Source organism: Ralstonia edaphi (assembly GCF_958350185.1).
GTDB lineage: Bacteria > Pseudomonadota > Gammaproteobacteria > Burkholderiales > Burkholderiaceae > Ralstonia > Ralstonia edaphi.
This window is the reverse complement of the sequence record NZ_CATWHI010000005.1, coordinates 515848-570895: the sequence shown is the minus strand read 5'-3', so window position 1 is coordinate 570895 and position 55048 is coordinate 515848. Positions and strand designations below refer to the sequence as shown.

General features: G+C 63.9%; 57 protein-coding genes. 29 read left to right on the top strand and 28 right to left on the bottom strand.

Going from position 1 to position 55048, the window contains the following annotated elements; genetic code table 11:
• From R2669_RS20220 to R2669_RS20200, 5 genes are all read left to right on the top strand, one after another.
• A partial coding sequence (locus R2669_RS20220) for a hypothetical protein (RefSeq protein WP_345785429.1) occupies window positions 1-335 on the top strand: 335 nt, incomplete at its 5' end.
• A 23-nt stretch (window positions 336-358) separates the two neighbouring features.
• On the top strand, window positions 359-637 hold the full coding sequence (locus R2669_RS20215) for a hypothetical protein (protein ID WP_316901844.1): 279 nt from the start codon (window positions 359-361) through the stop codon (window positions 635-637).
• 36 nt (window positions 638-673) lie between these two features.
• Window positions 674-1132 (top strand): hypothetical protein, encoded by a 459-nt coding sequence (locus tag R2669_RS20210; RefSeq protein ID WP_316901843.1) that lies wholly within the window; start codon window positions 674-676, stop codon window positions 1130-1132.
• Window positions 1133-1296: 164 nt separating this feature from the next.
• On the top strand, window positions 1297-1428 hold the full coding sequence (locus R2669_RS20205; protein WP_316901842.1) for a hypothetical protein: 132 nt from the start codon (window positions 1297-1299) through the stop codon (window positions 1426-1428).
• 147 nt (window positions 1429-1575) lie between these two features.
• A complete protein-coding gene (locus tag R2669_RS20200) occupies window positions 1576-1899 on the top strand; it encodes a hypothetical protein (protein WP_316901841.1) in 324 nt (107 codons plus the stop codon).
• Between the two features lie 352 nt (window positions 1900-2251).
• On the opposite strand, the gene R2669_RS20195 is transcribed toward R2669_RS20200, so the two are convergent.
• Window positions 2252-3448, bottom strand: a complete 1197-nt coding sequence (locus R2669_RS20195; RefSeq protein ID WP_316901840.1) for a tyrosine-type recombinase/integrase — start codon at window positions 3446-3448, stop codon at window positions 2252-2254.
• Window positions 3449-3828: 380 nt separating this feature from the next.
• Window positions 3829-4167, bottom strand: a complete 339-nt coding sequence (locus R2669_RS20190; RefSeq protein WP_316901839.1) for a zinc ribbon domain-containing protein YjdM — start codon at window positions 4165-4167, stop codon at window positions 3829-3831.
• 177 nt (window positions 4168-4344) lie between these two features.
• Between R2669_RS20190 and R2669_RS20185 the strand changes: the two genes are divergently transcribed.
• The 4 genes from R2669_RS20185 (at window position 4345) to R2669_RS20170 (ending at window position 6266) form a co-directional block, all read left to right on the top strand.
• Window positions 4345-4749 (top strand): SRPBCC family protein, encoded by a 405-nt coding sequence (locus R2669_RS20185; protein WP_316901838.1) that lies wholly within the window; start codon window positions 4345-4347, stop codon window positions 4747-4749.
• A 79-nt stretch (window positions 4750-4828) separates the two neighbouring features.
• A complete protein-coding gene (locus tag R2669_RS20180; RefSeq protein ID WP_027681460.1) occupies window positions 4829-5176 on the top strand; it encodes a hypothetical protein in 348 nt (115 codons plus the stop codon).
• Window positions 5177-5183: 7 nt separating this feature from the next.
• Complete coding sequence (locus R2669_RS20175) at window positions 5184-5393, top strand: DUF1653 domain-containing protein (RefSeq protein ID WP_147214459.1); 210 nt, start codon at window positions 5184-5186, stop codon at window positions 5391-5393.
• Window positions 5394-6266 (top strand): DUF817 domain-containing protein, encoded by an 873-nt coding sequence (locus R2669_RS20170; protein ID WP_316901837.1) that lies wholly within the window; start codon window positions 5394-5396, stop codon window positions 6264-6266. It begins immediately after the preceding gene.
• On the opposite strand, the gene R2669_RS20165 is transcribed toward R2669_RS20170, so the two are convergent.
• The 5 genes from R2669_RS20165 to bioA form a co-directional block, all read right to left on the bottom strand.
• Window positions 6235-6759 (bottom strand): hypothetical protein, encoded by a 525-nt coding sequence (locus R2669_RS20165; protein ID WP_147214457.1) that lies wholly within the window; start codon window positions 6757-6759, stop codon window positions 6235-6237. The genes R2669_RS20170 and R2669_RS20165 overlap by 32 nt on opposite strands.
• A 165-nt stretch (window positions 6760-6924) precedes the next feature.
• Window positions 6925-7443 (bottom strand): hypothetical protein, encoded by a 519-nt coding sequence (locus tag R2669_RS20160; RefSeq protein ID WP_147214456.1) that lies wholly within the window; start codon window positions 7441-7443, stop codon window positions 6925-6927.
• Window positions 7444-7480: 37 nt separating this feature from the next.
• The gene (gene bioD / locus R2669_RS20155; RefSeq protein ID WP_316901836.1) at window positions 7481-8188 is read right to left on the bottom strand and encodes a dethiobiotin synthase; all 708 of its coding nucleotides are present in this window, start codon (window positions 8186-8188) and stop codon (window positions 7481-7483) included.
• Between the two features lies 1 nt (window position 8189).
• A complete protein-coding gene (gene bioF, locus R2669_RS20150; protein ID WP_316901835.1) occupies window positions 8190-9437 on the bottom strand; it encodes an 8-amino-7-oxononanoate synthase in 1248 nt (415 codons plus the stop codon).
• Entirely contained in the window at window positions 9424-10830 is a 1407-nt protein-coding gene (bioA, locus tag R2669_RS20145) for an adenosylmethionine--8-amino-7-oxononanoate transaminase (protein ID WP_316901834.1), read from the bottom strand. Before bioA ends, bioF begins: the two co-directional genes overlap by 14 nt.
• A 117-nt stretch (window positions 10831-10947) precedes the next feature.
• Here bioA and R2669_RS20140 point away from each other — a divergent pair, with 117 nt between their 5' ends.
• Together R2669_RS20140 and R2669_RS20135 are read left to right on the top strand one after the other, a co-directional pair.
• Window positions 10948-11121: a hypothetical protein gene (locus R2669_RS20140; protein WP_316901833.1), complete on the top strand. Its 174-nt coding sequence runs from the start codon at window positions 10948-10950 to the stop codon at window positions 11119-11121.
• A 104-nt stretch (window positions 11122-11225) separates the two neighbouring features.
• Window positions 11226-11393, top strand: a complete 168-nt coding sequence (locus R2669_RS20135) for a hypothetical protein (RefSeq protein WP_009238159.1) — start codon at window positions 11226-11228, stop codon at window positions 11391-11393.
• An 88-nt stretch (window positions 11394-11481) separates the two neighbouring features.
• Here R2669_RS20135 and R2669_RS20130 read toward each other — a convergent pair whose 3' ends face one another.
• The 7 genes from R2669_RS20130 to R2669_RS20100 are packed head-to-tail and all read right to left on the bottom strand — an operon-like array spanning window position 11482 to window position 17621.
• Window positions 11482-12264: a 1,6-dihydroxycyclohexa-2,4-diene-1-carboxylate dehydrogenase gene (locus R2669_RS20130; RefSeq protein ID WP_316901832.1), complete on the bottom strand. Its 783-nt coding sequence runs from the start codon at window positions 12262-12264 to the stop codon at window positions 11482-11484.
• Entirely contained in the window at window positions 12261-13289 is a 1029-nt protein-coding gene (gene benC / locus R2669_RS20125) for a benzoate 1,2-dioxygenase electron transfer component BenC (RefSeq protein WP_316901831.1), read from the bottom strand. Before benC ends, R2669_RS20130 begins: the two co-directional genes overlap by 4 nt.
• A 46-nt stretch (window positions 13290-13335) precedes the next feature.
• Window positions 13336-13824, bottom strand: a complete 489-nt coding sequence (gene benB / locus R2669_RS20120) for a benzoate 1,2-dioxygenase small subunit (RefSeq protein WP_316901830.1) — start codon at window positions 13822-13824, stop codon at window positions 13336-13338.
• On the bottom strand, window positions 13821-15179 hold the full coding sequence (locus R2669_RS20115; protein WP_316901829.1) for an SRPBCC family protein: 1359 nt from the start codon (window positions 15177-15179) through the stop codon (window positions 13821-13823). Before R2669_RS20115 ends, benB begins: the two co-directional genes overlap by 4 nt.
• A gap of 28 nt (window positions 15180-15207) precedes the next feature.
• A complete protein-coding gene (catA, locus tag R2669_RS20110) occupies window positions 15208-16143 on the bottom strand; it encodes a catechol 1,2-dioxygenase (RefSeq protein ID WP_316901828.1) in 936 nt (311 codons plus the stop codon).
• 43 nt (window positions 16144-16186) lie between these two features.
• The gene (gene catC / locus R2669_RS20105) at window positions 16187-16477 is read right to left on the bottom strand and encodes a muconolactone Delta-isomerase (RefSeq protein ID WP_102067185.1); all 291 of its coding nucleotides are present in this window, start codon (window positions 16475-16477) and stop codon (window positions 16187-16189) included.
• Window positions 16478-16511: 34 nt separating this feature from the next.
• Window positions 16512-17621, bottom strand: a complete 1110-nt coding sequence (locus R2669_RS20100; RefSeq protein ID WP_316901827.1) for a muconate/chloromuconate family cycloisomerase — start codon at window positions 17619-17621, stop codon at window positions 16512-16514.
• Between the two features lie 111 nt (window positions 17622-17732).
• Between R2669_RS20100 and R2669_RS20095 the strand changes: the two genes are divergently transcribed.
• The gene (locus tag R2669_RS20095) at window positions 17733-18644 is read left to right on the top strand and encodes a LysR family transcriptional regulator (protein ID WP_147214447.1); all 912 of its coding nucleotides are present in this window, start codon (window positions 17733-17735) and stop codon (window positions 18642-18644) included.
• Window positions 18645-18747: 103 nt separating this feature from the next.
• Entirely contained in the window at window positions 18748-21783 is a 3036-nt protein-coding gene (locus R2669_RS20090; RefSeq protein WP_316901826.1) for a transglycosylase domain-containing protein, read from the top strand.
• A 269-nt stretch (window positions 21784-22052) separates the two neighbouring features.
• On the opposite strand, the gene R2669_RS20085 is transcribed toward R2669_RS20090, so the two are convergent.
• Window positions 22053-23606, bottom strand: a complete 1554-nt coding sequence (locus tag R2669_RS20085) for an MFS transporter (RefSeq protein ID WP_316901825.1) — start codon at window positions 23604-23606, stop codon at window positions 22053-22055.
• Between the two features lie 64 nt (window positions 23607-23670).
• Between R2669_RS20085 and R2669_RS20080 the strand changes: the two genes are divergently transcribed.
• The 12 genes from R2669_RS20080 (at window position 23671) to R2669_RS20025 (ending at window position 35667) form a co-directional block, all read left to right on the top strand.
• Window positions 23671-24636: a LysR family transcriptional regulator gene (locus R2669_RS20080; protein ID WP_316901824.1), complete on the top strand. Its 966-nt coding sequence runs from the start codon at window positions 23671-23673 to the stop codon at window positions 24634-24636.
• A gap of 31 nt (window positions 24637-24667) precedes the next feature.
• Window positions 24668-25147: a CreA family protein gene (locus R2669_RS20075; RefSeq protein ID WP_147218256.1), complete on the top strand. Its 480-nt coding sequence runs from the start codon at window positions 24668-24670 to the stop codon at window positions 25145-25147.
• 162 nt (window positions 25148-25309) lie between these two features.
• Complete coding sequence (locus R2669_RS20070; protein ID WP_009238172.1) at window positions 25310-25486, top strand: hypothetical protein; 177 nt, start codon at window positions 25310-25312, stop codon at window positions 25484-25486.
• 370 nt (window positions 25487-25856) lie between these two features.
• Window positions 25857-26384, top strand: coding sequence for a (2Fe-2S)-binding protein (locus R2669_RS20065; protein WP_316876098.1), 528 nt, complete (start codon window positions 25857-25859; stop codon window positions 26382-26384).
• Window positions 26385-26403: 19 nt separating this feature from the next.
• Window positions 26404-28782, top strand: coding sequence for a xanthine dehydrogenase family protein molybdopterin-binding subunit (locus R2669_RS20060; protein ID WP_316901823.1), 2379 nt, complete (start codon window positions 26404-26406; stop codon window positions 28780-28782).
• 15 nt (window positions 28783-28797) lie between these two features.
• Window positions 28798-29604 carry an FAD binding domain-containing protein gene (locus R2669_RS20055; protein ID WP_316901822.1) on the top strand — a complete coding sequence of 269 codons (807 nt, stop codon included), beginning with the start codon at window positions 28798-28800 and terminating at the stop codon, window positions 29602-29604.
• Between the two features lie 21 nt (window positions 29605-29625).
• Entirely contained in the window at window positions 29626-30522 is an 897-nt protein-coding gene (locus tag R2669_RS20050; RefSeq protein ID WP_147218262.1) for an AAA family ATPase, read from the top strand.
• A gap of 3 nt (window positions 30523-30525) precedes the next feature.
• Window positions 30526-31758 (top strand): vWA domain-containing protein, encoded by a 1233-nt coding sequence (locus R2669_RS20045; protein WP_316901821.1) that lies wholly within the window; start codon window positions 30526-30528, stop codon window positions 31756-31758.
• Window positions 31749-32402, top strand: coding sequence for an SRPBCC family protein (locus tag R2669_RS20040; protein ID WP_316887799.1), 654 nt, complete (start codon window positions 31749-31751; stop codon window positions 32400-32402). Before R2669_RS20045 ends, R2669_RS20040 begins: the two co-directional genes overlap by 10 nt.
• Window positions 32403-32458: 56 nt before the next feature.
• Complete coding sequence (locus R2669_RS20035) at window positions 32459-33490, top strand: XdhC family protein (RefSeq protein WP_316876104.1); 1032 nt, start codon at window positions 32459-32461, stop codon at window positions 33488-33490.
• Window positions 33491-33741: 251 nt separating this feature from the next.
• Complete coding sequence (locus R2669_RS20030; protein WP_316901820.1) at window positions 33742-34845, top strand: SDR family oxidoreductase; 1104 nt, start codon at window positions 33742-33744, stop codon at window positions 34843-34845.
• Between the two features lie 99 nt (window positions 34846-34944).
• On the top strand, window positions 34945-35667 hold the full coding sequence (locus R2669_RS20025) for an MgtC/SapB family protein (protein ID WP_081785425.1): 723 nt from the start codon (window positions 34945-34947) through the stop codon (window positions 35665-35667).
• Between the two features lie 18 nt (window positions 35668-35685).
• On the opposite strand, the gene R2669_RS20020 is transcribed toward R2669_RS20025, so the two are convergent.
• From R2669_RS20020 to R2669_RS20000, 5 genes are all read right to left on the bottom strand, one after another.
• Window positions 35686-36153, bottom strand: a complete 468-nt coding sequence (locus R2669_RS20020) for a hypothetical protein (protein ID WP_316901819.1) — start codon at window positions 36151-36153, stop codon at window positions 35686-35688.
• A 99-nt stretch (window positions 36154-36252) separates the two neighbouring features.
• Window positions 36253-37794, bottom strand: a complete 1542-nt coding sequence (locus R2669_RS20015) for a methyl-accepting chemotaxis protein (protein WP_316901818.1) — start codon at window positions 37792-37794, stop codon at window positions 36253-36255.
• A 146-nt stretch (window positions 37795-37940) separates the two neighbouring features.
• A complete protein-coding gene (locus R2669_RS20010) occupies window positions 37941-38954 on the bottom strand; it encodes a fimbrial protein (protein WP_316901854.1) in 1014 nt (337 codons plus the stop codon).
• Window positions 38955-39368: 414 nt separating this feature from the next.
• On the bottom strand, window positions 39369-40499 hold the full coding sequence (locus R2669_RS20005) for a 3-deoxy-7-phosphoheptulonate synthase (protein WP_316901817.1): 1131 nt from the start codon (window positions 40497-40499) through the stop codon (window positions 39369-39371).
• 78 nt (window positions 40500-40577) lie between these two features.
• Window positions 40578-41804: a DUF2252 domain-containing protein gene (locus tag R2669_RS20000; protein ID WP_316901816.1), complete on the bottom strand. Its 1227-nt coding sequence runs from the start codon at window positions 41802-41804 to the stop codon at window positions 40578-40580.
• Window positions 41805-41841: 37 nt separating this feature from the next.
• Between R2669_RS20000 and R2669_RS19995 the strand changes: the two genes are divergently transcribed.
• Both R2669_RS19995 and R2669_RS19990 read left to right on the top strand, forming a co-directional pair.
• Window positions 41842-43713, top strand: a complete 1872-nt coding sequence (locus R2669_RS19995; protein ID WP_316901815.1) for a glycoside hydrolase family 15 protein — start codon at window positions 41842-41844, stop codon at window positions 43711-43713.
• Between the two features lie 31 nt (window positions 43714-43744).
• The gene (locus tag R2669_RS19990) at window positions 43745-44005 is read left to right on the top strand and encodes a DUF1289 domain-containing protein (RefSeq protein WP_316901814.1); all 261 of its coding nucleotides are present in this window, start codon (window positions 43745-43747) and stop codon (window positions 44003-44005) included.
• A 69-nt stretch (window positions 44006-44074) separates the two neighbouring features.
• Here the strand turns inward: R2669_RS19990 and R2669_RS19985 are convergent, their stop codons facing one another.
• Window positions 44075-45511 carry an aldehyde dehydrogenase family protein gene (locus tag R2669_RS19985; protein WP_316901813.1) on the bottom strand — a complete coding sequence of 479 codons (1437 nt, stop codon included), beginning with the start codon at window positions 45509-45511 and terminating at the stop codon, window positions 44075-44077.
• Between the two features lie 152 nt (window positions 45512-45663).
• Between R2669_RS19985 and R2669_RS19980 the strand changes: the two genes are divergently transcribed.
• Together R2669_RS19980 and R2669_RS19975 are read left to right on the top strand one after the other, a co-directional pair.
• Entirely contained in the window at window positions 45664-46194 is a 531-nt protein-coding gene (locus R2669_RS19980) for a hypothetical protein (protein WP_316901812.1), read from the top strand.
• A 126-nt stretch (window positions 46195-46320) separates the two neighbouring features.
• Window positions 46321-47214 carry a LysR family transcriptional regulator gene (locus R2669_RS19975; protein WP_316901811.1) on the top strand — a complete coding sequence of 298 codons (894 nt, stop codon included), beginning with the start codon at window positions 46321-46323 and terminating at the stop codon, window positions 47212-47214.
• A gap of 17 nt (window positions 47215-47231) precedes the next feature.
• Here the strand turns inward: R2669_RS19975 and scpC are convergent, their stop codons facing one another.
• The 7 genes from scpC to R2669_RS19940 all read right to left on the bottom strand — a co-directional run bounded on the left by scpC (window position 47232) and on the right by R2669_RS19940 (window position 54932).
• On the bottom strand, window positions 47232-48779 hold the full coding sequence (gene scpC, locus R2669_RS19970) for a succinyl-CoA:acetate CoA-transferase ScpC (RefSeq protein ID WP_316901810.1): 1548 nt from the start codon (window positions 48777-48779) through the stop codon (window positions 47232-47234).
• Window positions 48780-49049: 270 nt separating this feature from the next.
• The gene (locus R2669_RS19965; RefSeq protein WP_316876117.1) at window positions 49050-50672 is read right to left on the bottom strand and encodes an ABC-F family ATPase; all 1623 of its coding nucleotides are present in this window, start codon (window positions 50670-50672) and stop codon (window positions 49050-49052) included.
• A gap of 111 nt (window positions 50673-50783) precedes the next feature.
• Entirely contained in the window at window positions 50784-51710 is a 927-nt protein-coding gene (gene ldcA / locus R2669_RS19960; RefSeq protein ID WP_316901809.1) for a muramoyltetrapeptide carboxypeptidase, read from the bottom strand.
• On the bottom strand, window positions 51707-52255 hold the full coding sequence (gene tadA, locus R2669_RS19955; protein ID WP_316901808.1) for a tRNA adenosine(34) deaminase TadA: 549 nt from the start codon (window positions 52253-52255) through the stop codon (window positions 51707-51709). The genes ldcA and tadA overlap by 4 nt, the downstream gene beginning before the upstream one ends.
• Window positions 52256-52274: 19 nt before the next feature.
• Entirely contained in the window at window positions 52275-52751 is a 477-nt protein-coding gene (queD, locus tag R2669_RS19950; RefSeq protein WP_004626765.1) for a 6-carboxytetrahydropterin synthase QueD, read from the bottom strand.
• Window positions 52752-52829: 78 nt separating this feature from the next.
• Window positions 52830-53468, bottom strand: a complete 639-nt coding sequence (gene queE, locus R2669_RS19945; RefSeq protein ID WP_206272128.1) for a 7-carboxy-7-deazaguanine synthase — start codon at window positions 53466-53468, stop codon at window positions 52830-52832.
• Window positions 53469-53714: 246 nt separating this feature from the next.
• A complete protein-coding gene (locus tag R2669_RS19940) occupies window positions 53715-54932 on the bottom strand; it encodes an MFS transporter (protein ID WP_316901807.1) in 1218 nt (405 codons plus the stop codon).
• Window positions 54933-55048 lie beyond the last annotated feature (116 nt).

The window sequence follows — 55048 nt, the reverse complement described above, 5'->3', positions numbered from 1 at the left end:
GAAATATCGCTCGCCACGCGAGTTCAGGCGCAGGACAGAATCATCAACTCAAGTGTGAGGCGGTGTCCGGAGATACGGGGGCAAATCCAGTAGCCGTGTTCGCGTTTATCGCCCAAAACAAATGCCAATATCTATGGTCCCTGCTGACGCCGGGCTCCTTTACGAGCGCGGAGATGGAGTCTCTGAGAGCGAAATATCGCCGCACTCACCAGATCAGCCTCTCGGTCGCGATAGTCCTCACGGTGATCGGTACGGTTGTCTGGGGTTATGGTGACCTTTTTTTCAAAGCTGCCGAGCTGACACTGGCGCGGCAGTCGGGGCATACATTGCGCTAACACATAGGAAGAGGAACGCTACGATGATGGAAGCCATCAAGTTTGCCGCGAGGCTGTTCACAGCATTGGCAAGCGGGGATCTGAACGTCGTTGGACTTATCGTGGGATTCATTGGTGGCTTAATGGTTACTGTCTTCGGCTTGCCTTCAATCGGCCTGCTGAACGAAGGCATGTATGTCGAAATCGAGGTGACCTGGCGCATGCGCATCTACAACGGCCTGGCCAGGCTCGGCTTGGTGATGATCATGGCTGGCTTTCTGCTCCAGTTGATTCCCGCAGTCAAGGCAGTGCATGTGCCCTAAGCATTGAACTGGCAATTTACCCTGATGGAGCTTGTGATGATTGAGCGACAGTTTTCGACCACCGTAGCCGCTGCACAGGATGGCTCAAAGATCGATGCGGTCTATCGCAGGATTCGGAGGGCATTGCTGGAGAGCGAACTCCCTGGACCGCTCAAGAACTTGGGCCTGCAATACCATACCGTTGACGATCTGCTCTGTGCTGATCTGCACGGTTTCCGCGTGCGGATGCGGTTCGACCATGTGTGGCTCAAGGATGGTTTTCCAATTGCAAGGCTGGGAGGTCGACTCCGATTTATCCACGTCACCACAGAAGGAAAAGATGGGGACGAACTGTTCCAGGTGCTGTTCGATAATCTGGGGAATGCCCGGGTTGGAACGGAGCAAGGCTACTTTTCTAGCGCCAGCAGCGACCCGCAGGAATTGATTTCGTTCGTGCGGAAGACAAGTCTCGCGCTCGCAAATGCTGTGCACGCGAAAATGTCCATCGTCGAATAGGAAGAACAGCATGGCACGTAGAAAATATCAACGGAAGAGTCATCTGGCCGAAGCGATAAATCGTTCCAGTCCGGGTTGGCAAGTATTTTGGGCCATCGTCGTCGCGCTGGCGTTTATCTTCTCGATAGTGATGTACTTCTCGCACTGAGAGCAAAGGAAAAGTGATGGAAGAACAGCTGTTGAATGCCGCAGTTCTGGGGCTCGTGCAGATCACCGGCGTGGGCAATGCGTCAGCGTGGAAGGAGCAAATCTACATCGCGTGGCGTACACGCAAGGACAATGTCGACCTCAACTAGGCAGGCTTTGCGTTGGCCTTGCTGGACGCGGCCAAGGCCGGAAAGCTATCGGCGGCAATGGACCCGTTCACCGGCCTGCGGGTTGGCTTGATCGACTGACGTAGGAAAGGCAGCGCCGCAACGTGTAGGGCGGCAGAGGAGGTGCGAATGGATACGGCGGTTGCTATCCAAATTTTGAACGCTGCCAAGGCGGCAGGCTGTGGCTTCTACGTGGATGTGCCGGCTCTATATGGGGCGAAGACTGTCGCGCTGACACCGGAGCAAGTGCTTCATCTCACGTCAGAAAAACAGGCAGTATTCGCGCAAGTCATGGGACTCACCGTTCCGGAGTACATCGAGTGGTATGAGTCTCAAGGGGCGGTGTACTGCTCTGCGCGGACACTGAAAGGCCACCAATGTCGCAATTTCATTGCCGGCGGAATGTATCTTGAGCCGGAGCAATGGAAGGCGCTTCGGGCGGTAGGCGGATAGACGCCTAGACGCCTAGGGGTCCAGATTTGGCGGCTGGCTGGTGCAGCAGCATGAGGCGGGATGTCTCTATTGACGAGTCGGCCAATCGGCATGCGAAGCAAAGTCGAGCAGCAACTCGCCAGAACGGAAGCAAAGTCGGGGACCCGCTGACCATTCGTCGATCTCGGGCAACGAGTGAACACATTTGCCTCGCGACAGTGAACCGCATTGCTTCCGTCGTACATCCAGCACCTGGATGAACTCTACGGGCCAAAATGCGCCTGGGACTAAGTTTTACATAATCCTAATTATGTGATTTTTTAGCCACTCAAGTTTGCCATAGGAAAAATGCAGCCATGAATGTCATATCGGGCTATACCGCCAGAGACGCCGCCGCCCGGTACAACTCATAGTTCTCCGCACGTACGTACCCAGCCGTCGTATTGATCGATGCGTGCCGCAGTTGTCTATTAATCAGCGGCAGAGGCTGACCAATTTCCGTCATGAGCGTGACGAACGTCCGGCGGAACCAATAAGGGGTCGCGCGGCGTAAGACGTGTGCATCATTCGGATTGGTGTTTTCTAGGGCTTTCGCCCCGATGCTCAGCGCCTTTTGCACGATGTTGTAGATGGTTTGCTCGGTAGTCGCAGAGTAGGGCTCATCGATGACTGCATAGCAATCGAGTTTGGGCACCAGTGGCGTTCGGGGGTCTACCTTATATGGATTTACTCCGTTCGCGCTCAGGCAGCGAAAGACTGCTGCGAGAGCGGTTGGATTGAAAGCCACTACCTCGCTGCTGCGCTCCCTCTTATTAAGGGCCAAGAACCAATGCTCGGCACCGGTGACAGCATCGCGGTCCGCATACAGGTCGCCCATCACAGCAGACGCCAATTCGCCACGCCGAAGACCGGTGTTGGCGAGAACACGTATGACCATGAGCATGCGCTCCATCTCAAGGTGCGCTTCCCCGGAGGCCTTCAGTCGAGCACACTCGTCCTCGAGCGCCGCGAGCAAGCGAGTCAGCAAGCCACGAGGGATGTATCTCAATTGGGTAAGCGGGCCCGAAGAACTGCCACCTCGTCTTGCTTGCGCTGCTCCCAAGGGGTTGCGGACCAGATAGTGGACTCCAACCAGATAGGCAAAGAAGGCTTTGAGCACCCTGAGTGCATGCCTTCGGCTATCGGAAGATACTGGGCCTTCGAATGGCCTCCACTCGGCGCTGTCCCGACGAACGTAGCGAGGTGCACACCAATGCAGGGGCGGTGCGCTCATGAACAGCTCGTAGGCGTCCATATCGCCGCGGGTGAGCGAGGATATAGGTTTGCCGGCGTATGCGAGAGCCCAAGCATACAACCGCTGCACCTCCTTCTCATAAGCGCGACGTGTAGCGGAACCATCCGGAGACTCGCCGAGCCAGGCAGCGATCGCCTGACTATCTGTCTGCGCGGGTATCAGCGGTTCGAAATCATAGTCCCGGTTTGATCCGGCTTGCCCAGAGAGCTCGTCGGGTAAGCCAGCCGAAACAATGTCTTTCAGGGTGCGAGGAAGACAAGAAGCAGATTCGTGCATAGCTGAGCCCCGGTCGAGACGTTGAGCAGGGTCACCTGACCCGATTGTGGCCATGTTGACGTGCGCCTGCATCTTGCAAGTGTTGCACTCAAACAGTCTCAGCGAAACTGTGCAAACGAACGAAGCAGCGCCGCAGATCCAACAGCACGACAGACAGACGTAACAATGAGACGACAAATCGGAATGCGCTTCATCACGCATTTCCACGTAGTTTTACGTCCAGACCCAACGCACTTTTAGGTTCGGCGACTAGATGCGCGCCGTGGGGTTGGCTGGCTATGTGCAGCGCCCCCGGGCTCGCTCGCCTGTATTTCGGATAATTTATGTTATGTTAAATAGAACATCGACCAGCATCCGCCGGCCTTACCGCAACCCACCCACTAAGCCTTCTTCAAAAACTCCGGCTTGAGCAGATAGCTCACGCCATCGATCTTGCAATCGATCGGATGGTCGCCCGCCACCAGCCGGATGTTCTTGATCTTGGTGCCCGCCTTGAGCGTGCCCGACCCGCCCTTGAGCTTCAGGTCCTTCACCAGCGTTGCGGAATCGCCCGCGTTCAGCGCGTTGCCGTTGGCGTCCTTGATGACCAGCGCTGCCTCTTCTTCGTCTTCCTGCGCCGACGGATTCCATTCGTGCGCGCAGTCTGGGCAGATATAGAGTTCGCCGTCCTGATAGGTGTTTTCAGAGGCGCATTTTGGGCAGGCGGGAATCGTAGACATGGCGAAGCTCGCGAATGTGGTCAAAGGGGCCGCACTATATCAGCCGAGATGCGCGCGACAGTTGCCGGCTGCTACCGCGTGCCTGTACCTTGCAGCCCGATCCGCCGCAATCTATACCTCGGCAGCGCTGCCATGGGCGGTGCCAGCCCACACATCGGAATACATCCGGAGCCGCTTATGTGGATTCACGAAGAGAGCATCGAAACGACCGCCTTCCCCGCCCGCGTCTGGGAACTGTTCGCCAACGTTGAGAAATGGGGCGACTGGAATGCCGGCATCGAGCGCATTGAACTCCACGGGCCGTTTGCCAACGGTACGCAGTTCACCATGCAGCCGCCGGGGCAAGACCCGTTCATCAGCACGCTTGTCGACGTGCGTCCCAACGAAGGTTTTGTCGACGAGACGGTGGTCGACGGCACCCGCGTACTGGTGGATCATCAGCTCGTCAGCCTACCGTCCGGCCGCACGAAGATCGTCTATCGCACCGAGATCACGGGCCCCGATGCCGCTGCATTCGGGCCGATGGTCACATCGGATTTTCCCGACGTTCTGGCCGCGCTGAAGCGATTGGCCGAACGCTGAGCGGGCGGCGCGAACTGGCAGCCGTGCCGCGCCGTTCGGTATGATCCACCCTCCAATCATCTGAATCAGGAAGAACATCATGGGCGAAGCCAAACGACGCGGCTCACAGGCCGACCGCATTTCTCAGGCGCACGCCCGGCTGGAGGCCCTGCGCCCCGAAAAGCTTGTCTGCGGCGCCTGCCAGACCGCCTTTACCGAATTCGAAGGGATGGAGCCGCGCGACATGCCCGGCATCCATGCCATCTTCGGCGGCGAATGCCCGAACTGCGGCGAAAGCGTGATTTCCTTCAACGGCGAACCCGAAGCCGTGGCCGCGGCCATGCTGGCTTACCAGGACGCCATGGAAGATGCCAAGCTCGGCGCGCAGACGCAGGAAGGCAAGCACGTCCCCTACGTCGACGAAGAAGACAAGCCCACGCAACACTGAAGCCGCCATGCAAGTCCCGTCAACCCGCCGCTACCGGCACTACAAGGGCGGCGAATACGAATGGCTGTGCGAGGCCACGTACGAGCCCGATCCCGCCATCAAGATGACGGTCTATCGCGCCGCCAACGGCACGATCTGGACACGCCCATCGACGATGTTCCACGAGATGGTTGAAGTCGACGGCCGGCAGGTGCCGCGCTTTGCGCTGATCGACTGAATGCCGGCGGAAACCATCTCCTTGCGAGCGGGCCTGCGGGCCCGTTTTACGTATTGGCGTGACCGCAGCGGCGCCTGGGCCGCGCGCCAAGGGCAATTGGCGGCGGCGGTGCACGAATTTGTCGTTTTCGGCATCAAGCAGGCGTGGGCATGCCTGTTCGGCGGGCTGATGGTCGCCCTGCTGATCGGCACGCATTTCTGGTATCCGGCAGCCGCACCGATTGCCCGCTACGACGCCCTGACGATTGCCGCGGTCATCATCCAGATTGCCTTGCTGTGGCTGAAGCTGGAGACGTGGGACGAGGCCAAGGTGATCCTGATGTTCCATGTGGCCGGTACGGGCATGGAGGTGTTCAAGACGGCGGTCGGCTCATGGATTTACCCCGAGGCGTCGGTGCTGCGCATTGGCGGCGTGCCGCTGTTCACCGGCTTCATGTATGCCTCGGTGGGCAGCTATATCGCGCGGGCGTGGCGCGAATTTGACCTGCGCTTCACGCATCATCCGCCGTTGGCGGTGACGGCCCTGCTCTCGCTCGGCATCTACGTGAATTTCTTCCTGCACCACTATTGGTGGGACTTGCGCTACGTGCTGATGGCGCTCATTGCGATGGCATTCCGGCGCTGCTGGATCCACTTCCGCATCGATCGCGTCCACCGGCGCATGCCCTTCCTGCTGGGCTTTACGCTGGTCGCCCTCTTCATCTGGCTTGCAGAAAACATCGGCACGTTCACGCGCACGTGGCTCTATCCCAACCAGCTGCAGGGCTGGGAAATGGTGTCGATCGCCAAGCTGGGCGCCTGGTTCCTCCTGACCATCATGAGCTACGTGATGGTCACGCTTGTCAACCCGCCGCGGCCCGTTTCTGACGCTTGAACCAGGCATGCTCGCCCGGCGCCCGGTCGCGTAGTTCGAAGGTGATGTGCACGCGGCGCGAGGCCTGCAGGTAGACGCCGCACGTCAGCGTCAGCGCTGCCGCAACGGCTACGCCGTCGATGAAGGTGGAGCGTGCTTCTGGAATGCCACCGGCCATCAGCATCAGGCCAATCAGCGGCGGCAGCAGCGCCATGTGCACGAGCATGGCCGGGCGGAACGCGCTGTCGTGCGTGGTGGCCAGCACCAGCACCGTCACGCTGGAAATCAGATACAGCAGCGTGGTGAGGTTGATAGCGCCGCTGCCCGGCGCGTTGGCATCGAACAGATCGGCGCCGGCCAGTTGCAGCGCATCCATCGACAACCCCTGCCAGAACACCCACGTTGGCCCGGCGATGGCAATCGCCAGCACCCACGGCAGCCATCCGGCAATGCCGTACAGCGGATGTTGACCCGCTGCGATCGGGTCGATGTCGACCCAGCGATGCGTCAGCATGATGCACCCCCAACAATGCGCGTCCGTTCTGATGACGGTTGCTCTCGGCAAACGCCGGCGGCGTCTGCCTCCCCTGCTCTCTAGCTTAGGTCGCCGCGCAAGGCGCGCAATGCAGGAGGAACCCTGAGCGCACAATCGGATTGCGCTACCTCAACTGCCGGCCAGTTAGCGGCGGAACAGCCGGGGGCGGTCCGGATCGTAAAGCGGGTCGGGCGTGATCTGCGTCAGTTGCAGGACGCCGGCCGGGTCGAAGTAGAAATGCATCAGCGACGGCCAGACGTCGTCCGCCTTGAAGCGGTACGACCAGACCAGCCGTTCCATGCGCGGGAAATACGCGGTCTCGACCGGCTGACCGAAATGCCGGAGCACGTCGTCGCGGGTCCAGACGCCGATCTTGGCCTGGGCAAATTCGAGACTGCTCAGGACTTGCTTGAAGGCGACGAGCTTGCCGCCGGCATCAAAGTCGGCCGCGTAGGTGAACTGGCCGTAGGGTTTGGTCGGATAGAGCCAGCGGGTGCCGCCATCGAGCGGATACGTTTCGCGCGGCGGCCCGAACTGCGCCTGCACGGCGGGCTCGTCGGCGCCCACCAGTCGCTGCCCCTTGGTGACGGGGGACTCCAAGGCCGCACATCCCGCCGTTGCCGCCACCACAATCGCTATCGCCAGCCAACGCATTGCGCGCATGACAACCGTCCCTGTTGCACTCGGTGAAGCCGGTAGTTTACCGCCGCGTTTCAGCTTGGGGCGCCAGTAGCGGCGTGATATCGACGTGGCTTGCGGCGAGCCGCGCATCGGCGTGCGGCAATCGCGGAATCGTGCCCAGATGCGGTGCGTTGATCCACCGGCGCAGCGTGGCGACATTGTCGTCAAGCCCTGCCATGGACGCGTCAACCACGTTGGCGACCCAGCCGGCCAGGTGCAGCCCGCGCGCGGCAATCGCCTCGGCAGTGAGTGCGGCGTGATTCAAGCAGCCCAGGCGCAAGCCCACAACCAGCACCACGGGCAAGCCCAACGCCACGGCCATCTCGGCCGTATCAAAATCGTCAGACAGCGGCACGCGGAAACCACCGACGCCCTCCACCACGACGGCATCCGCCAACGACCTGGCGTGCGCAACCGCATCCAGAATCGGCGGCAGCGTGATCGTCACGCCTTCGCGCGCGGCAGCCAGATGCGGAGACATCGGCGCGTCGAGCAGCCATGGGCAAACGGTGTCGAGCGGCAGATCCACCGATGCCGCGGCGCGCAGTTGCTCGACGTCTTCGTTGGTGCGCGTGGGCGCGCCCGCCAGCGTGCCTGCGGCAATCGGCTTGAGGCCCGCGGCACGGTAGCCGGCGTCCGCCAGCTTGCTCAGCAACGCCGCGCTGACGAGCGTCTTGCCGATCTCCGTATCGGTGCCGGTGACAAAGCAATCGAAGCGTGCGGGCATGTCAGGCTGCCTTGGCGGGCTGGAGGGATTGGCCGGCCGCTTCCAGCGCCTGCGCAAGGCGCTCGATGTCGGCATCGGTATGTGCCGCCGACAGCGTGATGCGCAAGCGCGCCGTCCCTGCCGGCACCGTGGGCGGGCGGATCGCGGCGATGCGGATGCCTTCGCGTTCGAGCGCAGCGGCCAGTTCAAGCGCGGGTGCGTTCTCTCCAATCACGATCGGCTGGATGGCCGTCGGCGACGGCATCCACTGCCAGCCGAAGCGTGCAGCCAACCGCTGCGCGTGCGAAGTCCACACGGCGATGTGGCGGTCAAGGCGGGCACGACGTTCCGCGCCCTCCTCGCTTGCAATCAGGTTCAGCGCTGCCTCCACCGCACATGCAATGCCCGGCGGCGTAGCTGTTGTGAAGATGTACGTGCGCGCGCGCTGCACCAGCCAGTCAATCACCAGCCGATGTCCGACAATGGCTGCGCCCGAGCCGCCGGCCGCCTTGCCGAACGTGCCGACGTAGACGATGCGCTGCGAGTGCAGCCCGAAGTGCGACAGCACACCGGCGCCGTTCTCGCCCAGCACGCCCAGGCCATGGGCGTCGTCGACGATCAGCCAGGCGTCGTAGCGTTCGGCCAGCGCAAGCAGTTCGGGCAGCGGCGCGATGTCGCCATCCATGCTGAACACGCCGTCCGTGACGATCAGCTTGTTGCGGCTGGTGCTGGCGGCCAGCAGCGCTTCCAGCGCAGCGAGGTCGACGTGCGGATAGACCTTGATGGGCGCCCGCGACAACCGTGCACCGTCGATGAGCGAAGCGTGATTCAACGCGTCGGAAAAGATCGTGCATTCATCGGCCGGGCGGATGCCGCCAGCCTGCGCCATGGCGCTCACCACGGCCAGATTGGCCATGTAGCCCGTGCAGAAGAACAGCGCATCCGCCTCGGGAATGTGCGCGGCTTGCAACGCAGCCATGCGTGCTTCCAGCCGCGCATGCGCAATCGAATGGCCGCTGACCAGATGCGATGCGCCGCTGCCAAAGCCATATTGCTGCGTACCTTGCGTCATCGCCTCGGCCAAGGCGGGGTGCGCTGCCAGCCCGAGATAGTCGTTGCCGCAAAAGCCGAGAATGTCGCGCGGCTCTTCACCGGGCACGCTGATGCGCTGGCTGCGGTCGGTCGGGCTGTACGCGGTGCGGCGCACGCGGCGCAGGTGCGCGGCGTCAATGGCGTCGAGGCCGGCCTGCAGGTCGTCAAGCAATCGCATAGGTGTGTCCTTCAGTTTCGCCCGTGGCTTGGGCGAGCGTGTCTTCAAGCGTCTGCAGCGTGCGTTCGACCAGCGTGTCGGTCTCTTCGTCGCTCAGCACATACGGCGGCAGCAGATAAACGGTGTTGCCGATGGGGCGCAGCAGCAGCCCGTGCGCGCGCGCCGTCAGCGAAAAGCGTTCGGCAAAGCGTGCACCGGCCACGTCGGGGTGCACGTCGAAGGCGGTGATCATCCCGGTCTGCCGCAGATGGGCAAATCGCGCATCGTGCGACAGCGGCGCCAGCCCCTGGGCGATGCGCGCCGCGGTCACGCGATTGCGCGCAAAGACGTCTTCTTCAGCAAACAGATCGAGCGTGGCGAGTGCCGCACGGCACGCCAGCGGATTGCCCGTATACGAATGCGAATGGAGGAAACTGCGCACCGGCGCATCGTCGTTGAAGGCGTCGTAGATGGCATCGCGCGACAGCACGATCGACAGCGGCAGATAACCGCCGCTGATGCCCTTTGAGAGGCACAGCAGGTCCGGCCACACGCCAGCCTGTTCGCATGCGAAGAACGTACCGGTGCGACCGCAGCCGACGGCAATTTCATCCGCAATCCAATGCACGCCAAATTCGTCGCACAGCGCACGCACGCCGCGCAGATAGCTCACGTCGTGCATGGCCATGCCGGCCGCGCATTGCACCAGCGGTTCGATGATGACGGCGGCGATGGTGCCGGCGTGGGTGCTCAGGCAATCGCGCAATGCGGCCAGTGCGCGTTCGGCTACGTCGGCGGCGGTCTCGCCCGGGCCGGCCAGACGCGCGTCTGGGGACGGCACGCGATGCGATTGCAGAATCAGCGGGTCGTACGCATCGCGGAAGATCGCCACATCGGTCACACCGAGCGCACCGAGCGTTTCACCGTGGTAGCCGTGTTCCAGGCAGACGAATCGGCTGCGTGCGCCCTGCCCTGCATTGCGATGGGCGTGAAAGCTCATCTTGAGCGCGATTTCCACGGCAGAAGCGCCGTCGGAGCCGAAGAAGCTGTGGCCCAGCACGCCGCCCGTCAGGTCGATCAGGCGCTCGGCCAGTTCCACGGCCGGGCGGTGCGTCGCGCCCGCCAGCATGACGTGCTCCAGCGAATCGAGCTGCGTCTTCAGCGCCGCGTTGATGTGCGGATTCGCATGGCCGAACAGGTTGACCCACCAGGAGCTGGTGCCGTCCAGGTAGCGCTTGCCGTCAAAGTCGATCAGCCACGGCCCCTGACCGCGCGCGATCGGCAGCGGCGGCATGGCATCGAGCCGCGCGTTTTGCGTGCACGGATGCCAGACGGCCGCGCGGCTGCGCGCCTGCCACGCCGTGTTGGCGCTGGGCGCGCCGTCGGCCGGCACCGGGATTGGGGGATACGCCATACGAGGCCTCCTCGGAACAGAAGCAGAAGCGGGGGATTCGGCGGCGTATGGTAGAGGGCATGTGGATCAAACAACAAGCCCGCACGTTGAAAGAAAATGGCGCAATATAGACGAATAATGAGCGAAGAAGCGCACTTCTTCGTGGGATTTTCCACCTCCTGCGCGGAACGTGCCGTTAAAAAATCTTTTCCAGCGCAGAAAAATATGCTGCAAACGCCACATTCCGGGTCGTTCGATTTCGCCTGGTCTGGGCGCGGAGCGCGCGTCAAGCGCACCGATTATTTACATTGAGTGATATTGAGAATGGACCGCGGGTTTGCTTTGCCTCATTGCTCAGTCCTAGGGATAACCCTATACTCGGGAAAACCCTAGATCACGCACTGAGAGAAAACATCATGGTCCAGCAAGCCTATTTCACCCCCAAGTTCGCCGGCGAAATCCAAGTTCAAGCCGCCAACCGCACCTCGCTGCTGCGCGCAGTTATCAATTTCTTCCGCAACGGTTGGGACGACAACCTCGCGTACGCAGAGGTGGTTGGCAAGTCCGGTTCTTACCTGGGCTGAATGGGGCGGTCGAATGTTCGGCTATCCCACGAAGGCATAAAAAAACGGCGCATCGGCGCCGTTTTTGTTTTGGGGCGCCGGGCAGCGCTCAGCCCAGATCCCCGCCGCCCACCGGCAACACCGTCCCGGTGATGTACGACGCGTCGTCCGACGCCAGAAACAGAATCGCCTTTACCTGCTCGTCGATCGTGCCGTAGCGGTGCATCAGGCTGCTGGCGATGGTCTGGTCGACGATGCCCTGATACCAGACCGCCTCCTGCTCCGACATGGGCGCCGTGTTGCGCGGGATTTTCCGCGGCGGCGCTTCGGTGCCGCCCGTGGCGACGGCGTTGACCCGGATGTTGTCCTGGGCGTGCTCCATGGCGAGGCTGGCCGTCAGTGCGTTCACGCCGCCCTTGGCCGCCGAATACGGAATCCGATAGATACCGCGCGTGGCAATCGACGACACATTCACGATCACGCCCTGCCGGCGCTCCACCATGTGCGGCAGCACGGCGCGGCAACACCACAGCGTGGGGAACAACGAGCGGCGGATTTCCGCCTCAATCTGCGCTTCTTCATAGTGCTGATACGGTTTCGCCCAGATCGTGCCACCGACGTTGTTGATCAGCACATCGATGCGGCCGAACGCATCTAGCGCGGCCTGCACGGCATGTTGAGCGCCGGCATACGTTTCCAGATCGGTGGTGGTGGCGTGGGCCTGGCCGCCTGCTGCTGCAATTTCGGCCTGCACCTCGAAAACCAACTCCGCCCGGTCCACCAGTAGCACCGGAGCGCCCTCTGCCGCCGCAGCCATTGCCACGCCGCGCCCGATACCTTGCGCCGCCCCCGTCACGACGACGGCCTTGCCTGAGAATCGTTGCATGCTCATGCCGCCTTCGCCTCCGGTACTGCATTGGGCGTGAACTTCTCGTAGTAAAAGCTGCTGGGCTTCACGCCTTCGTCGTCAAAGTACTTGCGTACTGCATCGACCATCGGCGGCGGCCCGCACAGATAGACGTCGACGTCGCCATCGTTCAGCGCATCGGCAGGCACGTGCTGCGTTACCCAGCCCTTGCGCGGGTGATTCGACGCGGCGTCGGCGACGACCGTGGCGTAGCTGAAGTTCGGCAGCCGCGCTGCATAGGCGTCGATCGCATCGACCTGGACGAGGTCGAGGTCACGCGTCACGCCATAAATCAGGTGCACCTTCTGCTGCGAATGGGTGCGCGCCAGCACTTCAAGCATCGACAGGAACGGCGCGAGGCCCGTACCGCCGGCAAGGAACAACAGCGGCCGCTGCACATCGCGCAGATAGAAGCTGCCCAGCGGGCCTTGCAGATCGAGCTTGTCGCCGGGCTGCGCGGTTTCGAGCCAGCGGCTCATCACGCCGCCGGGGATCTTCTTGATGAGGAAGCTGATCTTCGATTCACCTGGCGCGGACGAGAACGAATACGAACGGTGCTGCCCGCTGCCCGGCACGCCGATGTTGACGTACTGGCCAGGAAGAAACACTGGCGCCGTGGCATCCACGTCCAGTTCGAGCACGACCGCTGCATCGTTGTGCTGCTCGACGTTCGACACCGTTGCGGCGAAAGCACTCTGCCCCGTTTTGCAGGCCGTCGACGAGGTCGGCACCGCGATCACGCAATCGCTGTGCGGCACCATCTGGCACGTCAGGACAAGGCCGGTGTTTTTCTCGTCCTCGCTCAGGGCGTCGTCAATGTAATCGTCACCGAGGTCGTAGCTTCCGCTTTCGGCGCGGCACTTGCAGGTCCCGCAAACGCCATCTGAGCAATCCATCGGCAGGTTGATCTTGGCGCGGAAGGCGGCATCGAGCACCTTCTCGCCCGCTTTGCAATCGATGAAACGGGTCACCCCGTCCTCGAAATTCAGTGCGACTGTGAAACTGGACATGGAATACCTCCGCTGCCTCTTTTGCGTGTCCTATGCGGGGTGCACATCAGACGTGATAGACGTCGAGCACCTGCCGGATGTAGTCGTTCTTCAGGACGATCTTCTTGGATGCAATCAGGAAGCCGTCGCCCGCGCGGCGCAGGGTGACGAAGATCGTGCCGAAGAAGTGGTCGGTGGTTTTGTACCGGTGGCTGAGCGTGTGAAAGTTGTAGCGCACGTCGACTTCATCGCCGCGTTCGGCCAGCACTTCGACATTGGCGACGGTGTGGCTCGTTCGCGGCTCGGGTGTGGAGGCCCCGCTGCGCTCGGTCTTGATGCGGAAGACGCGATCCTCCAGCCCGCAGCGATTGGCGTAGTACATCAACGAGATCTGGCTCTGCGGATCGTCGGTCAGTTGGTCGTCGTCATCCCACGCGGGCATCCAGTAGGTGACGTCTTCTGCGTAGCAGTCGAGCCACGCGTCCCACTGGCGGTCGTCAAGCAGTCGCGCTTCGCGGTACAGGGCGGCGCAGATGTTCTGGTAATCCGCGCTCATGCCGGCACTCCTTCGCATTCCTGCTTGAGCGCCTCACGCATGATGCGCACCCAGTATTCGTGCTGGCAGACGAACAGGCCTTCGTCTTCGCTGCGCTCGCCCGAGATGAGCGGCTTCAATCCCATCTTCGTGGCGTTCTCGTCGGGGCCGTGCACCCACAGCGGCGCCCCGCGTGACAGGTCGTTCCACAGCGCGGTCGTTCCGGCGTAGCCGTTCTGACAGGCGCGGAATTCCTCCAGGTCATCGGCGGTGCCCATGCCGGTGACGTTGAAGAAATCCTCGTACTGGCGGATGCGCGTTGCGCGGTCCGTTGCGCTTTCGCCCTTCGGCGCGAAACAGAAGATCGAGACCTCGGTCTTGTCGACGCTGATGGGCCGTACCACGCGAATCTGCGTGCTGAACTGATCCATCAGGAAGACGTTTGGATACAGGCACAGGTTGCGGGTCTGGTTGACGATGAAATCGGTCTGGGTTTCACCCACGCGCGCCTTGATTTCGTCACGGTGCGCATAGACGGGTCGCACTTCCGGGTTCATCGTCTGCGTCCACAGCAGGATGTGGCCGTGCTCGAACCCATAGACGCCCGCCACCGACTTGCTCCAGCTGTTTGCATCCACGGCCTGCGTGCCGCCTTCCTTGCGTCGCCCCATCGTTGCGGCGTAGTTCCAGTGCACGGTGCTGACGTGGTAGCCGTCGCAGCCGTTTTCCATCTGCATCTTCCAGTTGCCGTCATAGACGTAGGAAGAATTGCCGCGCAGCACTTCCAGGCCTTCGGGTGCCTGATCGACGATCTGGTCGATGATCACACGCGCTTCGCCAAGGTACGCCTCAAGCGGCTGCACATCGGCGTTAAGGCTGCCGAACAGGAAGCCGCGATAGCTCTCGAACCGCGCAACCTTCTTCAGATCGTGCGACCCGTGCGTGTTGAACTGCACCGGGTACTCGGTGGTCTTTTCGTCCTTCACCTTCAGCAGCTTGCCGGTGTTCGAGAACGTCCAGCCGTGGAACGGGCACGTGAAGCTGCCCTTGTTGCCATGCTTGCGGCGGCACAGCATCGCACCCTTGTGCGCGCAGGCATTGATGACGGCATGCAGCTCGCCGGTCTTGTCGCGCGTGATGACGATCGGCTGGCGGCCAATCCACGTGGTGTAGTAATCGTTGTTGTTTGGAATCTGGCTCTCGTGCGCCAGATACACCCAGTTGTTCTCGAAGATGTGCTTCATCTCCAGCGCGAACAGATCGGGGTGGGTGAAGATGTCGCGGCGGCAGCGGAAAATGCCGGCCTCTTTGTCATCCACCACGGCGGTTGACAGCAGCTGGTCCAGTTCGCTGGCTTTGTCGATCAAGGCGGACATGGTCGTCTCCACGTTGAGGCACCCGGCCTCAGGCCTCGGCCGAAGCGCGCAAGCGATTCACGCGCTGGTTGTCCTTGCCCTGAACCAGCGGCGTGAGCACGAAGTTGAATTCGATGTCCTTGTACGCATCGGCTTTCAGGCCGAGCGCGGTGCCGCCGGTTTTTTCCACCACATGCGGAATCAGCTCTTCGCGGGTGGCATAGGCGAAGTCGTCCCAGATCAGCGGATCGCCTTCGATGTTGAATTGCGTCGTCAACTTGCGGTGGCCGTCGCTCGTGACGAAGAAGTGCACGTGCGCCGGCCGGTTGCCGTGGCGCGCAAGGCCGTTCAGCAGTTGCTGCGTGGCGCCGTGCGGCGGGCAGCCGTAGCCCACCGGCATAAGCGTGCGGAATTCATATTGACCATCGGCGCCCGTCCGGACGGCGCCGCGCAGGTTGAACGGGCTCTGCGCACCGGTCGGATCGAAATGCGAGTAGAAGCCGTTCGAGTTCGCATGCCAGCACTCGACCACGGCGCCGGCCACCGGCTTGCCGTCCGGGCCCGTCACCGTGCCATGAATGACCAGCGGGCCTGCCGCCGGGTCCGGATCGATGTCGATCCTGGACACGCCATCGCGCACCGTTGTGCCGGCAACGTACAGCGGCCCTTCAATCGTGCGCGGCGTACCGCCGTTGATGCCCAGCGCCGCATCCGCAGCATCCATGCGGATATCGAGGTATTTCTCCAGGCCCACGCCGGCCGCCAGCAATGCCGCTTCTCCGTCCTGCCCGAGCTTGTTCAGGTAGTTGATGCCGGCCCAGACCTCGTCCGGCGTGATATCGAGGTCGTCGACGGCCTTGAACAGGTCGGCCAGCAGCCGGTGGGTGACCTGCTTCAGGCGGGCGTTGCCGTCCTTGCCGTCCAGGTTGGTGGCGGCCTTCAGCAGGTCCTGCACTTCTTTTGTTTCGAATACGCGCGCGTTCATGATGGGTGTCTCCTCGTGGTGTTCTGGGGGGATGTGGAATGTCTCAGGCATCGTCGCTATGCACTGACGACGGGTGACGGCACAGCGGCGTCACAGCGATCTGCATGTACGGAAACAGCGGCAGCGCCGTCAGGATGTCGTGCAGTTCTGCATTGCTCTGCACGTCGAAGATGCTGACGTTCGCGTACTCGCCAACCAGGCGCCAGATGTGGCGCCACTTGCCGCTGCGCTGCAGATCCTGCGAATAGGCCTTCTCGCGCGCCTTGATCTCGTTGGCGACATCGGCGGGCATGTCGGCCGGCAGGCGAACATCCATGCGGACGTGGAACAGCATCGTGGTCTCCTTGGTGGTCTCGTTCGTTTTGGATTTATTGCCGGCGCAGGCGTGCCAGCTTGTCTTGATCGATGTCGATGCCCAGGCCCGGGCCGGTCGGCACCTGCAACATGAAGTCGCGGTACTGCAGCGGTTCAGTCAGCAACTCTTGCATAAGCAACAAGGGGCCGAACAGCTCGGTGCCGAACTGCAGCTCGCCAAAGGTGGAAAACACGTGGGCTGACGCCGCCGTGCCAACGGCGCCTTCGAGCATCGTTCCGCCGTACAGGCCGATACCCGCCAGCTGAGCGATGGCGGCCACCTGCATCGCCGGCACGAGGCCGCCGGACTGCGCGATCTTCACGGCGAAGACGTCCGCGCTGGCAGAGCACGCCAGCTCAAATGCATCGAGCGGACCGTGCAGGGCTTCGTCGGCCATCATCGGCACGGTGAACTGCCGGGCCAGGCGCTCCAGCGCGGCGCGGTTTTCTGCGCGCACCGGCTGTTCGATCAGGTCGACGCCGCCGGCTTGCAACGCGGCGATGCCGTTGGCAGCATCAAGCTCGCTCCAGGCTTGGTTGACGTCCACACGCACACTCACGGCGTCGCCCAGTGCACGCTTGATGGCCAATACGTGAGCCACGTCGTCTGCCACCGCGCGCAGGCCGATCTTCAGCTTGAAGATGCGGTGGCGGCGCTCGGCAAGCATCGCTTCTGCCTCGGCAATGTCCTTGCGGGTGTCGCCGCTGGCGAGCGTCCAGGCCACCGGCAGCGCATCGCGCAGGCGGCCGCCCAGCAGCTCCGACAGCGGCACGCCGAGCCGGCGGGCCTGCGCATCGAGCAGCGCCGTTTCGAGCGCGCACTTCGCAAAGCGGTTGCCCTGGATGGTCTTGCGCACGCGTGCCATGGCAGCCGCCACATTGCGCGCCTCCATGCCGATCAGCAGCGGCGCAATGTGCGTGTCGATGTTGACCTTGATGCTTTCGGGGCTCTCTTCGCCGTAGTTGAGGCCGCCAATGGTGGTGGCCTCGCCCCAGCCTTCGATGCCGTCTTCACAGCGCACATGCACGAGGACGAGCGTCTGCGTGTGCATGGTGGCGACGGACAGCTTGTGCGGACGGATGGTAGGCACATCCACTAGAATGGCCTCGATCGAGCGAATCATGTTTTCCAGGTATCAGAAGAACGGCTATCAACGTGGAAACCAGATTACGCAGCGCGATTTACTGCGTCCAACACCGATTTAGTATCAGTTTCATACCTTAAGGGTATAAAAATGGAGCTGCGTCACCTGCGCTATTTCGTTGCCGTTGCTGAAGAGCTGAACTTCACGCGCGCCGCAGAACGGCTGCATATCGCGCAGCCGCCGCTCTCGCGGCAGATTCAGCAATTGGAAGAGGAAGTCGGCGTGCTGCTGTTCGAGCGCGGCAGCCGCCCGCTCAGGCTGACCGAAGCGGGCCGCTTTTTCCACGCGCATGCGCGGCAATTGCTGGCGCAGACGGCAGAACTTGCGTCGATGACGCAACGCGTCGGCCAGATCGAGCGACGCATGTCGGTCGGCTTCGTGGCTTCAACGCTGTACGGAATGCTGCCGAAGGTCATCCGGCGCTTTCGGGCGGAGTACCCGATGGTCGATCTGACCATGCACGAAATGACGACGATGGATCAGATCCAGGCGCTCAAGGACGGCCGCATCGACGTCGGTTTCGGCCGCATCCGTTACGAAGACCCGAACGTGCGGCGCATCCTCCTGCGCGATGAACGACTGATCGTCGCGCTGCCCTCAGGCCATGCGCTGCTGGACGGCAGGACAACCGCCTCGCTGCGTGACCTTGTCGGCGACACGCTGATCATTTACCCGCGCACACCGCGCCCGAGTTATGCGGACCAGGTGCTCGCCCTCTTCCACGATCGCGCGCTGGAACCCAGCAAGATTTACGAGGCACGGGAATTGCAAATCGCCTTGGGGCTGGTGGCTGCGGGCGAAGGCGTATCGGTGGTGCCGCGCAGTGTGGCGGGCCTGCGGCGCGAAGACGTCTGCTACATGGAACTCGACGATCCGCAGTTGGTCTCGCCCATTATCTTCAGCACGCGCCTGCTCGACGAATCTGAAGACATCCGCGCCATGCTGGCGCTGACGTATCGGTTGTACGACGAGCAGAAGATTCCGTATTACGCACCCTCGTAAGGCTTGCAATGGCGGTTCCAAAGTTACAAGCCGCTGGACACGACAGCCGCATGGGCTAGATTGAAGCAAGGCGCACGTTCGCCTGCGATTGGAGCGCAAGCGAGTGAAAAGAATACGCCGCCCCATCTTCATCAAATTGGCCCTCGTCGTGGCGCTGGTGCTTGCGGTGGGCGCCTTGCTTGTCGCTCACGAATTCCGCACCTCCGCCTGGCAGGCCCGCTATTTCGCGCATCTGGCGAAATCGCAAACCTTTCCCGTCAAGCCGGGGCCGAACACGTCGGCCCGCTATCCGAACTCCGGCCCTTACGACGAGCGGCTCGGCTATCACGACCTCCCCACGTTTCTGGACCGCCTGCGCTCGCGCGGCTACATCGTCGCGCAGCAGGCCGTGCCCTCCAAAGAGATGGTCGAGCGAATGGACAGCGGCATGAACCCGCCCTATCGCGAGAAGGACCAGGCCGGCCTGGAGCTGCTCGACGACGACGGCCGCCCGATCTACCGCGTGCGGCATCCCGAACGCGTGTATGACAATTTCGCGTCGGTGCCGCCGCTGCTGGTGAACTCGCTGCTGGCGATTGAAAACCGCACGCTGCTGCAGACCGAAGACCCGAAGCGCAACCCGGCCGTGGAGTGGTCGCGCCTCGCGCGTGCGGTGTGGGACCGCGCCCTGCATGCCGTCAACCCGGCGCATGAATCGCCCGGCGGCAGCACGCTCGCCACGCAGATCGAAAAGTATCGCCACTCGCCCGAAGGCCGCACCGATTCGCCCAGCGAAAAGCTGCGCCAGATGTTCTCCGCCTCCGCCCGTGCTTACCTGAACGGCGAAGACACCACTGCCGCCCGCCACCAGCTCGCCGTCGATTACCTGAACACCGTGCCGCTGGGCGCGCGCGCGGGGTTTGGCGAGATCCAGGGGATTGGCGATGCGCTGTGGGTCTGGTACGGGCGCGACTTCGCCCAGGTGAATGCGCTGCTCGCGGCCCAATCGACGGCGCCCCTCCCAGACCGTGCGCTGGCCTACAAGGAGGCGTTGAGCCTGCTCGTCTCGCAGCGGCGGCCTTCGTACTACCTGGAGAATCTCGATGAGCTGGAAACGTTGACCAACGCCTACCTGCGCGTGCTGGCGGCCTCCGGCGTGATTCCGCCGGCGCTGCGCGATGCGGCCATTGCGCAATCGCTCAAGCAGCAGGCGCTGAACACCCGCGTGCCGCCTCCGCCGCTGGAGCACAAAGGCACGAACGCCGTACGCGTGAATCTGGCGGGCATGCTCGGCATCTCGCGCATGTATGCGCTCGACCGGCTCGACCTGACTGCCAGCAGCACGCTCGATGCGCCGTTGCAGCGCGATATCTCTGCCGAGCTGCGCAAGCTGCGCGACCCGGCCAACGCCAAGGCCGCCGGCCTCGTCGGCGACATGATGCTCGAGCGCGGCGACCCGCGCGGCGTGACCTACAGCTTCACGCTCTACGAACGCGCGACCGGCGGCAACCGCGTGCTGGTACAAGCCGATACGTTCGACAAGCCGTTCGACATCAACGAAGGCGTCAAGCTCGATCTGGGCTCAACGGCCAAGCTGCGCACGCTGGTGACGTATCTGCAGATCGTGGCCGAGCTGCACAAGCGCTACGCCGATCAACCTGTGGCGGCGCTGCGCAAGGTCAATATTCCCGTGCAGAACCCGATCGAGCGCTGGGCCGTCGATTACCTCGCCCACGCGCAAGACCGCTCGCTGGCGCCGATGCTCGATGCATCGATGGAGCGCAAATACTCCGGCAACGCCGGCGAGTGGTTTGCCACCGGCGGCGGCATGCAGAGTTTCGAAAACTTCGAGAAATGGGAAGGCACCCAGAACTTCACGGTGCGCGAGGGGCTCAAGCACTCCGTCAACCTCGTCTTCGTCCGGATCATGCGCGACATCTCGCGCTACTTTCAGCACCAGTTGCCCAATGCCGGCGCCGAGGCGCTGACCAATCCGGATTCCCCGCAGCGACAGATTTACCTGCGGCGCTTTGCCGACCGCGAAGGCAAGCTCTTCATGGGCCGGTTCTACGCCAAATACAAAGGCAAGACCGACAAGGAGCGCGAAGCCATCCTGGTGCAAAGCACGCGCGCCACGCCGGTGCGGCTGGCCACCATCTATCGCAGCATCGACCCCGAGGCCGGCCCCGGCAAACTCGCCGCATTCATCCGCAGCTACCTGCCAGGCACAAAGCTGGATGAGGCCGAACTCACCAACCTGTATGAGAAATATTCCGTCCAGCGCTTCGACCTGGCCGACCGCGGCTACATCGCCAAGCTGCATCCGCTGGAGCTGTGGCTGGTGGCGTATCTGCGCACCCATCCGCAAGCCACGCTCGCGCAGGTGAACGAGGCCAGCGCCGATGAGCGCTTGTCCGTCTACAAATGGCTGCTGCAATCGCACCGCAAGGCCGCGCAAGACAAGCGCATCAAGCAGATGCTGGAGATCGAAGCGTTCCAGCAGATTCACGCCATGTGGAAGCGGCTGGGGTATCCGTTCGAATCGCTGGTGCCGTCATACGGAACCGCCATCGGCGCGTCGGCGGACCGGCCAGCATCGCTGGCGGAGCTGATGGGCATCATCGAAAACGACGGCATCCGCCTGCCCAGCGTACGCATCGACCGTCTTCGCTTTGCCGCCAACACGCCTTACGAAGTCATGCTCTGCCGCGACCCCAACGCCGGAGAACGCGTGCTGCCGCCCGAGATTCCGCCCCTGGTCAAATCCGCGCTGGCCGGCGTCGTCGAAGGCGGCACCGCCAAGCGCATCTCCGGCACGTTCATCGACAAGGACGGCAAACCCATCGCCATCGGCGGCAAAACGGGCACCGGCGACAACCGCTTCAAAACCTTCAGCCGCGGCGGCGGCCTCATCTCCGAACGGGTCGTCAGCCGCTCCGGCGCCTTCGTCTTCTACCTGGGAGACCGCTACTTCGGCACCGTCGTCGCCTACGTGGCCGGGGCTGATGCCGCCAAGTACAAATTCACCAGCGCACTGACCGTGCAAGTGCTCAAGGTCCTGGCCCCCACGCTGATGAACCACCTGGACCTGCAAGACGAAGCGCCGGCCTTCAACTGCAAGATGCCCCAGGCCACGGCGCCGGAACAGAAGCTGGATTGAGCCAAGCCACGAGACCATCGCGGCGACATGTGCCGCACGATGGTGTGGCCGTACCTTGCCCTATGCGGCGCCTTGGATTTTTGTTGCGGGGAGGAAAAAGAAGGGAGGCTGTCTGAGCGCAGCGAGTTTGCCTCCCTTCCCTCCACGCGACAGAAATCCAAGGAGGAAGTCGCCGCATCGGGCGCGCCTTTCTTTGCTTACCTTTCTTTGGCAAGACAAAGAAAGTAAGTCGTCCCGCCAGGGGACGAAACACCCGACCCACAGCACCCTCACCGCAACGACCGCTGCAACCAAATCCCCCCCGCACACCCCAACGCCACCACCGCGCCCCAGGCAAACAAATCCCCCACCGCCAATAACGTCGCCTGCCGATCAATCTCCGCCGAAATCCGAATCAACTCAGAACCCTGCAACGGATGCGGCCACTGCCAGGCGGGCGTCAGCGCACTCACATGCCCGACCAGGTCGGTGCGGTGCTGCGCCTGCCCGCGCTGCAGCAACAACGTCGCGCCCATCGTCCCAAACGCCTGCGCCCAGGCCCGCATGATTCCCTTGAACTGATAGGCATGGCCGAAATCCTTGGCCGGCAGATCCACGTAAGTCAGCCCCGCCACCTGGATCACCACGAACATCCCGACCATGCCTTCGATCATGAACCCCGGCGCCACCGCCGCCACCGACGCGCCCGGCATGGCCACATGCGACATCCACAGCAGCGCCGTCGCCATCAGCACAAAACCGATGGAAATCAGCACGCGCTTGGTCGGCAGCACATTGGTCAACTGAAAGTTCAGGATGCCCAGCACCACCGTAACCAAGCCGCCCAGGCTCATCAGCTGCGCGGTGGTCTCATAGCGGAAACCCAATCCGTTCTGCAGCAGGCTCGACGAAAGAAAGCCCCAGGCGCTCGCAAACATGTAATAGATGGCGTAGAACACCATGCCCATCAGGAAGCGCCGCTGCAGCGTGGCCCGCAAGTCCACCCAGGGCAGCGGATGGCCCGTCTGCCGAATCCCAACCCAGAGGATGAGCGCCACCACCGCAATGATCGGCACCACCTGCGCGGGAGAACCGTCGGGGTGGATGAAGCGGGCCTGCTGAAAGCCGTGCAGCGCGATCAGCGCCGCCAGCCCGAATGCGATGGCCGAGGGCCAGTCGAGCGAGGCGAAATCCCCCTTGCGCTCGTGCATCTTCGGATGCGGATAGAACGCCGCCACAAGCCCGCACACCACCACCGCCACCAGCAACTGCGCGACGAAGATGGCGCGCCAGCCGAATTGTTCGGTGAGCGCTGCCGACAGCATCGGCGACACGCAACTCAGCCCGAAGATGCCGTAGATCATGCCCTTCATCATCGTGCGGCGTTCGTGCGCGGGGCTGTGCTGCACGAAGATGCGCGATGTCGACAGCATCGGGCCGCCGCCAAACCCCTGCACCGCCCGCCCGACAATCAGCATCGTGCCGCCCTCGGCCGCGGCGCACATCAGCGTGCCGGCAATGAACACCAGCAGCGACAGCAGCGTGTGCCTGCGATACGTCATGTGATCGGCCAGCCGGCCCATCACCAGAATCGCCAGGCTGGCCGCGGCCGCATACGCCGTCACGGCCCAGAGATACACATCCTGCGACGCCAGCACCCCACCTTCGATATGCGGGCCGGCAATCGAAAACATCAGGTTGGACATGTAGTCCACGCCCGTCGCCAGGCCGATCACCATGCCCACCATGCGCAGTTCCATCCGGCTGCCGACGGTCGACTCGGCAGCCGGTTTGCGTGGTGCAGGCGGTGGAGAAACCGTGTGGTCTGTGCTTGGCGTGTTCATGCAGGGATGGTAATTTGCCGCGAAACCGGCGGAAATCGCCTGCCAACAAATTCATTGTTCAATTATGCGAACGACGGACTGGAACGACTGGGACACTTTTTGCACCGTGGCCACGCTCGGCAGCTTCACGCGCGCGGCCGATCGGCTGGGGTTGCCCAAGTCGTCGGTCAGCACGGCGGTGTCGCGCCTGGAGGGCAAGATGGGCGTACGCCTTTTCGAGCGCAGCACGCGCCGCCTGCGCCTGACCGACGCCGGCGAAGCCCTGCTGCGCGACGCCGGCCCATTGTTCCAGCGGCTGCGCGAAGTTTCGGAAGACGCCGCAGCGACGTTCCAGTCGCCCGCCGGCACATTGCGCATTGCCATGCCCTACGAATTTGCCGCCCGGCAGCTCGCCGAGGTGGTGCTGGAAGTCATGCGCGAGCACACCAGCCTGCGCATCGAAGTGGACGTTGCGCCGCGTCAGGTCGATCCGCTCGCCCAGGGCTACGACATCATGCTGACCGTGCCGCGCGGGCCGCTGCCTGATTCCGGCCTGGTCGCCCAGCGCGTCTTCGATCTGCGCCGCGCGGTCGTCGTCGCCCCACAACTGCTCGAGCGCCTCGGGCCGCTCACTCACCCGGACCAGCTCGCCGACTGGCCCTGCCTCGGCACCTCCAACGAAGCCGAATGGCAGTTCCGCACGCCCGGCGGCGAAACGATCAACCTGCCGCTCGACTTCCGCATGCGCACCTCCAATAGCGAATTGCGCATGCAGGCCGCCATTGCAGGCCTGGGTGTCGCTCGCATCACCTCCGTCTTTGCAACGGACCTGATTGCATCGGGCGCGCTGCGGGAAGTCCTGACTGATTTCCAATCTCCGCCGATGCGCGTGTATGCCGTCTTTCCGGGCCGCCGCCTGATGCCCGCCAAGGTCAAGGTCTTCATGGATGCCCTGCACCGCCGCATAGAGCATTCCCGCCAACACGCCGACATGCGCCCAACCTTCGTAGACGAGGCCGCCGCATCCTGGCCGCCCGAATCGCTGCTCTGACTGACAAACCTTCTTTTACCTACGCAAAGCCATGCGCCCGTTCACCAAACTTCCCCTCTTGATTGCCGCGCTCGCTCTGAGCACTGTCGGATGCTCCCGCGCCGAGGACATCGGCAGCGTCAGCACCAATTTCCGCATCACCGGCTCAGACAAGATCGTCATCGAAGCCTTTGACGATCCGCTTGTTCAAGGCGTGACCTGCTATGTCTCGCGGGCGCGCACCGGCGGCATCAAGGGCTCGCTGGGCGTGGCCGAAGACGTGAGCGAGGCCGCGGTGGCCTGCCGGCAGGTCGGCGAGATCAGCTTCGCCAAGCCGCTGCCCCAGCAGGACGACATGTTCACGCAGCGCTTGTCGCTCGTCTTCAAGACGCTGCATGTGGTGCGCACGGTCGACCGCAAGCGCAATGTGCTGGTCTATCTGACGTATTCGGACAAGGTCATTTCGGGCAGCCCGAAGAACAGCGTGACGGCGGTGCCGATCCCGGCCAGCCAGCCCATTCCAGTCAAATAAGCGATGTCCGCACCACATTGGTGCGGCGCAACGCAAGCGTGGTGGCGGAGCAACGGGAGACGGCGCAAAAGGGGTGCATACGTAAGCCTACGTATGGTGCATTGCATCATCTGGTGTATAGTCAGGGTATTCCCTAACCGGGATTTCCCTAAGAGGCCAATCATGCAAAACACGAACGACCTGAAGCTGACCGATCAACTCGAACGCGAACTGATCGAGCGCGAAATGTCCGAAGGTATCTACTACTATCGCCGCCCGAGCGGCCAATCGTTCTCGTTCGCCCAGTTCTTCTCGGCAATCGCGAACCTGTTCGGCACGCACCGTACCGCCAAGGCCTAACCCGCCGCGCTATTGTTGATGGGCGTGTGCCCAAGCTAGCTGTATGTAGCAATCGCAGTTTCAGTAGCATCGTGCGCCGGCCGTGTGTCATCACACCCGCCGCCACACCCGCCAGGTCATGACCGCCTGGTGCCAATCGAGGGCCGGATTCCGGCCCTTTGTCATTTCTGCGGCCTTTGTCTGGTTTGTTTGCATGCCGCAGCATCGCCCTTTCTCCTCCGACCGGCCCACCGCGCTGCGGTTGTCTTCTGTTTAGCCTGTGCTTTACTGAGTAAAGCCGCGACCACCGATATCGAGACCACGCGCACGTCTTCACAGCCAGGAAGACGCACAGCATGGCACCCGGCGCCCATCCCCCAAGGAGACTCCCATGGCGATCAGCCTCAAGCTGTCGGTCAACGGTGCGCCTGTCACCGTCAGTGTCGAACCCCATACCCTGCTGGTCCAATTGCTGCGCGAGCAACTTCGCCTGACCGGCACGCACGTCGGCTGCGATACCGCGCAATGCGGCGCGTGCACGGTGCACATGAACGGGCGCGCGGTGAAGTCCTGCAACATCCTGGCCGTGCAGGCCGACGGCGCCGAGGTGACGACCATCGAAGGCCTGTCGAAAGATGGTGCGCTGCACCCGATGCAGGAAGCCTTTCGTCAATGCCACGGCCTGCAATGCGGCTTCTGCACGCCCGGCATGGTGATGGCGGCGACGGCGCTGGTTGCGCAGCATCCGCATCCCGATGAACACACGGTGCGCGAGCAGCTCGACGGCAACCTGTGCCGCTGCACGGGTTATCACAACATCGTGCGCGCCGTCATGCATGGTGCCGAAGCCATGGCCGCAGCCGAAGGCGACGATGCCTCGCTGCAGAGCCTGGCCGCGGCGCGCGCCCACGCCGCCTGACCCCAGCGAGGAGACCACCATGAACGCTCCCGCAGAACCCAACAATCACCTGATCGGCGCGGCCGTCAAGCGCAAGGAAGACTTCCGCTTCCTGACGGGCGCCGGGCAGTACACGGACGACGTTGTCCAGGCGCACCAGTCCTACGCGGTGTTCCTGCGCTCGCCGTATGCGCATGCCCGCATCAAGCACATCAATGCGGAGGCGGCACGCCATCATCCGGGCGTGCTGGCCGTGCTCACGGGCGACGATTTGGCCGCCGACAAGGTGAACGGCCTGCCGTGCGGCTGGCTCATCCACAGCATTGACGGCACGCCGATGAAGGAGCCGCCCCACCCTGTGCTCGCGCAAGGCAAGGTGCGCCACGTGGGCGACCAGGTCGCGCTGGTGGTGGCTGAATCGGTGAAGATTGCCAAGGACGCCGTCGAGATGATCGACGTCGAATACGACGAACTGCCCGCCGTGGTGGACACCGCCACCGCGGATACCGCCGGCACCGCCGTCCACGACGACGTGCCGAACAACACCTGCTACACCTGGGGCCACGGCGACAAGGCGGCCACCGACGCGGCATTTGCCAAGGCCGCGCACGTGACGCAGCTCGACATCGTCAACAACCGGCTGATCCCGAACGCGATCGAGCCGCGCGCCGTCAACGCCAGCTATTCGCGTCAGGACGACAGCTACACGCTCTACGTCGCCAACCAGAACCCGCACGTCGAACGCCTGCTGATGTCGGCATTCGTGCTGGGGCTGACGGAAGCCAAGGTGCGCGTGATTGCGCCGGATGTGGGCGGCGGGTTCGGCTCGAAGATCTTCCTGTACCCGGAAGACGTGGCGCTGACCTGGGCGTCGAAAAAGGTGGGGCGACCGATCAAGTGGACGGCCGAGCGCTCCGAATCCTTCCTGACCGATGCGCATGGCCGCGACCACGTCACGCATGCCGAACTGGCGCTCGATGCGCAGGGCAATTTCCTCGCCATGCGCGTGCATACGACGGCCAACATGGGCGCGTATCTGTCGACGTTTGCCAGCAGCGTGCCGACCATCCTGTATGCGACGTTGCTTGCCGGCCAGTACAAGACGCCGGCCATCTATGCCGAGGTGAAAGCGGTCTTCACGAACACCGCGCCCGTCGATGCGTATCGTGGCGCCGGGCGGCCGGAAGCAACGTATGTGGTCGAACGGCTCGTTGAAACCGCCGCGCGCGAATTGCAGATCGATCCGGCTGAGCTGCGCCGCCGCAACTTCATCCGCACGTTCCCGTATGCCACGCCGGTGGGCCTGACGTATGACACGGGCGACTACGAACCGTGCCTGGACCGCGCCATTGAGCTGGCCGACGTAAAAGGCTTTGCCGCCCGACGCGATGCCTCCCGCGCCAAGGGCCGGCTGCGTGGCATGGGCTATTCCTGCTACATCGAAGCGTGCGGGCTCGCGCCGTCGAACATCGCGGGCGCACTGGGCGCGCGGGCCGGCCTGTTTGAAGCCGGCGAAATTCGCGTGCACCCGACCGGCTCCGTCACCGTCTTCACCGGCTCGCACAGCCACGGCCAGGGCCACGAGACGACGTTCGCGCAAGTGGTGGCCGACCGCCTGGGCGTGCCCATCGACAACATCGAGATCGTGCACGGCGACACCGGCCGCATCCCGTTCGGCATGGGCACGTACGGCTCGCGCTCGATTGCCGTGGGTGGTTCGGCCATCATGAAGGCGCTCGACAAGATCGAGGCCAAGGCCAAGAAGATCGCCGCGCATCTGCTGGAGGCATCGACGGAAGACATCGAGTTCAAGGATGGCGTCTTCCGCGTGGCAGGCACCGACCGCACCAAGACGTTTGGCGAAGTCGCGCTCACGGCGTACGTGCCGCACAACTATCCGCTCGACAAGCTCGAACCCGGGCTGGACGAAAACGCCTTCTACGATCCGACCAACTTCACCTACCCGGCCGGCGCGTACATCTGCGAGGTGGAAGTCGACCCCGACACCGGCGAGGTGCACATCGACCGTTTCGTTGCGGTGGATGACTTCGGCAACATCATCAATCCGATGATCGTCGAGGGCCAGGTGCACGGCGGGCTTGGCCAGGGGATCGGCCAGGCGCTGCTCGAAGCGTGCGTGTACGACGAAAACGGCCAGCTGCTGACCGGCTCGTACATGGACTACGCCATGCCGCGCGCCAACGACCTGCCCAGCTTCACGGTGGAGACCGCCAAGGGCACGCCGTGCACGCACAACCCGCTCGGCGTCAAAGGCTGCGGTGAAGCGGGCGCGATCGGCTCGCCGCCAGCGCTCATCAACGCCATCGTCGACGCGCTTGCGCCGCTGGGCGTGAAGGACATCCAGATGCCTGCGACGCCGCACCGCGTCTGGCAGACCATTCAAGCGGCCAAGGCCTAGGCAGAGGAGCGAACCATGTACGACTTCGAGTACCAGAAAGCCACCGACGCCCAGACCGCCGTCACCGCGCTGAAGACGCACACCGACGCCAAATACCTCGGCGGCGGCCAGAGCCTGCTGGCGGCGATGAAGCTGCGGTTGGCGCAGCCGTCAACGCTGGTGGATGTCACGCGCATTCCGGGCATGTCGGGCATTCGCACACAGCCGGGCGTGATTACGGTCGGCGCGGCCACGCGCCATGCCGATGTGGCCGACAGCGCCGAGATCGCCCGCATGCTGCCCGCGCTGGGCGAACTGGCCGGCGGCATCGGCGACAAGCAGGTGCGCGCCATGGGCACGCTCGGCGGGTCCCTCGCCAACAACGACCCAGCCGCGTGCTACCCGGCGGCCGTGCTCGGGCTGAACGCCACCGTCGTCACCGAGCGGCGCAACATCGCGGCGGACGATTTCTTCCTTGGCATGTATGAGACCGCGCTGGCTGCAGATGAACTCATCACCGAGGTGCAGTTTCCCGTGCCGGACCAGGCGGCCTACGTGAAATTCCGCAACCCCGCGTCGCGCTTTGCACTGGTGGGCGTATTCATCAGCCGCAAGGGCAACAACGTGCGCGTGGCGGTGACGGGCGCGGCGCCGTGCGTGTTCCGTTGCACGCCGCTGGAGCAAGCGCTGGCGGCCAGCTTTACATCCGAAGCGGCGCGCAAGGTGGTGGTGCCGGCCGACGACTTGGTGGGCGATCTGCATGCCTCGCCGGAATATCGGGCGCACCTCATTCCCGTCTTGACGGCGCGCGCGGTTGAGCAGGCGTTGGCGCATCATCATTGAGCGCACCGCCCAAGGAACGGCATGCCGGTCGATTCCATCGACGACTGCATCGCGCAACTGCAAGGTCAGGGCTATTTCGCCGGCCGTGAGCTGGCCACGGCCTTGTTCCTCGCGCTGCGCATGCAGCGGCCGCTGTTTCTGGAGGGCGAGCCCGGCGTCGGCAAGACGGAGCTGGCGAAGGCGGCGGCGGGGCTGCTCGGCACGTCGCTGCTGCGGCTGCAGTGCTACGAGGGGCTCGACACCGCCAGCGCGCTCTATGAATGGGACTACCCGCGCCAGATCATGGCGCTGCGCCTGGCCGAGGCCGCCGGTGAGAAGCCCCGCGCCGACACGCTGTACCGCGACGAATTCCTCCTCAAGCGTCCGCTGCTGCAGGCGCTGCTGCCCGACCCACTGCATCCCGACACACCGCGCGTTCTGTTGATCGACGAGATCGACCGCGCCGACGAACCGTTCGAGGCGTTTCTGCTGGAACTGCTGTCCGACTTCCAGGTGTCGATTCCCGAATTCGGCACGGTGCGCGCGCAGGTGATTCCGCTGGTCATCATGACGTCCAATCGCACGCGCGAGGTGCACGACGCGCTCAAGCGGCGCTGCCTGTATCAATGGATCGGCTATCCCGACAAGGCGCGGGAGCTGCAGATCGTCGCGCAGCGCGCCCCCGAAACCGCCGCCCGCCTGCAACAGCGCGCCGTCGATTTCGTGCACCGCCTGCGCGGCATCGACCTGTTCAAGGCGCCGGGCATTGCCGAGGCCATCGACTGGTGCCGCGCATTGGCGGCGTTGAACGTGACAGAGCTGGATCCGCAGTCCGTGCAGGACACGCTGGGCGTGCTGCTCAAGTACCAGGACGACCTGGCCCGCGTGGATAGGCCGACCATCGAGCAACTGCTGGCCGCGCCCGCGCTGCCGGAGTAGCGCATGCAAGCGACCGTGCCGACGCAGTTGCCCATGCTCGCGCGCAACGTCACGCATTTCGTGCGGCTGCTGCGCAATGCCGGCATGCCGCTTGCGCCCTCACGTGCGGTGGACGCCATCGAAGCCCTGAGCCATATCGACATCGGCCGCCGCGACGACGTCAAGGCTGCGCTGTCTGCCCTGCTCGTCTCGCATCCCGACGAGCGCACGCTGTTCGACGCGGCCTTCAACGTGTTCTGGCGGGATCCGGATTGGGAAGGCAAGCTGCGCGCCCTGCTGCTGCCCAAAGTGCGTGGCGGTATTCCGGCGGCGCGCAGCAACCGACTGGCCGATGCCTTGCGCGCGCAGCCATCGACGAATCTGCCCCCGGGCCCCACGCCCGACGGGGAGCGCCATGACATCGTGGCGCCGCTGGCGTTTTCTGCCAACGAGGCCTTGCGCACGCGTGACTTCGACACGCTCAACGCTGCCGAATGGCGCACGCTGCAACACATGATCCGCCGTCGGCGCGTGCATCTCGCCCAGGAGCGGACGCGCCGGCTGAAGGCCGCCTCGCGCGGGCGCCATCCGGACCTGCGCGCCACCGCTCGCCAGGCTGTGCGCGCCGGCGGCGAGTGGACCGGCTGGAAATACCGCCAGCCCGTCGACCGCACGCCGCCGCTGGTGCTGCTGCTCGACATTTCCGGATCGATGAGCCGCTATTCGCGCGCCGTGCTGTATTACTGCCACGCGCTGGTGCAGTCGCGCGAGCGCATCCAGGCTTTCCTGTTCGGCACGCGGTTGACGAACGTGTCGCGGCAACTGCGCGAGCGCGATCCGGATGTCGCCGTGCAGGCCATCGCCGAGCTGGTGCCCGACTGGTCGGGCGGCACGCGCATCGGCGCGGCGCTGGCGGAGTTCAATCGCCAATGGGCGCGCCGCACGCTGTCCGGCCGTGCCACCGTCCTGCTCGTGACGGATGGGCTCGACCACGAGCACATCGACGTACTCGACGCCGAGATGGCTCGCCTGGCGCGCTTCGCCCACCGCATCGTCTGGCTCAACCCGCTGCTGCGCTTTGCCGGCTTTGAGCCGCGGGCACGTGGCGTGCGGGCCATCCTGCCGCATGTCGACGTGATGGTGCCGGCGCACCATTTCGACAGTCTGGCTGCGCTGGAGCACGAACTGGCGCATGCCCGCCGCACGCGTCCGCCGCGTCCCCCCACCCCCGCTCAATCGACCGCCCCATGGAACTGACCCAGACCCATCTCCTGCCCGTGCCCCTGCAGACCGCCTGGGATGCGCTGAACGACCCGGCCGTGCTGCAGCGCTGCATTCCCGGCTGCGAGAGCATCACCGCCGCCGAGGGCAGCGCCAACCCCGCCTACGACATCGCCATGACCGCCGCTGTCGGGCCCGTCAAGGCGCGCTTCAAAGGACGCATGGAACTGGCCGACGTGGCGCCCCCGCGCAGCTACACGCTGCATTTCGACGGCCAGGGCGGCGCGGCCGGCTTCGGCAAGGGCAGCGCGCAGGTGCAGCTCACGCCCGAAGGCCCCACGGTGACGAGGCTCTCTTACACCGCGACCGCGCAGGTGGGCGGCAAGCTTGCGCAGATTGGCTCGCGGCTCGTCGACGGCGCCGCCCGCAAACTGGCCGACGAGTTCTTCCAGCGCTTTGCGGCAGAATTCGGCCCCGCAGAGACGGCGGGCATCGACGGCATGCCGGCCACACAGGCGATTCCCGATTTGGCCGCCGCCCAGCTGCAGGCCCACGGTGCGCCGCCCGGCCACGCACCCAACGTCAGCCCCGCGCTGCAGCCGCGCAATCCATGGCCGTGGATCATCGTGGCGGTGGTGGCCGTGGCGGCCGCCTACCTGTTTTTGCACCACGGGGCATAATCGGTCCAATCCCCGCAACGCATCACTCAAGCGCGCGAAAGCGCAGCCAACGCATCATGGACAGCGTCGATCTCGAAGTCTTGAAAACCAGCGTGCGCTGGCTGGAACAAGGGCGCCGCGTGCTGCTCGTCACCGTGGTCAAAACGTGGGGCTCGTCGCCGCGGCCCGAAGGCGCGATGCTCGCGCTGCGCGATGACGGCGTCGTCATCGGCTCGGTGTCGGGCGGCTGCATTGAAGACGACCTCATCGACCGCGTGCGCCGCGAAGGCCTGCATTACACGAAGCCCGAAGCCGTCAAATACGGCATCAGCGCTGAAGAAGCGCACCGCTTTGGGCTGCCCTGCGGCGGCACGCTGCAGCTCGTGCTCGAACCGCTGAACGCGTCCAGCGGCATCGACGCGCTGCTGCGCGCCGTGGAAGCCGGCCAGCTCGTCGCGCGCACGCTCGACATGGCGACCGGCGCCTCAACGCTGCAGCACGCCACCGTCACCGACGGCCTGCAGTTTGACGAAACGCGCCTCGTGACGATTCACGGGCCGCGCTACCGGATGCTGGTCATCGGTGCGGGACAGCTCTCGCGCTACCTGTGCCAGATCGCCGTGGGGCTCGACTACCAGGTCACCGTCTGCGACCCGCGCGAGGAATACAGCGAGGAATGGTCGATCCCGGGCGTGGCCATGGTCCGCACCATGCCCGACGATACTGTCATGGCCATGAAGCTCGACGAGCGCTGTGCCGTCATCGCCCTGACGCACGACCCGAAGCTCGACGACCTCGCGCTCATGGAGGCGCTCAAGACGCCAGCGTTTTACGTCGGCGCGCTCGGCAGCCGCCGCAACAACGCCAACCGCCGCGAGCGCCTGAAGGAATTCGACCTGAGCGACGCCGAGCTGGCGCGCCTGCATGGGCCCGTCGGCATTTACATCGGCAGCCGGACGCCGCCGGAAATCGCCATCTCGATCCTGGCCGAGGTGACGGCCGCCAAGAACGGCGTGTCGCTGCCGACCATCCTGCAGGTGGAAGGCGCCAAGGCGGCGCGCGAGATCGCCGCGAACGCCGCTTCGAGCTGCGCGGTGCCGCAAACCTGAGTCAACCCTCTGATCGAATGGGATGCCGAAAGGCGGCTGAAAGGTTACATTCTTATAAATCGCTGATTGTGCGCGGGTTTTGGCCGCATCGCATCGCGCGAACCCTGCGGCCCACGAGCCTTGTTTCGTGTGCGCGGCTTCATTTGCATGACCTGCCTGCCCCTTACACCTGAGCGGTGCGGCGGCGGTCGTGTTGTTTGCAAGCGGGACGGTCGCCCGTTTTGCCACCTAGGAAATTCAAGTTTTCTCGCATGAGTATTTTGCTGACCGGTGCCACCGGTTTCGTGGGCGGCGCCATTGCCGCCAATCTGGCAGCCAAAGGTTTGCTGGCCGACACGCGCTTTGCCGTGCGCGGCGACACGCCTTCGGAGGGGTTGGCGCGGCTGCGCAGCAACCTGCGGCGTTTTGAATTCGCACCGGGCACGCTGGACAGCATTACCGAATCGCAAATCGTGCCGTTCGACCTGCGCGAGGCCGGCACGGCCAAGCTGGGCGATCCGGAAATCATCATCAACTGCGCGGCGCTGGCAACGTTCTCGAACCACCCGTCGCTGTGGGAAACCAATGTGGAAGGCGTGCTGGCGCTGGGCCGGCTGGCGGCGCAAAGCAAGCGCCTGAAGCGCTTCCTGCAGATCGGCACGGCCATGTCGTGCGGCCAGCTGGCGGATCGCCACGTCAGTGAAAGTTGGGATGTCCCGCCGCTGGAGCAGCACGCCGTGCCGTACACGTATTCCAAGGGCATGGCCGAACTGAAGCTGCGTGAAGCCGTGCCGGAGCTGCCGCTGGTGGTGGTGCGGCCGTCCATCGTCGTGGGCCACAGCACGCTCGGGTGCGAGCCCTCGGGCAGCATTTTCTGGATGCTCCGCATGGTGGCAATGCTCGAAACGTTCAGTTGCCGCCTGTCCGACCGCGTCGACATCCTGCCCGTGGACGACTGCGCCGAAGCCATCGTGCAGCTGTCGACCAAGCCGACGCTTGCGCACGACCTGTATCACATCAGCGCCGGCGATGCGAACTCCGAGCGCATCGAAACGCTGTACCCGCGCTTCAAGCGTTGCAAGACGCCGGAAGAAGACGCCCAGGCCCTGGCCGGCTACGTGTATCAGGAAAAAATCGCCGAGAAAGCATTGGCGCGTAAATTCCTGAGCCTGACGGGCGATGGCAACGTGCGACTGGTCGCGCGCTGCATCCACCTGTATGCCAAGTTCGCCAGCATGAGCTACGTGTTCGACAACACGCGGCTGGTGCAGGAGACCGGCTTCCAGCCGCGCTCCCTGCTGGCTTACCTCGACCGCTGCCTCGAGACGTCGGACGCCGTGCCGATTCCCGAGCAGATGCAGTGGGACTATAAGTAGCCGTCCGGCCTCCCCGGCCTGCACGGCGTGTCATGGCGCCGTGCTATAACCCTCGGCGCCCTTTACCAAGACTCCGGTCACCACAACAAGGAGCCGCCGATGACGCTGCAAGCCCTCGTCCATCTCAATGTCGCCACGCTGGTGGATTCGTTCATCAGCCTTGCCTCGGCCTTTGCGCTCGGGTCGCTGATCGGCTTCGAGCGGCAGGTCAGACAGCGGACTGCGGGGCTGCGTACCAACGCGTTGGTGGCGGTCGCGGCATCGGCATTCGTCGATATGGCCGCGCAGATCGGCACCGCATCGGACACCACACGCGTGATCGCCTATGTGGTGTCGGGCGTCGGCTTTCTGGGTGCCGGCACGATCATGAAGGAAGGGCTGAACGTGCGCGGGCTGAACACCGCCGCCACGCTGTGGGGCTCTGCGGCGGTGGGCGCGGCTGCAGGCTCCGACCTGGTGGGCCAAGCCATTCTCATTACGCTCTTCGTGCTGGCATCGAACATCCTGCTGCGACCGGTGGTCGATCGCATCAACCGCACGCCACTCGACAACCAGGCCAGCGAAGTCACGTACACGATGTGCGTCATCTCCACCAGCGAGCGCCAGAAAGAAGCACTGGCCGACCTGGAACGCCTGCTGGAAGAAGCCAGCTACCCGATCAGCGATCTCTCGGTCGAACCGTTTGGCGACGACCACGTGGAAATTGAAGCGATGCTGATGTCGACGGCTGTGAACGCGGCCGAGCTGGACCGCATCGTCACGTCGCTGCAATCGCAGCCGCACGTGGCGCAGGCGTTCTGGAACCCGAGTACGACGGAATAAGCGCCATCGACGGGCGGGTCAAAGCTCCTGGCTGGCGGCCAGCGCGAAGATCTTCGCCCAGCGTTTCGCTTCCTGCCGATTACGCATCGGGATCGGCCAGTCGGACTGCGCCTGGTGCTTCAAGCGCAGCACCAGCGTCCAGGCGCCTTCGCGTTCGACCGCATCGGCGCCGGCAATATCGGCAAAGAGAAAACGGGCGCCCTGCCCGTGCAACTGCAGCGTCCCGCGCTTTTGTTCGGCATCGACCGCGACCTGTCCCCAGCTTCCGCTGAGCGACACAATCCGCTCGCCTTTCACGTTCACGCCATGCACGGCGCGGTAGCGCCGGACGAGGGTGACGACCGCGACGGCCAGCACCGCCAGAGCCAACAGCACGGCCGCGCCACCCGCCACGGCGCCGTAAGCGGCCGCAACCAGCGCATACAGCCGGACTGCGCCGTAGATCAGCAGACCCACCAGCGCGAACGCGGCAATGATGAACGGCATGAGGCGACTCCTTGAATAGACCTGTCGGTTATATCAACCAAAACGGCATTCAAGGCAAGCCATTGCCATGCCCGTACGACAACGGTGGCGAAACTAATCTCAGGCGAGGCGGAATGCTGCGATGGCGGCGTTCAGCGCTTCGGCCTGTTCTTCCAGCGATTCAGCCGCCGCTGCGGCCTGCTCGACCAGCGCAGCGTTCTGCTGCGTGGCTTCGTCCATGAGCGTCACGGCCTTGTTGACCTGCTCGATGCCCGAGCTTTGCTCGTTCGAGGCTGCTGCGATTTCGCCCATGATGTCGGTCACGCGGCGGATGGACGACACGATGTCTTCCATCGTGCTGCCGGCGCGTTCGGCCAGCGCGCTGCCGGTCTCGACCTTCGACAGCGACGCTTCGATCATTTCCTTGATTTCCTTGGCAGCGGCGGCGCTGCGCTGTGCGAGGTTGCGCACCTCACCCGCCACCACGGCAAAGCCGCGGCCTTGTTCGCCAGCGCGCGCCGCTTCCACGGCGGCGTTCAGTGCAAGGATGTTGGTCTGGAACGCAATGCCGTCGATCACGCCAATGATTTCGGACACCGTGCGCGACGACGCGCTGATCTCGCGCATGGTCGCCACCACGTCCGTCACCACGGCACCGCCCTGGCTGGCGACTTCCGAGGCGCTATCGGCCAGTTGGCTCGCCTGGCGCGCGTTGTCGGCGTTCTGGCGAACGATAGACGTCATTTCTTCCATGCTGGAAGCCGTTTCTTCCAGCGAGCTGGCCTGCTCTTCCGTACGTTGTGACAGGTCGGCATTGCCGGCGGCAATCTGCTTGGTGGCCGCGCCGATCGACTCGGAGCCGGTGCGCACACGTCGCACGGTGTCGGTCAGTGCAGTCTGCATACGGGCCAGACCTTCGAGCAGGCGGCCCATTTCGTCATGACGATCGATGCGCACGCGTTCGGTCAGGTCACCGGCGGCAATGCGATCGAACTGCGCCAGCGCGGCGTTCAGCGGCCCCACGATCGCGCGCAGCAGCGACCACGCGCACCACAGCGCCACCACCAGCGCGAGGACGATGGCGGCAATCACGATCAGCTGGAAGCGCGCATAAGCGTCGCGCGATGCGTCGTAGTTGGCCTTGGAGAACGCCAGTTGCTTCTTGCTCAGCGCCAGGCTCGAATCGTTGGAATCGCGGAAGGCCTTGGAGACGCCCTTTTCCATGATCTTGTCTGCCGTTGCGCGATCCCCGGCGCGCAGCGCCTTGATGATGTCGCGCAAGCTGCCGGCAGCCGCTTCACGCTTGGTGGCGACGTCCTTGGCCAGGCGCTCCTCTTCGTCGTCACGCGGCAGTGCCAGGTATTTCTTCCAGGCTGCATCCGATTCCGCAATCAACTCTTCGGTGCGGTCCAGCAGCTTCATCGCCCCCTTGTCTTCCGGATACAGCATCGCCTTATCGAGCGCGGTGCGGGCGCGCGTGAGGCTCAGATCGGATTCGCCCAGCGCCAGTGCGGACGGAAACTGATTGGTAAAGGTCTGTTCATGCGCGCGATTGGCATCGCGCAGGCCAAGCAGGCCCGCCACGCCAATCAGCAAGGCAAGCAGAAACAGAATGGAAACCGAAAGCACCAGGCGGGTGCGGATGGTCAGACGAGCGGACATGGGCGCGGCGAGAGTGGCGTGCACGGCTCTTCCCGCAGGCGCGACCATCGCGCCGGGCGGCCGGCTACCCAGGCACTATCGGCCGCGCAGCGCTGGAACTTGAGAGTGCAGTGATGAAGGCGTCACTAAAGCACATGCGTGGCGTGTCACTGATACTCCATCAGCACCGACATGGCGCCATTCACGGTGCCGGGCGTGATGTTGGCTTCGGTCTGAACATACGACACCCGCATCGGGATCGAGAAAGAGCCGCCCGTGTCCTTGTTGTAATCATCGACGGCGGTCGACGTATCGAATGCAGCCGCCGCACCCGCATTGTCGGTCACCTTGATCTTCACGCCCTTTGCGGTGGAATCAGCGGAAAGCGGCAATACACCCGGTGCATTCTCAATGGTGCCGCCCTCCGGCGTGAGCCTGTAGAGAATCTTGCTGTATCCCTTTGGGCAGTTGTTGATCTGGATCTGGAAGCTGCGCTCGCCGGCTGTCGTCCCGATGCCGGTTAAACTCCCTGCCCGTGTGGATGGCAGCACTACCGTCTGACTTGGCACCGAGCAGCTCTCTTCGATCCACGTCACGCTCGTGTTGAGATGGATGTACCTTGCGATCGAGTCTCCTGGACCTGCTGAGAAAAGCCCGAACTGCATTTGGTTGCTGGCGGCCACTGAATTAGCCATTTCATATTTGTTTCTCAGTAACTGAATTTCGAGGGGGGAGGACAACTCCACTAACGTACCCCCCGAAAATTTCCGCTGAGGTTCTCCATTGACAAGGACCTGCACATCCAAGCCTTTAAGTTCTGTGCCAGCGCGTGGCCCTTCTACGAACCAGTTCCACTGGTTGCCGCGGAGACTGTAGATATCCAATCTGATTAACGTGCAGGTGGCTTTACCACATATCTGTTGAGGCGTCCTATATGCCCTCGCCACAACCCTATCAGTCGGAGTATTTTTCGGTAGTGTAATCGGGGCAGGAAAAGCGTTGATATCGCGGCCATCATCAGCCAAAGCCGGCTTTGCCACAGGCAAAATCAGGGCTGCCAATACTGTGCACCCAATCCTGCGCATGGCTTGCGCACTCGGTCGATTTGTCATCATTGAGTCGTTCCAGAAATAGTGACCGCAGCGGTCGGGCAGATTTATTTCACGCATCGCGTTATCCATATTCAAATCAACCCTAATTCCTAGGCGTATCTCCGTTTAATTTGGAGAGGCCCCGGAAGCGCTGGCCGTACGGTGAACAGCACGCTGCCAATTGACTTCGCCAGCTATTGCAATGCAATGCCTGGTCGAAATTCTGGATGCTGGTCGATGCCAGGTATGTAAGAGCAGTCTTAAATGCAGCTCAACGCAGGCACACAACGCGCCAAGCCGAATACACAGTGTGATTTGGGAAGAGACCCGCCGACGCGACAGCGTCAGGGCGTGAACCATGCGGGCGGGATGCCTGCACGCAAGACCGGACCAAGCCGCATGCGAGTGCGCATCCGGCTGGTAGTCATTGAATTGACAAAAGAAACGCCGACGAAAGTCGGCGATCGGTACAAGGCGGCAAAAGCAGAATCCGCCGCCCTTATCTCACCCGTCGTACGAATACGCGCGCCGATGCCGCACCGCCTCGGCGAGTATGTCGAGCACCGGCTCGGTCTGCGTCCAGCTCAGGCATGCGTCGGTGATCGACACGCCGTAGCGGAGCGGCACACCCGGTTTCAGATCTTGGCGGCCGGCTTCGAGATTGCTTTCGACCATCACGCCGACGATCCGGTGCTCCCCCTGCGCCAGCTGCCGCGCGAGATCCTGCGCGACGTCGATCTGCCGTTCATGCGACTTGTTCGAATTCGCGTGCGAGCAGTCGACCATCACCTGTTCGCGCAACTTTGCCGCGCGCAGCGCAGCGCAGGCCGCCTCGATGTGCTCGCTGTCGTAGTTTGGCCCGTTCTTGCCGCCGCGCAGGATCACGTGCGCGTCGTCGTTGCCGCGCGTCTCGAAGATCGCGGCCATGCCCATCTTGGTCATCCCCATGAACGCATGGCTGGCGCGCGCTGCGATGATCGCGTCTGACGCGACCTGCACGCCGCCGTCGGTGCCGTTCTTGAAGCCGATCGGGCAGCTCAGGCCCGACGCAAGCTGTCGATGGCTCTGGCTTTCCGTCGTGCGCGCGCCGATCGCGCCCCACGCGATGAGGTCGGCAATGTATTGGGGGCTCAGCAGGTCGAGAAACTCCGTCCCGGCGGGCAAACCAAGCGCGTTGACGTCGAGCAGGAGTTGCCGCGCAGCGCGCAGCCCTTCATTGATGCGGAAGCTTCCGTCCAGACGCGGGTCGTTGATGTAACCCTTCCAGCCGACCGTCGTGCGCGGCTTCTCAAAGTAGACGCGCATCACGATCAGCAAGTCGTCCTTCAGTGCATCAGCCGCAGCCTTGAGGCGGCGCGCGTAATCGAGCGCCTGGTCGTGATCGTGGATCGAGCACGGGCCGACGATGAGCAGCAGCCGATCGTCGCGACCGTGCAGGATGTTGCTGATGGCCCGGCGAGTGTCTTCGACGAGCGTCTGCGTATCGGCAGGCACGGGCAGCTCGTCCAGCAGCAGCGCCGGTGAAATGAGCGGACGCACCGCGCCGATGCGGGTGTCGTCGATGCGCGTCGTGTCTTGCGTCGCGTCGGCGACGCCCACCTCGCGATCATGTGAGGGGTTGTCGAGTTTTTTCATTGCGATCTCAGAGGGATTTCAAATAGTACGCACGGAGCTGACGTCAACGGCGCACCATTGCGGACTTACACCGCGCACTTAAGCGGACTTGCCACCGCGCGCCTGACGATAATCTTCAGCAAACTCGCGCCATTGCTGCAGCGACACCTTGCGGCCCTGCGCTGCCAGCTTCAGCGCTGATTTGCGCCACGCGGTGCCCGCTGCATAGTCCTGCACCTTATCCACCAGATCGGTCCCGTGCCGTCCGCAGCCGCGCAGGTGGCACCACGCCGCCACGCGGGCCATGGTCTGCAGCGCGTCGTCCAGATTGGCGACGACGTTCTTGCCGGCGCCCAGCGCAACACGGTCCGCGGTCGGTTGCAGGCTTTTGACGACGTACGACTTCGGCTTCTCGCCCTTGGCTCCGTAGACGACGCCGCGCAGCAGTGCGGGCGAAATGGCCTGCGACAGGCGCTGGATGTCGACCACGCGCCCGGCCTCGCTGCGCCAAGGCGCAACGCTACAGGCGTCGCCCAGCACATCGTCCCAGACACTTGGGATGGAGAGCTTGATGTCGATCAGGCGCAGCGTGGTGGGGTCGTTTTCCGGGCGAGCGAGCACTGAATAGCGCTCAAGGCCCAGACTGCCTGTGCCGGCAATGCGCCGCGCGACGTCGATGGCAATGAAACGCTGGCCATTGCCCTGCTCGCCATAGGCCTGCAGGATGCGGCGCGCGCGGCGGGCCTCTTCCTTGCTAGCCCGCAACGTGCGTCGGCCGTCGATGCGCAGGTGAATGTGGTTGCCATCGCGCTCGGTGCGTTGCGCGAGGTAGGCGGCGCGATTGCGCTTGCGCAGCCCACGCAGCAGGTCGCGCACGATGCCGGTTGCGGTAGACCGTTCAACCCAGCGCGGCTTGCCGTCAACCAACGCTGCGGCATACGTATCGAGAAAGCGGCGGCAGAGGTTATTGGCATCTTCGTCGGCCAGCTTCCAGCTGTATGAGGCAACCTGCAGGCTCGACAGCACGCGCACGAGATCGACGGTGAACGGCGCCGCGAGGGCTTCGTCAAAGTCGTTCATGTCGAAGTAGACCAGGCCGTTGTCGCCCTTGAAGCTGCCGAAGTTTTCAAGGTGGAGGTCGCCGCAGACCAGCGTGCGCGGGGCGTCGTGCAGCAGCGGCGCATCGGCCAGCGAAGCCGCATACAGGTTGTTGGTGCCGCGAAAGAACGAAAACGGGTCGGCAGCGATGGCATCCAGCTTTCGGGTGAGCCTTTCCGGATCACGCCCGGCGTTGTATTCAAGCAGGATGCGGGTGCTTTCGTGCATGGTCTCGGCCTCGTTGAAGTGCTTGGAGTGGAGTGCAATGCCCTCGAAAATCGAAGATTACGCGTTGATTGGCGATTGCGAAACCGCGGCACTGGTTTCGCTCGACGGTTCCATCGATTGGCTATGCTGGCCGCGGTTCGATTCAGGCGCCTGTTTTGCCGCGCTGCTCGGCACGCCAGACCATGGCCGATGGCGCATCGCACCGCAGGCGAACGCGCGCGCTGTGCGGCGCCGCTACCTGCCCGGCACGCTGGTGCTTGAAACCGTCTTCGAAACCGACACCGGCACGGCCAGCGTGACCGACCTGATGACCGCCCGGCTGCCCGGCACGCTCGGCGCCCGGGACGACACCTCCGACCTCATCCGCATCGTGCGCGGTCTCTCCGGCACGGTCGACATGCGCATGGATCTGACGCTGCGGTTCGATTACGGCGCGTCGGTCCCGTGGGTCAGCCGGGTGTCGGAAATCACAGGCGCCCCGGCCGACGGTCCGTGCGACATGCCCGATTGCGTGCTGCGGGCCGTGGCCGGGCCCAACATGACGACACTTCGCACACCGGCGCCGATCCGCGGCGAGAACCTCTCCACGGTGGCGGATTTCACGGTGAGCGAAGGTGAAGCGGTGCCCTTTGTGCTCACGCATTCGCCGTCGCACCTGCCGTTACCGGCATCGATCGACGCGCTCGAAGCGCAGGTCGACATCGAGGCACGCTGGCGCGCGTGGGCCGGCCGCTGTCACGGCGCGGGCGAATGGAGCAAAGCGGTGGAACGCTCGCTCATCACGCTCAAGGCGCTGACGTATCACCGCACCGGCGGCGTCGTGGCCGCGCCCACCACGTCGCTGCCCGAACAGCTTGGCGGCGTGCGCAACTGGGATTACCGCTATTGCTGGCTGCGCGACGCCACCCTCACGCTGCTCGCGCTCATGAACGCGGGCTTCTACGACGAGGCGCGCAGCTGGCGCGAATGGCTCGAACGCGCCATCGCCGGCAGCCCGGCACAGGTGCAGATCATGTACGGCATTGCCGGCGAACGCCGCCTGGGCGAATGGACCGTCCCGTGGCTGCCTGGCTACGAAGGCTCGCAACCGGTGCGCGTGGGCAATGCGGCTGCGCTGCAGCTCCAGCTCGACGTATACGGCGAACTGATGGACGCTCTCTTCATCGCCCGCAAAGGCGGCCTGGATGGCGACGATGCCTCGTGGCGCCTGCAGGTCGCGCTGATGACGCATCTGGAAAGCATCTGGCAAACGCCCGACGAAGGCATCTGGGAAGTCCGCGGCCCCTCGCGCCATTTCACGCATTCCAAGGTGATGGCGTGGGTGGCCTTCGACCGCGCCGTCAAAACCATCGAGCAATTCAATGTCGACGGCCCCGTAGAACGCTGGCGCGCCGTGCGCGATCGCATCCACGCGGAGGTCTGCGCCCACGGCTACAACGCCGCCCGCGGCTGCTTCGTGCAGAGCTACGGCAGCGAAGAACTGGACGCCGCGCTGCTGATGCTGCCGCTCGTCGGCTTTCTGCCGGCATCCGACCCGCGCATCCAGGGCACGGTCAAGGCCATCGAAGAAGACCTGCTCGTCGATGGCCTCGTGCGCCGCTACCGCACCGAAGCCGTGACCGACGGCCTGCCCGAGGGCGAAGGCGTATTCCTGGCCTGCAGCTTCTGGTATGTCGACAACCTCGTCATGCAGGGCCGCCATGACGAAGCGCGCGCGCTGTTCACCAAGCTGCTGGCGCTGCGCAACGACGTGGGCCTGCTGGCCGAAGAATACGACCCGCGCGTACAACGGCTGGTGGGCAATTTCCCGCAGGCGTTTTCGCATATCGCGCTGGTGAATTCAGCGCTGACGCTGTCAGCCGCCGCCGATCATGTCAACCAGCGCACGGGGGACGGCGCCCGGAGCTGACCCCACGGCAGAAGCCGGTAAAATGCCGGCCATGACCGAATCGACCGCCCTCAGCCCCATGCCCGACGACGCAACCAGTGCTTCCGACAGCACCCTGCTGGGCCGCCCCGACAGCCCCTGCATCGGCATCTGCTCGACGCTCTTCGACGAGGTCTGCCAAGGCTGCGGACGCACCCAGCTGGAAGTCAGCAACTGGGTGTTCATGACGGACGAAGAGCGCAACGTGGTCTGGACACGCATCCTGGCCGAAGGCACCGCCCAGGGCTACAACGCCGACGGCAGCCGCAAGTAAGCGCAGCGCATCAAACGCAAAAAACCCGGCCGAAGCCGGGTTTTTCATGTGTGCTGCATGTGAGGCAGATCAGGCCGTCTTCGCAGGGTTGAGCTGCATCGCCTTGTACTCCAGGAACTCCTCCAGACCGTACTTGCCGTTCTCGCGCCCGTTGCCGGATTGCTTGTAGCCGCCAAACGGCGCCTGCATGTTGAACGGCCCGCCGTTGATGTTCACCTGGCCCGTGCGGATGCGCCGCGCCACGCGAATCGCGCGGCTCTCGTCGCCCGACCACACACCGCCGCCCAAGCCATAGATGCTGTCGTTGGCGATGCGGACGGCCTCGTCCTCGTCGTCGTAGCAGATCACGGTCAGCACGGGGCCGAAGATTTCTTCGCGCGCCACAGTGTCGGTCGTCTTGACGTTACCGAGCACCGTCGGCTTGACGAAGAAGCCGGTCGACAGGCCTTCGGGTGTGTCGGCACCGCCGGTAATGAGTTCTGCGCCCTCCTCCAGCCCCTTGCGGATGTAGCCCAGCACGCGGTCACGCTGTACGGCGGAAATCAGCGGCCCCAGGCGCGTGGATTCCTGCGCCGGATCGCCCGGCACGTAGGCAGCGGCAAACTGCGCGGCCAGCGCCTTCACTTCTTCATACTTCGCACGCGGCACCAGCATGCGCGTGTGCGCAGAGCACGTCTGCCCCGAGTTCAGGAAACACGCTGACAGCGTGCCCTTGACCGCCGCAGACAGGTCCGCGTCGTCCAGGATCACCGATGCCGACTTGCCGCCGAGCTCCAGCGCCACGCGCTTGACCGACTGCGATGCGAGCTCGGCCACGCGCTTGCCCGCACGCGTGGAACCGGTAAACGACACCATGTCGACCTCGGGGTCGCTTGCCAGCACCTCGCCCACCACCGGGCCATAGCCGGTAACAAGGTTGAACACGCCCGGCGGCAGGCCGGCTTCCTCAATGACTTCCGCCAGCACGAACGCGTTGAGCGGCGCCACTTCCGACGGCTTGAGCACCACCGTGCAGCCGGCCGCCAGCGCGGGCGCAACCTTCAGCGTGATCTGGTTCAGCGGATAGTTCCACGGCGTGATGGCGCCCACTACGCCCACGGGCTCGCGCACCACCAGCGAGTTGCCGACGTGCTCTTCAAATTCGAACGTGCTGAGCAGCTTGGCGAAATTGCCCCAGTTGTAGACCGGGCCGCCCACCTGGATGGCACGCGCAAGCTTGATCGGCATGCCGACTTCGCCGGCAATCAGCTGCGCCAGTTCTTCGCTGCGGGCCTGCAGGCCGTCGGCAATTTTCTGGATGTATTCGGCGCGCTTGGCCACGGGCGTGGCGGCCCAATCATCAAATGCCGCGCGCGCTGCCGCCACGGCGACTTCCGCGTCGGCCGCGCTGCCTTCGGGAATGGTGCCCATCACCGCTTCCGTGGCCGAATGAATCACTTCAATGACGCCCTTGCCCTGCGGCGCCACCCACTTGCCATTGATGAAAAGCTTGTCGCGTTGCTGCATCGTTGGTCGTCTCGCTCTGGTGGATGCGCGATTTGCGCGTTGTGCTATCCGGGTTGCGACTGAGGCCGACATCGCCCCCGGGCGGTTATGATCCGTCTATTGTAGAGCCAGCACAGCGCGCGCTGCAGACGCGCCGGCCGAGGGAGACCAGCATGACCACCAGCATCTATCAGAAGACCGAAAAAGGTCAGGACGAGATCCGCACACGCGCGAACCACCTCGACCAGCGTCACCGCGCGGTGCTTCTGATGATCAACGGCGAAAAAACCTGCGACGACATCCTCGTGCAGCTTCAGCCGCTCGGCATGACGCACGCGGTATTCGACGAGCTGGAGGACGGCGGCTATATCCGCCCGCACGCGGCCGGGACGACCGCGGCGAAGACGGAACCGGCATCTGCACCCACCGCTGCGGAGGCGGCTCCTGCACAGGCAACTACGTCAAAAGAGCCTGCCGCCGAAGGCTATCAACGCCTCTACCGCTTCTATACCGAAACCATCAGCCGGTATCTCGGCCTGCGCGGTTATCTGCTGGAGATGAAGGTGGAGAAAGCCGGCAACGTGGCGGAACTCGTCGCCCTGCGCGACACGCTCAAGGCGGCGCTCAGTAAAACGCGCGGCGAGCCCGACACCAGCAACGTGATCGCCCAGCTGGATTTGCTGATTGACGAGGCAACGAGCTGACAGCCGTATCCTCGACCACATGAAAGGCGGCCGCATGAGCCGCCTTTTTTGTTGAGCACCGTGGAATGGGAAAACTTCATTACCATGGCGAATCCCATTCGCATGCTTCATGGCAAAGGTCCGCCCATGCCCATCGATATCCGAGCCCTTCGTTACTTCGTTGAAACCGCGCGGCTGCAGAGCTTCACGCAGGCAGCGAGTTCGCTGTCGGTGACGCAGTCCACCATCAGCAAGATGGTGCGTCAGTTGGAAAGCGAGGTCGGTCAGCCGTTGTTGATTCGCGAAGGCCGGCAGGTGCGGCTCACCGACGTGGGCCGCGTCGTGTACGCGCGGGGCCAGGAAACGCTCGGGGTGGTGCACAGGCTGACGCTTGAAGTCGCAGATCTGTCTTCGCTCGGACGGGGCGAACTGACGGTCGGCATCCCGCCGATGGTGAACCTGTTCTTTTCGCCGGTCGTGAGCGCGTTTCGGCAGCGTTATCCCAATCTGGGGTTGAACCTGGCAGAGTCCGGCGGCAAGACGGTGGAACAGCAGGTAGCCAGCGGCGAACTGGAGGTGGGCGCCACCGTTCTGCCCGGCGACAGCGGCCTCGAACTCGCCACGCGGCAGTTCGCAAAGTATCCGATCTGGGTGGTGGGGCCGCGCAAGGCGAAGTGGGCCAAGGGCAAGACCGTCAGCCTTTCTGCGCTGCGCGACGAACCGCTGCTGTTGCTGGCAGAAGACTTTTCCCTGACACGCAAGCTGCGACACGCCTTTCTCGAAGCCCGCATCGAGCCGCACATCGCTGCGCAGAGCGGGCATTGGGAATTCCTCGCCTCGATGGCGGCAGCGGGGTTGGGCACAACGTTTTTGCCGCAGCCGCTGGTGGCCAACCTTCCGAACCGTGACAAGCTGGCCGTGGCACGGCTGACCGCGCCGGACATGGATTGGGCGCTCGCGCACCTGTGGTCGCCGGGCCGGTACCTGTCGCACGCCGCGCGCGCATGGCTAGCAACGTGCGAGGAAGTGCTGGGCGCCTGAGCGGCGGCGCCCGCGCTTCAAGCGCTCAATGCAGGTTCCGCGAGCGCACCCTCTTCACTGAAACCCGCCGGGCGCATCGATCCTTGATCGCGGAACCGGACATGCCAGGCCAGCGCCTCCTCCAGGAGGTGGGGCGTATGCCCGCCGCGCCGCTGCGCGCGCACAACGTAGTCGCGCAGCAGCTCGCGGTAGCGCGGGTCCGCGCAGTTACCGATGATCTGGACGGCACGCTCGCGCGGCGCCAATCCACGCAAGTCCGCCAAGCCATGCTCGGTGACGATGATGTCGACGTCGTGCTCGGTGTGGTCCACATGCGAGACCATCGGGACGATGCTCGAGATGTCGCCGTCCTTGGCCAACGACTTGGTCACGAAGACCGACAGATGCGCGTTGCGCGCGAAGTCGCCCGAGCCGCCGATGCCGTTCATCATGTGCGTGCCGCCCACATGCGTTGAATTCACGTTGCCGTAAATGTCGCATTCCAGCGCGGTATTGATGGTGATCAGGCCCAGCCGGCGAATCACCTCCGGGTGATTGCTGATCTCTTGCGGCCGCAGAACCACCCGCGACTTGTAGCGCTCCAGTTCGGTCAGGAACCGCTTGTAGACCGGGCGTGACAGCGTGATCGACGAAGCCGAGGCAAACGCCAGCTTGCCCGAGTCGAGCAGCTCGATAGAGCTGTCCTGCAAGACCTCCGAATACATCTTGAGGTCATGGAACGGCGAGTCGATGAAGCCATGCAGAACCGCGTTGGAGATCGTCCCGATACCCGCCTGCAGCGGCTGCAGCGTAGGCGAAAGACGCCCCGTGCGCACTTCACGCGCCAGAAACGCGTTCAGATGCCCGGCGATGGCATTGGTCTCCATGTCGGGCGGCAACACGTTGGACGGGCTGTCGTCCTGCCCCGTGATGACGATGGCTGCAATCTTGCGCGGATCGATCGGGATATACGGCAGGCCGATACGCTGCTCCGGAGCGATGAGCGGAATCGGCTGACGGTGCGGCCGCTGCACCGGGAAGAAGATATCGTGCAGCCCTTCCAGATTGGCCGGCATGTTCAGGTTGATCTCGACGATCACCTGCTTCGCCAGCACCGCGAAACTTGCGGAATTGCCCACCGACGTGGTCGGCACGATGCCGCCGTTCTCAGTGATGGCCGTGGCTTCGACCACCGCCACATCCAGCGGCGCAATCTGCCGCGAACGCAGTTGCTCGACGGTTTCCGACAAGTGTTGGTCAATGAACATGACCTCGCCTGCGTTGATCTTGCGCCGCAGCGTGGCATCGGCCTGGAACGGCAGGCGACGGGCGATCACATCGGCTTCGGCCAATGCCTTGTCGATGTCGTTGCCCAGCGAAGCGCCGGTCATCAACGTGATGCGCAGCGGCTCGTGCGCGGCACGCCGGGCCAGCGCAAACGGCACGGCCTTGCAGTCGCCGGCACGGGTGAAACCGCTCATGCCGACCGTCATGCCATCGCGGATCAGCGTCGCGGCTTCGTCCGCAGACACCACTTTGTCGAGCAGGGATTGCAGCCGAACGCGGCTGCCAATATCAGAGGTCATCTCCGTCTCCTTGGTACTTCGCCGAGCCTGCGTTTGGCGCTTCTTGGTGCGACGCGCGACGCCTTGCCTGCAGCTCTCGGCCTGTTCACTGTGATATGCGGCCCCAGTGTAGCGACGGCAATGCATTCCGATGGCGACAAAAAATCATGGAAGCCAGTCGGTTTTTTCATAGAGCGACCACCTTGGCGGCGCGCGGCAGCCGCATTCGGCGAATACCAAAAACAAAGGGCCGCACATCGGCGGCCCTTGGCTACGGCAGAGGATTGGCGCTCAGACTTCGACGCCCTGGCTTTGCAGGTATTCGTCGTAGGTGCCGAGGTAGTCGGTCAGCGTGCCGTCCGGGCGCACTTCGATCACACGCGTGGCCAGGGCACTGATCAACTCGCGATCATGCGACACGAAGATCAGCGTGCCTTCGAACTTGTCGAGCGCGATCTGCAGCGACTCGATGGATTCCATGTCCATGTGGTTGGTCGGCTCGTCCAGCGCCAGCACGTTGTGACGGCCGAGCATCAGCTTGCCCCAGATCATGCGGCCCTTCTCGCCACCGGAGAGCACCTTCACACTCTTCTTGATGTCGTCGGCCGAGAACAGCAGGCGGCCCATCGTGCCGCGCAACGATTGGTCGTCATCGCCGGGCTGCATCCACTGGCTCATCCAGTCCATCAGGTCGCGGTCTTCGGGGAATTCTTCGTAGGTGTCCTGCGGCATATAGCCGACATTGGCGTTCTCCGCCCACTTGACGGTGCCGCCGTCGATCTCGATGCCGCGCTGCACGCCGGTCTTCACGGCACCGTTCAGCAGGCAACGCAGCAGCGTGGTCTTGCCCGCGCCGTTCTCACCGATGATGGCAATCCGCTCGCCCGCGCGCACGGCCATCGTCAGGCCGTCGAAAATCTTGCGGTCGTACGTCTTGCGTGCGTTCTCGGTTTCCACTGCCAGGTTGTGCAGCTTCTTCTCCATCTCGAAACGGACGAACGGATTCTGGCGCGACGACGGCTTGATGTCTTCGACCTTGATCTTGTCGATCATCTTCAGGCGCGACGTAGCCTGGCGAGCCTTGGACTTGTTGGCCGAGAAGCGGCGCACGAAGTCCTGCAGATCGGAAATGCGCTCCTTGGCCCGCGCATTGGCGGCCTGCAGGCGTTCGCGCGCCTGCAGGGAGGCTTCCATGTAGTCGTCGTAGTTGCCCGGGTAGACCTTCAGCGTGCCGTAATCCATGTCGGCCATGTGCGTGCAGACCGAGTTCAGGAAGTGGCGATCGTGGGAGATGATGATCATGGTGGAATTGCGCTCATTGAGCACCGATTCCAACCAGCGGATCGTATTGATGTCGAGGTTGTTGGTCGGCTCGTCCAGCAGCAGCACATCCGGGTTCGAGAACAGCGCCTGCGCCAGCAGCACACGCAGCTTCCAGCCGGGGGCGACGTTGCTCATCGTGCCGTTGTGCTGGTCGGTCGGAATGCCGACGCCCATCAGCAGTTCACCGGCACGCGCTTCGGCGGTGTAGCCGTCGTATTCGGCGTACTTGGCCTCCAGGTCGGCGGCCTTCATGTAGTCGTCGTCGGTGGCTTCCGGGTTGGCGTAGATGGCATCGCGCTCCTGCGCGGCGGCCCACATTTCGGTGTGGCCCATCATCACGACGTCCAGCACGCGCATGTCTTCGTAGGCGAACTGATCCTGACGCAGCTTGCCCAGGCGCACGCCCGGTTCGAGGATCACGTTGCCGGAACTGGGCTCCAGATCGCCGCCCAGGATCTTCATGAAGGTCGACTTGCCGCAACCGTTGGCGCCGATCAGGCCATAGCGATTGCCCTCGCCAAACTTGACCGAGATGTTCTCGAACAAGGGCTTGGGCCCGAACTGCATGGTGATGTTGGCGGTGGAAAGCACGTGGAAACCTTGATTTGGAAAGCGGTGATCTGGCGCGGCAAGCACTCGGCCGTCGCCATTTGGAGAACCTGGGATTTTACCACCCGGACGTGACCCGGATGGCCCGCGGGCTTATGCCTTGAGTGTCGGATATCCCGACAAGTGCAGCGTAAAGCCCGCGGCGTCGACGTCCAGCTCGGCATGTGCGCCAATCGGCAGCGTCGCCTTGGTCGGGCAATGTCCGAACGGCAAGCCGGTAAGCACAGGAATCGACAGACGTTCGGCCAGGTAGTCGCGCATGGCGTCGAAATCGTAGCCGGCGTCGTACGGCGTGGTGCGATAGCCGGAAAAATCGCCCAGCACCAGCGCCTGCTGCGCATCGAGCACGCCGGCCTGCTGCAGTTGCAGCAGCATGCGCTCAACGCGGTACGGGTGCTCGTTGATGTCCTCAACGAACAGGATGCCGTCGCGAATGTCCGGCAGATACGGCGTGCCGATCAGGCTGCACAGCATGGCCAGATTGCCGCCCCACAGCGTGCCGGCATAGCGCCCGGACCGCGCGCAGCCTTTGGGTTGCGGGCCATCCACACGCAGCGCGTAGGTCTGGCTGCGCAAGATGCCCCAGAAGTGCTCGACCATGAACGCGTCCAGCGTCTCCAACCCGAAGTCCGAACAGACGTGCGGACCGGCAAACGTCACGCCGCCCGTGGCCGCCAGGTACGCCAGCGAAAACACGGTGAAATCGCTGTGGCCGACGATGATGGCGTCTGTCGCCTGCGCGCGGCGGCCGATGTCGATGAAGTCAATGTGGTCCAGCAAACGCGTGAGGCCATACCCGCCGCGAATGGCCATGGCGATTTCCTGGCCGCCGCCCGTGCCGATCTGCTTCAGATCGGCCAGCCGCGCGAGTTCCCCACCGGCAAAACGCTGATGCTGCCGGCTCAGGCACTCGCGGTTGACGACCACGCAGCCCTGCGCTTCCAACGCCGCCACGCCGCGCTCGGCGACGGCCGCATCGTTCGGGTAACCGGAAGGCGCAATCAGGCGGACAGTGGTCATGTGGCGGTTTGGTCGGGTTCGGTGGACGCCAGCCGTGCGGCCCTCTGGCTCGCGCGGCGCTCGGCGAAAAAGGCGCGCAGCATGTCGCCGCATTCCTGCGCGAGCACGCTGCCGGTGATGGCGGTCTGGTGGTTGAGCCGCGTTTCTGCAAACAGGTCGAGGATGCTGCCCGCGGCGCCCGTCTTGGGGTCCGGCGCGCCGTAGACGACGCGCGCTACACGGGCATGCAGCATGGCGCCGGCGCACATCACGCACGGCTCCAGCGTCACGAAGACTTCGCAGTCGGGCAGGCGGTAGTTGCCGAGCTTCTCGGCGGCCTGGCGTAGGGCGCGCATCTCGGCATGCGCCGATGGGTCGTGCGTGCCGATCGGCGCGTTGTAGCCGACGCCGACGATCTCGTTGCCGCGCACGACCACCGCGCCCACCGGCACCTCGCCCTGCCCCCATGCGAACTTGGCCTGCACGAGCGCCTGCCGCATCCAGTAGCCGTCGCGCTCGTGGGCGGACATGTCGGCGGGCGGAGTGAGGACGTGCGGTGTGGTCATGCGATCCGGCGCCGTCGAATCAATCCTGCTCGTGCGGGCGCGCGAGCTTCACGTCGGCCCAGCAGTTCGGGGTTTCGTACAGCACGAGCTTGGACAGCCGCAGATGATGCCCGAACGCATTGCGGAACACCGGCTCGAGAATGTCGAAGGCCACCTGCGCGAGGTTCTCGACGGTGGGCACGTCATTCAGCACGACGGTCTTGTGACCGCCTTCCATGTCGTTCAGGAATTCAACGAGCTTCGTGTCGCCGCGATAGACGAGGAAAGCGTGATCCCACAGGTCGACGAGGTGCTTGTTGGCGAGCTGCTTGACGTCGCCGAAGTCGAGGATCATGCCGTCGTCGGCGGCTTTGTCGTTGTGCAGGACTTCGCCGGTCAGCGTGAGTTCGAGCTGATAGCGATGGCCGTGCAGGTTGCGGCACTGGCCGGCATGGCCCGGGATGCGGTGGCCGGCGTCGAATTCGAGCCGGCGCGTAATGGAAACGGTCTTGGTCATGGAGCAAGGTGGCGGCAGCGGGCGCCGCGAAACGGCTGGAACCGGCAGAAAACCGGGGACAAAGTGCTGCGGCCCGCCTTAGCGGATGCCCAGCATCTTATGGGTTTGCAGCGACAGGCGCCAGCGCGGCCGGCGCTGGCACAGCTCAACGGCAGCCGCCGTATTTTGCCGGGCGAGCGGGCCGTCCATGGCCTGCAGGAAGAAATGCTGGAAATCCAGCCGTTCGTATGCGTCGAGGTCCTGCCCGTCTTGCGGGATCACCACCTTCAGCTCGTCGCCGCGCGTGACGACGAGTTCGGAGCCCATCTTGGGGCTCACGCACACCCAGTCGATGCCGTCCGGCACGGCGATGGTGCCGTTGGTCTCGATGGCGATTTCGAAGCCGCGTGCGTGCAGCGCGTCGATCAGCGGCTTGTCCAGTTGCAGCAGCGGCTCGCCGCCGGTGCAGATGACGAGGGGCTTGCCGCCCGTGGCGCTGGCCGGCCATTCGGCGGCAACGGTATCGGCGAGTGCGTCGGCGGTGGCGTATTTGCCGCCTTGCGTGCCGTCCGTGCCGACGAAGTCGGTGTCACAGAACTGGCAGACGGCGGTGGCGCGATCGGCTTCGCGCCCACTCCAGAGATTGCAGCCGGCAAAGCGGCAGAAGACAGCTGCGCGGCCGGTGTTGGCACCCTCGCCTTGCAGCGTGTAGAAGATTTCCTTGACGGCGTAAGTCATGTCTGAACGGTGGCATTCACAGGAGAACGACGCAAAAGCGGCGTTTTTCCCGCGCAAACCGTACCAGTGCCCACTAGTGATTAACCTGATATTGTTTCACAAATCGGGCTCTTGCGTCGTCCTAGCCGCAGAAGGACGCCAACGTCACAAAAGAAAATGCACCTTCCGGCGTCAGCCACGCCGCAAAGACCAGGGCAGCGCCGGCCGCTGCCAGCGCCCACGCCGCCCATCGATTGAGCCGATCCTTCATGCCGGTTGCGCCATCGGCGTGCGCGCGAGTTGGCGATCGTCGATCGGCCAGTGCAGCAGCGCGGCCACCACGCCGAGCACCATCGCGCCAAACCAGATTGCATCGTAGGAATGCAGGTGGTCGTACACCACGCCGCCCAGCCACACGCCCAGGAACGCGCCGATCTGGTGACCAAGGAATACGAAGCCGAACAGCGTGCCGATGTAGCGCACGCCAAACACCTGCGACAGCAGCCCGTTCGTCAGCGGCACCGTGCCGAGCCACAGCAGGCCCATCACGATGGCAAACGCATACAGCGTTGCCGGCGACAGCGGCAGCAGGATAAACAACGCAATCGCCGCCGTGCGAATCAGGTACAGCAACGACAGCAGATATTTGCGCCGGAACAGCCCGCCCAGCGCGCCGCAGTAATACGTGCCGACGATGTTGGCGGCGGCAATCAGCGCCAGCGCCACCATGCCGTGGCGGCCGGTGAGTCCCTTGTCGAGGAGATACGCCGGCATGTGCGCACCGATAAAGGCGAGCTGGAATCCGCACGTGAGGAACCCGAGATTCAGCAGCCAGAAACCGCGGTGGGCGAAGGCCTCGCGGATGGCTGCGCCCATGCTTTGATGCGCCTCCTGCGTGGCGACATTGGATGCCCTCTCGCGCAACGGCGCCGCCAGCGGCAAGAAGATCGCCATGACCACCGCCATGACGACCAGCGCCGTCACCCAGCCGACCGTGCTCAGCAACCCCTGCGCCGTCGGCACCATCACGAACTGGCCGACACCGCCCACTGCGCCCGCCACGCCCAGCGCCCAGCTGCGTAGCTCGGGCGGCGTCAACCGGCTGATCGCGCCATACACCACGCCGAACGACGTGCCTGACAGCCCGAGCCCGATCAGCCCGCCGGCCGAGAGCGTGAACCCAAGCGGCGTGCCCGCATGTGCCATCAACAGCAAACCGAGCGCATAGACGACGATGCCGGCCACCACCACCTTGGCGGCCCCGTAGCGGTCGGCAAGCATGCCCGCAAAAGGCTGTGCCGCGCCCCAGATGAGGTTTTGCAATGCGATCGCCAGGCCGAAGGTTTCGCGTGTCCAGCCATGGCCCATCGTGACGGGCACGAGGAAGAGCCCTTGCACGTGCCGAATGCCCAGCGCCACGCCGATCACCGCGCCGCCTGCCAATACCGGCAACCAGGGCGATTGCGTGAGAGATTTCGATGTCATGAGTGTTTTTCTCCGGTGTGACTGACATTCCGGCTTCGCAAGCGTGTGGAGCGTGCATGAGGCTGGAATGTCGTCCGATGGCTTATTACACTTCGCCCTATCTGGCTTCTCAATTG

Excerpts from the sequence above, each read along its gene's own strand:
- R2669_RS20215 (WP_316901844.1), top strand. The coding sequence starts at position 359 with ATGATGGAAGCCATCAAGTTTGCCGCGAGGCTGTTCACAGCATTGGCA.
- R2669_RS20210 (WP_316901843.1), top strand. The coding sequence starts at position 674 with ATGATTGAGCGACAGTTTTCGACCACCGTAGCCGCTGCACAGGATGGC.
- R2669_RS20205 (WP_316901842.1), top strand. The coding sequence starts at position 1,297 with ATGGAAGAACAGCTGTTGAATGCCGCAGTTCTGGGGCTCGTGCAGATC.
- R2669_RS20200 (WP_316901841.1), top strand. The coding sequence starts at position 1,576 with ATGGATACGGCGGTTGCTATCCAAATTTTGAACGCTGCCAAGGCGGCA.
- R2669_RS20195 (WP_316901840.1), bottom strand. The coding sequence starts at position 3,448 with ATGCACGAATCTGCTTCTTGTCTTCCTCGCACCCTGAAAGACATTGTT.
- R2669_RS20190 (WP_316901839.1), bottom strand. The coding sequence starts at position 4,167 with ATGTCTACGATTCCCGCCTGCCCAAAATGCGCCTCTGAAAACACCTAT.
- R2669_RS20185 (WP_316901838.1), top strand. The coding sequence starts at position 4,345 with ATGTGGATTCACGAAGAGAGCATCGAAACGACCGCCTTCCCCGCCCGC.
- R2669_RS20180 (WP_027681460.1), top strand. The coding sequence starts at position 4,829 with ATGGGCGAAGCCAAACGACGCGGCTCACAGGCCGACCGCATTTCTCAG.
- R2669_RS20175 (WP_147214459.1), top strand. The coding sequence starts at position 5,184 with ATGCAAGTCCCGTCAACCCGCCGCTACCGGCACTACAAGGGCGGCGAA.
- R2669_RS20170 (WP_316901837.1), top strand. The coding sequence starts at position 5,394 with ATGCCGGCGGAAACCATCTCCTTGCGAGCGGGCCTGCGGGCCCGTTTT.
- R2669_RS20165 (WP_147214457.1), bottom strand. The coding sequence starts at position 6,759 with ATGCTGACGCATCGCTGGGTCGACATCGACCCGATCGCAGCGGGTCAA.
- R2669_RS20160 (WP_147214456.1), bottom strand. The coding sequence starts at position 7,443 with ATGCGCGCAATGCGTTGGCTGGCGATAGCGATTGTGGTGGCGGCAACG.
- bioD (WP_316901836.1), bottom strand. The coding sequence starts at position 8,188 with ATGCCCGCACGCTTCGATTGCTTTGTCACCGGCACCGATACGGAGATC.
- bioF (WP_316901835.1), bottom strand. The coding sequence starts at position 9,437 with ATGCGATTGCTTGACGACCTGCAGGCCGGCCTCGACGCCATTGACGCC.
- bioA (WP_316901834.1), bottom strand. The coding sequence starts at position 10,830 with ATGGCGTATCCCCCAATCCCGGTGCCGGCCGACGGCGCGCCCAGCGCC.
- R2669_RS20140 (WP_316901833.1), top strand. The coding sequence starts at position 10,948 with ATGAGCGAAGAAGCGCACTTCTTCGTGGGATTTTCCACCTCCTGCGCG.
- R2669_RS20135 (WP_009238159.1), top strand. The coding sequence starts at position 11,226 with ATGGTCCAGCAAGCCTATTTCACCCCCAAGTTCGCCGGCGAAATCCAA.
- R2669_RS20130 (WP_316901832.1), bottom strand. The coding sequence starts at position 12,264 with ATGAGCATGCAACGATTCTCAGGCAAGGCCGTCGTCGTGACGGGGGCG.
- benC (WP_316901831.1), bottom strand. The coding sequence starts at position 13,289 with ATGTCCAGTTTCACAGTCGCACTGAATTTCGAGGACGGGGTGACCCGT.
- benB (WP_316901830.1), bottom strand. The coding sequence starts at position 13,824 with ATGAGCGCGGATTACCAGAACATCTGCGCCGCCCTGTACCGCGAAGCG.
- R2669_RS20115 (WP_316901829.1), bottom strand. The coding sequence starts at position 15,179 with ATGTCCGCCTTGATCGACAAAGCCAGCGAACTGGACCAGCTGCTGTCA.
- catA (WP_316901828.1), bottom strand. The coding sequence starts at position 16,143 with ATGAACGCGCGCGTATTCGAAACAAAAGAAGTGCAGGACCTGCTGAAG.
- catC (WP_102067185.1), bottom strand. The coding sequence starts at position 16,477 with ATGCTGTTCCACGTCCGCATGGATGTTCGCCTGCCGGCCGACATGCCC.
- R2669_RS20100 (WP_316901827.1), bottom strand. The coding sequence starts at position 17,621 with ATGATTCGCTCGATCGAGGCCATTCTAGTGGATGTGCCTACCATCCGT.
- R2669_RS20095 (WP_147214447.1), top strand. The coding sequence starts at position 17,733 with ATGGAGCTGCGTCACCTGCGCTATTTCGTTGCCGTTGCTGAAGAGCTG.
- R2669_RS20085 (WP_316901825.1), bottom strand. The coding sequence starts at position 23,606 with ATGAACACGCCAAGCACAGACCACACGGTTTCTCCACCGCCTGCACCA.
- R2669_RS20080 (WP_316901824.1), top strand. The coding sequence starts at position 23,671 with ATGCGAACGACGGACTGGAACGACTGGGACACTTTTTGCACCGTGGCC.
- R2669_RS20075 (WP_147218256.1), top strand. The coding sequence starts at position 24,668 with ATGCGCCCGTTCACCAAACTTCCCCTCTTGATTGCCGCGCTCGCTCTG.
- R2669_RS20070 (WP_009238172.1), top strand. The coding sequence starts at position 25,310 with ATGCAAAACACGAACGACCTGAAGCTGACCGATCAACTCGAACGCGAA.
- R2669_RS20065 (WP_316876098.1), top strand. The coding sequence starts at position 25,857 with ATGGCGATCAGCCTCAAGCTGTCGGTCAACGGTGCGCCTGTCACCGTC.
- R2669_RS20060 (WP_316901823.1), top strand. The coding sequence starts at position 26,404 with ATGAACGCTCCCGCAGAACCCAACAATCACCTGATCGGCGCGGCCGTC.
- R2669_RS20055 (WP_316901822.1), top strand. The coding sequence starts at position 28,798 with ATGTACGACTTCGAGTACCAGAAAGCCACCGACGCCCAGACCGCCGTC.
- R2669_RS20050 (WP_147218262.1), top strand. The coding sequence starts at position 29,626 with ATGCCGGTCGATTCCATCGACGACTGCATCGCGCAACTGCAAGGTCAG.
- R2669_RS20045 (WP_316901821.1), top strand. The coding sequence starts at position 30,526 with ATGCAAGCGACCGTGCCGACGCAGTTGCCCATGCTCGCGCGCAACGTC.
- R2669_RS20040 (WP_316887799.1), top strand. The coding sequence starts at position 31,749 with ATGGAACTGACCCAGACCCATCTCCTGCCCGTGCCCCTGCAGACCGCC.
- R2669_RS20035 (WP_316876104.1), top strand. The coding sequence starts at position 32,459 with ATGGACAGCGTCGATCTCGAAGTCTTGAAAACCAGCGTGCGCTGGCTG.
- R2669_RS20030 (WP_316901820.1), top strand. The coding sequence starts at position 33,742 with ATGAGTATTTTGCTGACCGGTGCCACCGGTTTCGTGGGCGGCGCCATT.
- R2669_RS20025 (WP_081785425.1), top strand. The coding sequence starts at position 34,945 with ATGACGCTGCAAGCCCTCGTCCATCTCAATGTCGCCACGCTGGTGGAT.
- R2669_RS20020 (WP_316901819.1), bottom strand. The coding sequence starts at position 36,153 with ATGCCGTTCATCATTGCCGCGTTCGCGCTGGTGGGTCTGCTGATCTAC.
- R2669_RS20015 (WP_316901818.1), bottom strand. The coding sequence starts at position 37,794 with ATGTCCGCTCGTCTGACCATCCGCACCCGCCTGGTGCTTTCGGTTTCC.
- R2669_RS20010 (WP_316901854.1), bottom strand. The coding sequence starts at position 38,954 with ATGGATAACGCGATGCGTGAAATAAATCTGCCCGACCGCTGCGGTCAC.
- R2669_RS20005 (WP_316901817.1), bottom strand. The coding sequence starts at position 40,499 with ATGAAAAAACTCGACAACCCCTCACATGATCGCGAGGTGGGCGTCGCC.
- R2669_RS20000 (WP_316901816.1), bottom strand. The coding sequence starts at position 41,804 with ATGCACGAAAGCACCCGCATCCTGCTTGAATACAACGCCGGGCGTGAT.
- R2669_RS19995 (WP_316901815.1), top strand. The coding sequence starts at position 41,842 with ATGCCCTCGAAAATCGAAGATTACGCGTTGATTGGCGATTGCGAAACC.
- R2669_RS19990 (WP_316901814.1), top strand. The coding sequence starts at position 43,745 with ATGACCGAATCGACCGCCCTCAGCCCCATGCCCGACGACGCAACCAGT.
- R2669_RS19985 (WP_316901813.1), bottom strand. The coding sequence starts at position 45,511 with ATGCAGCAACGCGACAAGCTTTTCATCAATGGCAAGTGGGTGGCGCCG.
- R2669_RS19980 (WP_316901812.1), top strand. The coding sequence starts at position 45,664 with ATGACCACCAGCATCTATCAGAAGACCGAAAAAGGTCAGGACGAGATC.
- R2669_RS19975 (WP_316901811.1), top strand. The coding sequence starts at position 46,321 with ATGCCCATCGATATCCGAGCCCTTCGTTACTTCGTTGAAACCGCGCGG.
- scpC (WP_316901810.1), bottom strand. The coding sequence starts at position 48,779 with ATGACCTCTGATATTGGCAGCCGCGTTCGGCTGCAATCCCTGCTCGAC.
- ldcA (WP_316901809.1), bottom strand. The coding sequence starts at position 51,710 with ATGACCACTGTCCGCCTGATTGCGCCTTCCGGTTACCCGAACGATGCG.
- tadA (WP_316901808.1), bottom strand. The coding sequence starts at position 52,255 with ATGACCACACCGCACGTCCTCACTCCGCCCGCCGACATGTCCGCCCAC.
- queD (WP_004626765.1), bottom strand. The coding sequence starts at position 52,751 with ATGACCAAGACCGTTTCCATTACGCGCCGGCTCGAATTCGACGCCGGC.
- queE (WP_206272128.1), bottom strand. The coding sequence starts at position 53,468 with ATGACTTACGCCGTCAAGGAAATCTTCTACACGCTGCAAGGCGAGGGT.
- R2669_RS19940 (WP_316901807.1), bottom strand. The coding sequence starts at position 54,932 with ATGACATCGAAATCTCTCACGCAATCGCCCTGGTTGCCGGTATTGGCA.